We start from the raw sequence: 55741 nt of genomic DNA, 5'->3' as shown, positions 1-55741 counted from the left end.
TGCCCCGCCTCGGCGGCCCTGACTACACGAACGCGGCCTGGCCCGTGATCGCCCGCCCCACGATGAGCGTGTTCACCTCGCGCGTGCCCTCGTACGAGTAGATCGCCTCGGCGTCGGCGAAGAACCGCGCCACACCCTTGTCGAGCACGATGCCGTTGCCGCCCTGCACCTCGCGGCACCACCCGACGGTCTCCCGCATCCGGGCGGTCGCGAACGCCTTCGCCATCGCCGAGTGCTCGTCCGCGCCGATGCCCTCGTCCTGCATCTGGGACGCCCGGGTGCACAGCGCGATCGACGCCGTGATGTTCGCGAGCGACTTCACGAGCAGGTCCTGCACCATCTGGTGCGATGCGATCGGCTTGCCGAACTGCACGCGCTCCCGCGCGTAGGCGAGCGCTGCGTCGTACGCACCGACCGCGATGCCGATCGCCTGCCAGGCGACCTCGGTCCGGGTCAGGCGCAGCACCTCGGCGGTCGCGCGGAAGGAGTTCGCACGCTGCAGCCGGCGCGACTCGGGCACCCGCACGCCCTGCATGACGATGTCGGCGTTCTGCACGCCACGGAGCGCGATCTTGTCCTCGATCTTCGTCGCGGTGAACCCGGGGGTGTCCGTCGTGACGAGGAAGCCCTTCACCTGCTCGTCGGCGACGTCCTTCGCCCAGATGACGACCACGTCCGCGAAGGTCGCGTTGCCGATCCAGCGCTTCTCACCGTCGAGCACCCAGGTGTCGCCCTCGCGTCGGGCCGTCGTCCGGAGGCCCCGGGCGGAGTCGCTGCCGGACAGCGGCTCGGTCAGCCCGAACGCCCCGATGACTTCACCGGTCGCCATCCGCGGCAGCCACTCCCGCTGCTGTTCGTCGCTGCCGCCCACTGCGATCGAGTTCATCGCAAGTCCGGACTGCACGCCGATGAACGTCGCGACGCTCGCGTCCACCCGACCGAGCTCCAGGGCCGCCCACCCGCGGTACACGGCCGAGTTCTCGAACTGCCGCACGAGCGGGATGCTCGGCCCGTACATGCCGAGCTCCGCGAGCGGCGCGATGGTCTGGCGCGGGAACTCCGCCCGGGCCCAGTGGTCGTCGACGATCGGGCGGACCTCGGACTCGAGGTACGCGCGCAACTGCCCGAGCGACTCCCGCTCCCGATCCGTCAGTCCCTCCTGGAACCGGTAGAAGTCGGACTCGAGCAGGGTGGTGGGCACGGACGTCGTTGACATACCCCCGAGCGTGCATCATTCTCGAAAACGTTGCAAGGGAGGACCGTGCCTTCACAGGAACGCACAGCACACGACATGGGGACGCTCGGCGCGGCCCTCGTCCCGTCTGCGCTCACCGCCAGACTGGAGGCACATCCCGAGTCCCGACGCGCGTTCCGTTCCGCGCGGCACAGCTTCATCGCCGGCTCCCGGATCGACATGGGATCCCTGGCGACGTCGCTGGGGGTCGACCGCACCTCCCTGTTCCGCTGGGTCGGGAACCGCGACCAGCTGCTGTCCGAGATCCTCTGGTCGCTGGCCGTCCCGACGCTCGACGCCGCGTCCCGCGCCGCGGCGGACCTGGTCGGCGCCGCACGGATCGTGGCGGTGCTCGACCACTTCACGGCGGACCTCATCGAGGCGCCGTACTTCCGGACCTTCCTGACCCGCGAGCCGGCTCGGGCCCTGCGACTCCTCACGACCACGGACAGTGACGTCCAGCGCCGGTTCGTCGCCGTCGTGACCGCCCTCGTGCAGGAGGAGCACGACCACGGCGCGTTCGACCCCGCGCCGCTCGCCGCCGAGGAACTCGCACGACTGCTCGTCCGCATCTCGGAGTCGTTCACCTACGCCGACCTGATCAGCGGCGACCGCCCGGACCCGGCCCGGGCGCGGACGACGTTCGAGTACGTCCTGCGCCCCTGACCGACCGCCACTGTCCGACCGCTCTGTCCGACCACCCGCTGTCGGACTTCCCCGCCCTACCGAACGGATACCGATGCCCCTCGACGAGTACCCGTACCGCCGCGCGTACCCCACGCGGTGGAACGACAACGACATGTTCGGCCACGTGAACAACACGCTGTACTACAGCGCGATGGACAACGCGGCGACGTACTGGTTCCGCACGGAGGCCGGGCTCGACCCGTTCACCTCGCCGTGGATCGCGGTGCTCGTGTCGTCGAGCTGCCACTTCATCGAGTCTGCGGTGTGGCCCGACGTGATCGAGGTCGGGATGCGGTCGAAGCGCATCGGCACCACGAGCCTGGCCTGGGACTTCGGGCTGTTCCGCCAGTCGGACGGTGCCCTGCTCGCGACCGGCGAGTTCGTGCACGTCGTCATCGACCGCGAGGGTGCCCGTCGGCCGACGCCCGTCCCGGAGGCGCTCCGCGCGCTCGTCACGGAGCGGATGACGGTCCCGGTCGACGCCTGACGGCCGACGGGCTCCGCGTCGGTCTCGGGCCGCTCACTTCTGGGCGGCCAGCTCCAGGTTGATGTCGTCGGGGTCCTGCACCGACAGGATCACCATGCCCGCGTCGCCGAGGTCGGTCACCTCGCCGTGCTCGATGCCCGCGTCGTCGAGGCGCGACGCGGCGGCGCGGAGCTCGTCGACGGAGCCGACCGTGAAGCTGACGTGGTCGAGCCCGACGGTGTCGGGGTCGAACCGCTGGCCGCTCGGCGCCACCGGGCGCAGGCCGAACAGCTGCTCCCCCACGGGGAAGATGCAGCCGCCGTACAGCCGCTCGCGGTCCTCGGCGATGCCGGGCTCGTCGATGTGCTCGCTGAAGTCCATCGCGGGCGCGACGCCGAGCAGCTGCTCGTAGAAGGCCTTGCTGCGGTGGATGTCGGTGACGGTGACCCGCACGTGTGCGAGGCCGAGGGGACGGACGATCTGTTCGCTCATGTCCCTGAGCCAACGCCGGACTCCTGCGCACGACCGTGGCGAGCGCGGCTACCGGCCAGCGAGCTCAGGCGCCGACGGGCCGAGGGGCGGCGAGTTCGAGGTTGATGTCGTCCGGGTCCTGCACCGACAGGATCACGAGTCCGAACGGCTCGAGGTCCGTGACCTCCCCGTGCTCGATGCCCGCGGCGTCGAGCCGCTCCGCGGCGCGGTGGAGGTCCTCGACGCTCCGGACGCGCAGGCTCAGGTGGTCCAGACCGACCCGGTCCGGATCGAAGCGGTCACCCGGATCGGCCACGGGTCGGAGACCGAGCGTCTGCCCGTGGAAGGTGAACGAGCACCCGCCGTACGTTCGCCACGGGTCGTCGCGGACGGTCGGGTCGTCGACCTGGTCGCTGAAGTCGCTGCCGGGTGGCATGCCGAACAGCTGCTCGTAGAAGGCCTTGCTCCGGTGGATGTCCGTCACCGTGAGCCGGACGTGCGCGAAGCCCTGCGCATCGACGATGCCGGTCCGGCCGTCGTTCACCGGAAACCCATACCGTCGAGCATGTGGTTGGGGAAGCCGTGTCCCGTGCACCGGTCACGGCGGCGGGTCCCGCGCAGCACGTCGCGGACGTGGTCGCCGCAGCCGGTCCACGTGGTCTTGCCGCACACCGGGCACTGGACGGACTCGCACATGGGCCCGACGGTACGCACGGGGCCGGTGGACGGTGTCGCGACACCAGTCCACCGTCCGCCATGCGCACACGGGCGGTGCCCGCCGCTGCTAGATGAGCGCGTCGGTCAGGTGGTTCGGCGTGCCGAAGCGGTGCGCCGTGATCGACACCGCCTGCTCGCGGAGGAACGGCAGCAGCTCGACGCGACCAGCCTCGGTGACGGGCTCGCCGTACACCGCGACGTCCGGACGGCCGTCGACCGCCGCGTACAGCGCCGCGACGGCACCGCCGATGAGCCGCACGCGGGTCGAGGGTCCAGCGGCGATACGTCGCGCGAACGCCTGGTCCGACTGGCCCTCGACGACCGAACGCACGACCGGCAGCGCACGGACCGCGGCCGCCACGCTCGACGGCAGCGGCTCGGCGGTCGAGACGTCCACCGTGGTCCCGGCGCGGAGGGCTGCGGCGACGACCCGCACGAGGTCGGCCACCGCATCGTCACCCGAGGTCGCGAGCCGGACGTGGACGCCCGGGTACGGCAGGTACCGGGCGACGTTCCGCTCGGCCGAGAGCGCCGACACGTCCACCGCGGCACCGAACAGCGTCGACCAGACATGCTCGTCCGACGCCACGGACCGGTCGAGCGACGGGGATGCGACCCCGGCCGCCCGGACGAACTCCTGCACCGGGCGCGACGCCGGCACGCCGGTCTGTGCCGGTGCCGTGCTCCATGACCCCAGGCCGAGCAGGTAGTTCAGGCCACCGGCCTTCGTCCCCGCGCCGACGGCCGACTTCTTCCACCCGCCGAACGGCTGCCGGCGCACGATCGCACCGGTGATGCCGCGGTTGACGTAGAGGTTGCCCGCCTGGATCCGGTCGAGCCACGTGCCGATCTCGGCCGGGTCGAGCGAGTGCAGTCCCGAGGTCAGGCCGTAGTCGACCTCGTTGACGATGTCGATCGCCTCGTCCAGGGTCGAGGCGGTCATGATGCCGAGGATCGGACCGAAGTACTCCGTGCGGTGGAAGGCCGAGCCACGACGGACTCCCCCGCGCACGCCCGGGCTCCAGAGTCGACCGGTGTCGTCGAGGCGCTTCGGGGTGACGGCCCACTGCTCGCCGGCGCCGAGCGTGGTGAGGCCCTCGAGGAGCTTGCCCGCCGCGGGCTCGATGACCGGGCCCATCTGCGTGGTGGGGTCGGACGGGTACCCGACCGTGAGCGACGACACGGCGTCGAGCAGCTGCGAGCGGAACCGGCGCGAGCGGGCGACCGACCCGACGAGGACGACGAGCGACGCCGCGGAGCACTTCTGCCCGGCGTGCCCGAACGCCGACGCGACGACGTCCTTGACGGCGAGGTCGAGGTCCGCGGACGGCGTGACGATGATCGCGTTCTTGCCCGAGGTCTCGGCGAGCAGCGGCAGGTCCGGCCGGAACGACCGGAAGAGCTCGGCCGTCTCGTACGCGCCGGTCAGGATGACGCGGTCGACCTGCGGCGCCGTGATGAGCTCCTTGCCGAGCTCGTCCTCGGCGACCTGCACGAACGCGAGCAGGTCGGCGGGCGCGCCGTGCGCGTCGAGGGCGGTCTCGATCACGGACGCGAGCACCGCACCGCACCGTTCGGCCGGCGGCGCGGGCTTGAGCACGACCGCGGAGCCGGCGGCCAGAGCGGCGAGCGTCGAACCGGCGGGGATCGCGACCGGGAAGTTCCACGGCGGCGTGACGAGCGTCAGGGCCGCCGGCGTGTAGGTCGCACCGTCGACCTCGTCGAGCTGCGCGGCGAGTTCGCCGTAGAAGTGCGCGAAGTCGATCGCCTCGGACACCTCGGGGTCGGCCTGGTCGATGGTCTTGCCGGCCTCGGCTGCCATGACCTCGACGAGGGCGGCGCGGTTGGCCTCGAGCGCGTCACCGACGGCGTGCAGCACGGCACCGCGCGCCGCGCCGGACCAGCCCGCCCAGGTCCCGCCGGCGGTGCGGACGCGGTCGAGCACCGTCGTGAGCTGATCGGTCGAGGTGAGTCGCGCCTGCTGCACGCCGCGCTCGCCGAGCGTGGACGATGCGACCCGGGCATGGATGCCGGCACCCCACTCGCGGACGGCGGCCACCGACGGGTCGCTGTCCGGCGTGTTCTCGAAGTGCCCCGGGTGGGGCCGCTCGACCGCGGCGTAGCGGTCGGCCACGCGGTGCGGCGCGGGCGCGTCGAGCCCACCGGGGAGCGACAGCGGCGCGAGCGAGTCGCGGAAGCGCGCCTCCTCGCGGGCGAACAGTGCCGGCGAGGACGCGAGCGAGAACACCGCCGACATGAAGTTGTCCTGCGACGCGCCTTCTTCGAGTCGGCGGATCAGGTAGGCGATCGCGACGTCGAACTCGCCCGGGTGGACGACCGGCGTGTAGAGCAGCAGCGACCCGACGGTGCGCCGCACGGCCTCGGCCTGCCCCTGCGCCATGCCCAGGAGCATCTCGAACTCGATGCCGTCACGGACCCCGCGCTCCCCCGCGAGCAGCCATGCGTGCGCGACGTCGAACAGGTTGTGCCCGGCGACCCCGACGCGCACGTTCTCGATGCGCGACGGGGTGAGCGCCCAGTCGAGGACGCGCTTGTAGTTCGTGTCGGAGTCCTGCTTGGTGTGCCACGTCGCGAGCGGCCACCCGTGCACCGACGCCTCGACCTGCTCCATCGGCAGGTTGGCGCCCTTGACGAGCCGGACCTTGATGTCCGCGCCGCCGCGGGCCCGGCGGGCGGCGGACCACTCCTGCAGCTGCTGCATCGCGGCGAGCGCATCGGGCAGGTACGCCTGCAGCACGATGCCGGCTTCGAGCGCGGTGAACTCCGGCTCGTCGAGGAGCTTCGTGAAGACCGCGATCGTCAGGTCGAGGTCCTTGTACTCCTCCATGTCGAGGTTGATGAACTTCGCCGGGCTCGCCGCGGCCGCACGGCGGAACAGCGGCCGGAGCTTCTCGACGATGTCGTCGACCGCGTGGTCGAACGCCCACGGCGAGTGCGGGTGCACCGTCGACGAGACCTTGATCGAGACGTAGTCGACGTCGTCCCGGGCGAGCAGCCGCTCGGTCCCCTCGAGCCGTCGTGACGCCTCCTTCTCGCCGAGCACCGCTTCGCCGAGCAGGTTCACGTTGAGGCGGACGCCGTCGCGCCTGATCTTCGCGATCGCCGGTCCGAGCTTGGCGTCGGTCGCGTCGACGATCAGGTGGCCGACCATGTCGCGCAGCACCCGTCGCGCGATCGGGACGACGACGTTCGGCAGGACCGGCGCCATCCCGCCGCCGAGCCGGACGAGTCCGCGGAGCGCGGCCGGCAGGAACCCGGGGGCGTCCGGCGCGATCGCCCGGAGCGTGCGCGCCGCGACACCGAGGTCCTCCGGACGCACGACCCCGTCGACGAACCCGACGGCGAACGCCAGGCCCTTCGGGTCCGCGAGCACGCCCGCGAGCTGCTTGGCCGAGCCGTCCACCGGGTACGACTCGGCCTCGGCCAACCACTGCCGGACGAGCGCGACGGCGGCGTCGGCGAGGGCATCGGGAGCAGGCGTGGCGTGCGCGTCGGTGCGCGGCTGGACGTCGGTCATGGCCTCAGTGTGGTGCCGACCAAGCGGTAGCGGAAGCAAATAGTTCTGACGCGTACCGTGAAGAAGAACTACTGTTCGGTCATGCTCGACGTCCGGCGCCTGGTCCTCCTCCGTGAACTCTCGATCCGCGGCACCGTCGCTGCCGTGGCGGAAGCCATGAACCTCACCCCGTCGGCGGTCTCGCAGCAGCTCGGGGTGCTCGAGCGGGAGGCCGGCGTGCAGCTCCTCCGCAAGGCCGGACGTCGGCTGCAGCTCACCCCGCAGGCCGACGTGCTCGTGGGCGCGGCGGGCGACGTGCTCGACGTGCTCGAACGAGCGCAGTCGACCGTCGAGTCGACGCTCACCAGCGTGCAGGGACGGATCCGTGTCGCGGTGTTCCAGTCCGCGGCGCTCGCGCTCATGCCGACCGCACTCCGCACGATGGCGCTCGAGCACCCGGACGTCCGGGTCGAGATGGTGCAGCACGAGCCGGAGACCGCGCTCAACGAGACCTGGGCGCGGGACTTCGACATGGTGATCGCCGAGCAGTACCCGGCGCACGCGGCCCCGCGCTTCCCGGGGCTGGACCAGCGGGACCTGACCACGGACGCGGTGCGACTCGCCCTGCCCCCGGCGGACACGAGTCTCGTGCCCCTGACCGACGACGACCCCGCCGTCGCCCTGGTCGACGCCGCCGAGATGCCGTGGGTGATGGAACCACGAGGGGCGGCGTCCCGGCACTTCGCGGAGCAGACGTGTCGGCGCGCCGGGTTCGAGCCGGACGTCCGCTACGAGACCGCGGACCTGCAGGCGCAGATCCGGCTGATCGAGTCGGGCAACGCCGTCGGGCTCATGCCGGACCTGGTCTGGGCCGGCCGCTCGACCCGGTGTCGGCTGCTCGAGCTGCCCGAACCGGCGCGGCGGACCATCTTCACGGCGCAGCGCCTGTCGAGCGCTGACTCCCCGGTGACGAGTGCCTTCCGCGCCGCCCTCGTCCGGGCCGCCGAGCAGCACTGACGCCCGGCGCGCAACCGTGACCGACCCGTGACCTGATCGACGTCAGACCTCGACGGGACCCGACACCTCTCATGTGAGGGCGCATCGAGACGCCCACCACCACGAGGGGAACCCATGCACCGCCACAGCTGCCGCTCCACACTCCGCCGCACCGCCGCACTCGGCGCCGCCGCCGTCGTCGTCGCCGTCGGCTCGTCCGCGCTCGGCGTCGGTGCCGTCGCGGCCAGCGCCGCCGAGCCCATCGGCCTGGACGAGACCACGACCGCACCGAGCACGACGGTCGCCGGCACGGCGAACTCCGCCCCCGACGCGACCGCGGAGCCGCACGCAGCCGACACGACCCCGGTCGACGCCCCCGACACCGTCGCCCCGACCGCCACAGGACCGACCACGGCCGGGACCCCCGCTCCGGCGACCACCCCCACCCTGACGACCACCGCGGCGCAACCGACGGCCGCCGCCACGCCGGCGGGTTCCGTGACCGTCAGCGGGACCGCGAAACGCCTCGGCACCCTCACCGCGGAGACCGCCGGGTGGCCCGCCGGAACGACCTTCACCTACCAGTGGCTCCACTCCTTCGACGGCGGCCCGCTCGTGCCGCAGTCCGGCGAGACGACCGAGCGCACGTTCGTGATCGGCTCCATGGAGGGATCCCTCGACCGGTACGCAGTCCGGGTGACCGGCACCGCTCCCGGCCTGGAGCCGACGACCGTCGTCAGCGAGACCTCCGCGCCGGTCGACGAGGCGCCCGGGAACCGCTGGGGCTTCCTCGGCGTCCGGAGCCTCGACCTCCGCGTCGGGACGTCCACGAGCACACCGCTCTCCGCCTTCGACGGCGACGGGCTCGTCTACTCCGCGACCGACGCACCGGGCGCAGACGGGAACCCGTTCCCGCTGCCGGACGGCCTGCGCCTCGACCCCGACGGGACCTTGTCCGGGACCCCGAGCCGTGCCCAGGTCGTCGAGTTCTGGCTGCACACCTCCTCCAGCATCCGGCCGGACGGGGGTGAGGTCTCCCGGGTCGAACTCGTGATCGCTCCGGGCGACACCACCTCGCTCAACGCGGTCGTGCGCGGCTCCGGCATGTGGCTGGTCCGGTCGGACGGATCGACGGAGTACAGCCGCAGCTCAGAGGTGCAGGACGGTGACCCGGCCACTCCCCTGCGTGTGCGCGACGGAGAGACGGTCGAGGTCGACCTCCTCACCCTCGACCGGAACGGTGACCTGAACAGTGACCCGCGGCAGCCGACGTGGTCGTCGTCCGTCGACGCTGACGTCCTCGAGCCGAGGAGCACCGGCGGCACACCGGTCATCGATGCTCGCCTGGTCGGCGCTGGGGATCACCGGATCACCGCTCGGCTCGGCAACCTCACCCGGACCTTCACGGTGCAGGTGGGCGACGCTCGGACGACGGTCGCTACGGCCTCGACCACCCTCACCCAGCACCCCACCACAGGCTCGCTCGCCTACACCGGCGTCGAGACCGGTGCGCCGATGGGCTGGGCGCTCGGCCTCCTGGCCGCCGGTGGCGGCCTGCTCCTCCACCGCGCGCGTCGACGCGCCTGAGCGCGCTCCCGTTCAGCACGGCGGGACGTGACCGACCCGGACGGTCGCGACCCGTCGCGCAGTGGGTGACGACAGGACGGACAGGAGGCACGGTGCCGGCCCGCACCGTGCCTCCTGTCCGTCCTCCTGGTTGCGTGATCACGCAACCCGACGGGCGGTTCCGGCACCCGACCCCCAACCCAGGTCACAATTCGGGAACTCGGCCCGAATGCCCGTTCCTGTACCAGTACGATCCGATCACGCCGAGATTCTCGGCGGATTCTTACGATCCGGCACCCGACCGGACCTGACCCCTGGGGGGACCCGTGCACCGCAGCACCTCCTCGACCCGTCGCGCCTGCGCGCTCGGGACGACCGTCGCACTCATCGGCCTGACGACCGGACTCGGCGTCTTCACCTCGACGGCGGCCTTCGCCGTCGACGAGCCGACCTCGGCCGTCGCACCGGCCGACACCTCGTCGACCGGCACCACCGGCACCAGCACGGCCGGCACCGACACGACCGCGACGGGCACCACCGGCTCGGCCGCGACGCCGACGGACGCCACGACGGCACCGACCACCACCGGCACGTCGACGGACACCGCACCGGCACCGAGCACGGGCGACACCACCACGCCCGACACCGCCGCCCCCGCCCCGGCGACCACCTCCCCCGCGCCGAGCACGACGACAACGGCCGCCGCCGCGCCGACCGCGACCTCCTCGGCCACGATCGTCGGTGCCCCGAAGGTCGGCGTGACGCTCTTCTACAAGACCACCGGCATCGACGACCCGCGGGCAGTCTGGACCGTCGAGGGCGGCACGCCCGTCACGGCGTCCTCGTTCGACGTCACCGCCGACATGGTCGGCAAGACGATCACGCTGACCGTCACGGGATCGGCGCCCGGGCAGACCGCGACGGAGACCACAGCGGCCGTCAGCGAGGACGTCGCGTTCGCGGCCGAGACCTCGTACGAGTCCCCGCGCACGATCGAGGTCACCGCCGGCGACACCCTCGACGAGGTCTTCCGCGTGGCCAAGGGCAGCGGCACGGTCGAGTACTCGATCGGCTACGCCGACCCGGACAGCGTCGACCCCGAGACGGACACCCCCGAGGCCTACCTGCCGTTCGACACCACCTTCGATGCCGCGACCGCGACACTCTCCGGTCGGGTGACCTACGCCTCGGTCTTCGACTTCACCGTCGTCGCGACGAACGGCACCTCGACCGCGACCGAGTACGTCGAGGTCGTCGTCGACCCGGCGAAGGCCGTCGGCGTCATGGCCCAGACGACGAACACCTCGCCCATCGACCTGTTCGACGGCGAGCACCCCTTCACCGGCTGGCTCATCGAGCCGGACGGGCACATCACCACGTTCGCGTTCTCGGGCGACCCCGACCAGGAGCCGACCGTCACCGACGGCGGGCAGCCGACGGTCACGCAGGGCCAGTCGCTCTGGATCAACGGTTCGCCGGTCGACGAGTTCGGGAACGACACGACCCAGTACGACGACGAGGGCAACGCGGACCAGGTCACCGTGACGAGCGACCACGCGACCGACCAGATCGCGCTCGACGAGGACACGTTCTCGACGAAGGTCACCTTCCCGCACGCATCGACCCACGTGCTCACGGTCGCCGCGCAGTCCGTCTCGGTCTCCTTCCCGGTGACGGTCGTCCCGACCGCGGCGCCCGCCGGCACCGTCGGATCGGTCACGCCCGCCGTCGCCACCGCCCCGAAGGGCCAGCTCGCCTTCACCGGCACCGACGCCACGAGCGCCCTCCCCTGGGCCCTCGGCTTCGTCGCCGCGGGCGCCGGGCTCCTCGGTGCCGGCGTCCTGCGCCGCCGCCGCGCGCAGCGCTGACCCCGCCGCCTCCGGTCCGTCGCGCGCCGGCGTGACGGACGGGAGGCACGCCACGGCCCCGTCGCACCCCTCACGGTGCGACGGGGCCGTCCGCGTTCCCCGCCGGTGCGGCCCGGCGTGGGTAGCGTGGGCCCATGCCCTCCCTGCTGCACATCGACTCGTCGGCCGACCTCGCGCACTCCCGCTCCCGCGACCTCACCGCGGCCTTCGCCGACGCCTGGCGCGCGCGGGGGCCGGAGTACACGGTCGTCCGCCGGGACCTGCACACCGTCCCGCTCCCGCACCTCGAGACGTCGGCGCTGCACTGGGCCGCCGCGGACCGTCGGGCGGACGAGACCGTCGCGCCCGAGGCCGAGCAGCTCCGTCAGGAGGTCATCGACGAGCTCCTCGCCGCGGACGTCGTGCTGATCGGTGCGCCGCTGTACAACTACACGGTGCCCTCCACCCTGAAGGCCTGGATCGACCGCGTGCACGTGCCCGGGGTCCTCGCCGGTGACGTGCAGCCCCTTGCGGGACGTCCGGTCGTCACGGTGGTGAGCCGCGGCGCGACCTACGACGCCGGGACCCCGACGGAGACCTGGGACCACGGCTCCCCCGTGCTCCACCTGATCCTCGGCACGGCGCTCGGCATGAAGCTCTACCCGGTCACGGTCAGCGCGACCCTGGCCGACCGCATCCCCGACCTCGCACCGCTCGCGGAGCACGCCGCTGCCGAGGTCGCCGACGCCCGCACGACCCTGGAGCGCCTCGCCGCCACCCTCGCCTGACGCCGGCCAGCGGCACTGCGCGGCTGCCCGACGGCCGGCGGTCGCCCGTCAGGCGGGGCGGACCTCGTCGGCGCGGCCGAGCAGGTCCGCGTGGAACGCCGTCTGCGTCAGCGCGCTCGCGAGCAGGAAGCCCGTCATCGACTCGATGCCGCCGGAGAACGGCACGCGGGCCGCGACCTCGAACAGCGTCGGGCGGTCGAGCGCGTCGAGGGCCTCGGCGACGTGTCGGCTCCGCTCCTCCCGGTGCAGCGCGAGCGTGCGGGCCCGCCGGACGACGTCGGCGAAGCGGTACTCGTGCCCGGGGCAGACCTCGAGGTGCGCGTACGGCTCGAGCCGCGCGAGGGACCCCAGGTAATCGGCGAGCGGGTTCGTGGCGGTCCGGCCGCCGAGTCCGATGCCCGGGTTGATCCGCGGCAGCACGTGGTCGCCGGTGAACAGCAGCCCGTCTGGCTCGTCCACGAAGCACAGGTGGCCGGCGGTGTGCCCGGGTGTCCCCAGCGCGGTGAGCGTCCGACCGGGCACGGGCAGCACGTCCCCGTCCTCGAGCAGCAGGTCGGCGTACGGCGGTTCCCCGGCCCCGCGGCCGATCCGACGGCCGGTCCCCCACGCCGCGACGACCCCGGCCCGCAGCTCGTCGGGCAGGCCCCACGTCGCGATGTCCGCGTCGTTCGCCGCCGCGTCCGCCCGCTCGTCCTGCAGGGCCCGCACCTCCGCGCCGTGCATCGCGACCGGGGCGCCGGAGACCGCGCGGACCGCCGCGGCGGCGCCGAGGTGGTCGGCGTGCAGGTGCGTGACCGCGACGAGCGCCACGTCCTCGAGCGAGCGGCCGATCGTCCGGAGGCCGGCCCGGAGCTCCGTCAGCGACCCGTCGCCGCTCCACCCCGGGTCGATCACGGTGAGGTCGCCGGCCGAGTCCTCGACCACGTACGCGAGCGTCGCCGCCGGGACCCCGCCGTGGAACGGGACCGCGAGCGTCCACACCCCCGGCCGGACCTCCTCGACGGGCGGGAGCGCACCGGCGCGGAGCGCGGCGGCCTGGACGGGACTGGTCGGTTCCGGTGCCGGCGCTGCCGACGGGGCCTCGGTCGTCACGCGACCACCCTAGTGAGGGGACGGACGCGCCCTGGCGAGCCGCGCCTCCAGGCCGACCGTCGCGACCGCTCACCGCGACCCGGCCGCCCGAGCCAGCCACCCGCCTCGCGCGTCCGCCAGCGCCCGCCGAGTAGACAGGCCGCATGGACACCGCACCCATGCTCGCCAAGGCGGTCGCCGCCGTGCCCGACCCGGACAGCGTGCGGGGCGGCCTGCGGTACGAACCGAAGTGGGACGGCTTCCGCGGGATCGTGACGGTCGACGGCGACGACGTGACGATCGGCAGCCGCGGGGCGAAGCCGCTGACCCGCTACTTCCCCGAGCTCGTCGAGGCGTTCCGGGCGCAGCTCGGCGGGCGGGACCACCCGGTGGTCCTGGACGGCGAGGTCGTCCTGCGCAGCGGGGAACCCGGCGCCGAGCACCTCGACTGGGAGGCGCTCTCGCAGCGCATCCACCCCGCCGAGTCGCGGATCCGGAAGCTCAGCGTGGAGACGCCCGCGCAGTTCGTCGCCTTCGACCTGCTCGCCTGGGACGGCGAGGAGCTGCTCGACCGGCCGTTCGACGAGCGCCGTGAGCGGCTCGAGACCCTGGCCGCGGACCTCACCGACCCGCTGTTCGTGACCCGCACGACGCTCGACGTCGACCTCGCCCGCGAGTGGCTCACGACGTTCGAGGGAGCAGGCCTCGACGGTGTCGTCGCGAAGCCCCGAGCGAAACCGTACGAGCCGAACAAGCGCACCATGCTCAAGGTGAAGCACCACCGCACCGCCGACGTCGTCGCGATCGGCTACCGCGTGCACAAGAGCGGCTCCGGTGTCGGCTCGCTGCTCGTCGGGCTGTACGACGACGACGGGGAGCTCCGGCAGGTCGGCGGCGTGTCCGCCTTCACCGACCGCCGTCGCCAGGAGTTGGTCGAGGAACTCGCGCCCGTCGTCGTCCGGGCCACGGACGGGAGGCCCGTCACCGGTGACGGGGAACGGTCGCGGTTCTCGTCCGGTCGCGACACGTCGTTCGTCCGGCTGGCGCCGGAGCGGGTGCTCGAGGTCCGGTACGACCAGATGGAGGGCGACCGGTTCCGGCACACGGTGCAGTTCGCACGCTGGCGTCCCGATCGCGAGGCTGGATCGTGCCGGTTCGACCAGCTCGAGGTCCCCTCGGCGTACGACCTGCGAGACGTCCTCACCTGAGGCTTGCGCTGTCCGGTCCACGCTCTTATGCTCGCAGTAGTTAGCCTAACTAGTAACTTGAGTGCGGCAGGGACGCCCACGGCAGACGGGAGCGGGACATGATCATCGACGGCATCAGCGACGTCCACCGCGGCACCTGGTCCCGCCTGACCAGGCTGCACACCGCCAGCGTCACGCTCCCGATGCAGACCACGCGCGTGGCCGAGCCGGAGCACCGCGCCGAGGACGTCGCCGCCGCCTAGCCGCCCGGTTCAGCCCTTCTTCGCGCGGGAGGGCTGCACGCGCGGGGGCTCCCCCGGCATCTTCGGGAAGTCCGGCGGGAACGGCAGCTCGCCCAGGCCGTCCGCCACGTCGCGGTCCCACCACGCCAGGAGCGGCGCGAGGTCGCCCGGCTCCTCGTGCAGCTCCGCCCACGGATCCCCGGTCGACCGGAGCCGCTCGGGGACCGACCGGACCGTGAAGGTCGTCGGGTCAGCGCCGTCGAGCTCGTCCCACGTGATCGGGGTCGAGACGCTCGCGTGCGGGAGCGCCCGCGGGCTGTACGCCCCGGCCATCGTCCGGTCGCGGTTCGCCTGGTTGAAGTCCACGAAGACCCGCCGTCCCCGCTCCTCCTTCCACCACGCCGTCGTCACCCGGTCGGGCATCCGCCGTTCGAGCTCCCGCGCGGCGGCGATCACCGCGTGCCGGACGTCGAGGAACTCGTGCTCGGGACGGATCGGGGCGAACACGTGCAGCCCGCGGTTGCCGCTCGTCTTGATCCACGCCGTCAGTCCGACCTCGTCGAGGACCCGGCGCAGCTCGTGGGCGACCGGGACGGTGTCCCGGAAGTCGGTGCCGGGCTGCGGGTCCAGGTCGATGCGGAGCTCGTCCGGGTGGTCGCTGTCCTCGGCGCGGGACGCCCACGGGTGGAACACGACGGTGTTCATCTGCGCCGCCCACACCGCCACGGCCGGCTCGTCCACCACGAGCTGCGGGTGCGACCGGCCGCTCGGGTAGTTCACCGTCACGTCCCGGACGTACTCGGGCGCACCCTTCGGCGGGTTCTTCGAGAAGAACGAGTCGCCGTCGATGCCCGCGCCGTACCGCTGCAGGGAGATCGGGCGGTCGCCGTTCGCCCGGACGAAGGCATCCCCGACGGCGACCAGGTACTCCGCCAGTTCGAGCTTCGTGATCCCGGGCTCCGGGAAGAGCACGCGCGAGGGGCTGCTGATCCGGACCTCGCGGTCGCCGTGCGGCCCGGGGACCGTCAGCGTCGTCGCCTCGCTCGCCATGCAGCGGAAGGTACACGGACCGCCCCGGGACGGGTCACATCGTGTTCCAGTGCAGGTCGCCGTTCTTGTCCGGACCGTGGCCGCCGCAACGGTACGACTTCCCAGTCGCTGCCTGTGCCACCGCCCCCGCCTGTGCCGGCGAGCAGTACGCGCCTGGCCGGATCACCTCCTGCGCGGGAGCCTGCTGCACAGGAGCCGGCGCGGCGGGTGCCTGCTGCGCGGGTGCGGCGGGTGCGGCGGGAGCTGCGGGGGCTGGGGCCGGCGCGACGTACGAGCCGATCGCGGTCACCTCGGCGACGGGGGCCTTCGTCACCTCCTTGCCGACCTCGACGCGGTCGGTCTCGACGCCGTCGGTCGTGGTCACGCGCCAGGTGGTCGTCTCGACGCCGTCGACGCCGGCGGTCGTGACCTTCGTCTGCCCCTTCGGCAGGGACGGGTCGTCGACGGTCGTCCGGTCGAACGGCACCGGGGCGTCGGACGTGACCTCGGTCACCTCGACGACCGGGGTCGGGGTCGGCGTCGGGGTCGGCGTCCGAGTGGCCTTCGGCGCGGTGGTCGGGTCCACGGCGGCCACGACCGCGGCCGGCCGGGTCTCCCCGGCGCTCGCGGCGACCGACCCGACGAGTGCGCCGGCCGAGCCGACACCCCCGAGCCACACCGCTGCGGCCACGGCGACCACGACCGTCGCCTTCGTCTTCGTCGTCAGTGCTGCCCACCGCATGTCGTCCGCCCCTTCCGGCTGTCCGACGACGAGCATGACGACTGCTCAAGGACGAGGGCGACCCCCACAACGGGGCGCCGCGTTGCCCGGACACGACGTGCTCGGGCGCGCCGCCCTCGCGTCCGGCCGCTCTCCCCTCCTCGTTTCCCCTCGTCGTTCCCCTCCTTCGTTCCCCCTCTTTCGTTCCCCTCCTAAATGGAGCAGAAGACGTCGGGTCCGCCGGACAACACCGACGTCGTCTGCTCCACCGAACAGGGGCGGGGCGGGGCACGCCGGGGACGGAGGTCCGGCACGGTGCACGATGGGTGGGTGACGGCGTACCTCGGGGTGGACCTGGCGTGGGGGCTCGGTTCGGCGCGGAAGCCCGCGAACGAGACCGGGCTCGTGGCGACCGCGGCGGACGGGACGATCACCGACGCCGGATGGGCCCGCGGCGTCGACGCCGTGACCGACTGGATCGTGCAGCACCTCGGGCCGCGCACACTCATCGCCGTGGACGCGTCGCTCGTCGTGACGAACCCGACCGGCATCCGCGAGGCCGAGCGGCAGGTCGGGCAGCGCTACGGCCGGTGGAAGGTCGCGGCGAACCCGACGAACCAGGCCTCGGCGGCGAGCGCCGGCACCGCCCTACTCGAGCGGCTCACCGCCCTCGGGGTCGGGTACGTGTCGGACACCGCGTCGATGCGGGAGCGGACCGGCCCGGTGGCGTTCGAGTGCTACCCGTACACGACCTTGGTCGGGGTGGAGGAACTCGGCTACGACGTCGAGCGGCCCCGGTACAAGCGCCTCGACCTCGCACTGCCGGCGCCCGTCGCCCGACAGCGCCGCGCAGTGGCCTTCGACGACCTGGTGCACCGGCTCCGGACGACACCGCTCGACCCGCCGCTGCACCTCGACTCGCACCCGCTGACGGCCGGGCTCGCCGAGCCCTCGGTGCTGCACGGCCCGACGCACAAGCACCGGGAGGACCTGCTCGACGGTGCCCTGTGCGCCTGGACGGCCGCGTTCTGGGACCGGCACGGCGACGGACGGGTGCAGGTGCTGGGAGGTGATCCGTGCCTCCCGTCCGACCCGCTGGACGAGGCGGGCCGCAGCCCGGCGATCATCGCTCCCGCGCGCCCGTCCCAGCGGCGACCCGCTGGGTAGGCTGACGACGTGAGCACCACCACCGAACCCCTGCGCATCGGGCTGGTGTCGCTGCACACCTCCCCCGGCGACGAGCCCGGCTCCGGCGAGGTCGGCGGCATGAACGTCGTCGTCCGGCACCAGGCCGAGGCCCTGGCGGACCGCGGCCACCAGGTGGACGTGATCACGCGGCGGTCGTCGCCGACCCAGCCGGACTCCGTGTCGCTGCTGCCGGGCGTCTGCCTGCGCTTCCTGTCCGCCGGGCCCGCCGAGCCCGTGCCGAAGGGTGAGCACGACGCGTTCATCGCGCCGTTCCGGGCGGAGCTCGAGCACCTCGGCCCGTACGACGTGCTGCACTCGCACCACTGGTTCTCCGGCGCGGCCGCGCTGCCGGTCGCGCGCGAGCGGGGCATCCCGCACGTGCAGTCATTCCACTCCATCGCCGCCGCCTCGGACACCCCGCTGTCCGAGGGTGAACGCCCCGAATCGGCCGGTCGCGAGGCCGGGGAACGTCTGCTCGCCCGCGAGTCGGACGCGGTCGTCGTCGTCTCCGGGGCCGAGGCCGACACGGTCCGGACGCGCCTGGGCGGCGACCCGACGCGCGTGTGGATCGTGCCGCCGGGCGTCGACGGCTCCGTCTTCCGTCCCGCGGGTGCGGCTGCGCGCCGCGCGGACGTCCCGTACGTGGTCGCCGCCGCGCGCGTCCAGCCGTTGAAGGGACTGGACCTGGCGATCGAGGCGATCGCGGGCATCGGCCAGGAGGCACGCCCCACCCTCGTCATCGCGGGCGACGCCTCGAGCGAGGCGGGCGACCACGTGTCCGAACTGCGTCGGCTCGCCGCCGCGCTCGGCGTGGCCGACCGGGTCACCTTCATCGGACCGCAGTCGCGGGCCGACCTGGCGTTCCTGTTCCGCGGCGCGGCAGCCGTGCTCGTGCCGTCGCACTCCGAGACGTACGGCCTGGTCGCGCTCGAGGGCTCGGCGTCCGGGGTGCCCGTCGTGGCCGCCGCTGCCGGGGGTCTGCGCGAAGCCGTGGTCGACGGTGAGACGGGGATCCTGCTCGAGTCCCGCGACCCGGCCGTGTGGGCCGCCGAGATCGAGCACATCCTGACCGACCCGGTGTACGCGGCATCGCTCGCGGCGGCCGGGCGGGAGCACGCCGAGCGGCTGAGCTGGGAGCGGTCGGCCGGCGGGCTCGAGGACGTGTACCGCCGGGTGCTCGGGCGGGACTGATGGACTCGGGCGTCGGTGCTCGTCCGGACCTGGGGCTGGGTCTGGATCAGGGGCGGTCGTGGACCGGGTTCTGGGCGGCGCTCGACGCGGTGCCCGTGGCCGACGACGCCGAGGCGCTGTACGACCCGTCGACCCCGGCGGGCCGGCTCCGCCGCGAGAACCTGTCCCGGTACCTGGACCACGTGGGCACCGGCGCGGACACCCTGCTCGTCGCCGAGGCCCCGGGCTGGCGCGGGATGACGAACACGGGCATCCCGTTCACGAGCATGCGCGAGCTCGGGTCGCTCGGCTTCGACGCCCTGGAGCCGCCGGAGCCGACGGCACCGTGGGAGGCGTCGTCCCGTGTGGTGCACGCAGCGCTGCAGGACTGGTCGGGGCCGCTGCCGGTGGCGTGGGCGATCTTCCCGCACCACCCGTTCGTGGCGCCGGACCGGTCGACGAACCGGACCCCGCGGCCGGCGGAGGTGCGCGCGGGGGCGCCCGTCGCGCTCGCGCTGCTCGAGGCGTTGCGGCGGTCCGGGTCCGCGGGTGGCGGCTCGGCCGGACGGGACGGCGCCGCCGGGCGGCCGGTGCGGGTCGTGGCCGTCGGGCGGAAGGCGCAGGGGGCGCTCGCGCTCGCGGGCATCGACGCCGTCGCGGTGCGCCACCCGGCGCAGGGCGGCGCGGCACAGTTCACGGAGCAGGTCCGGGCGCTGCAGCGCGGGTAGGGCGCGACGCCGCCCGCTCGCTCCCCCGGCCGCCGCGAGTTCACGCGCTGAGCGACACTTCACGGCCGCGCGAGCTCGTGAGGTGTCGCTGAGCGCGTGAGGTCGACGCGCGCGCACTAGCTGTACTAGGCCGTTAGGTTGGTGACACTCGGGCTGCAGGTGTGAGTCCGTGGCTTGAGTGGGTCCGGCCAGTGTTGTAGTGCTCGATCCAGGGCGCAAGCGCGTCGGCGCGTGCTTGGTTGCTGGTGAAAGGTTGCCGGTAGGCCCACTCGGTCGCGAGGGTCCGGTTGAATCGTTCGACCTTGCCGTTTTGCCATGGGCAGTGGGGTTTGATGAACTTCTGCTTCGCCCCGAGCGCGGCGACGGCGTCCTTGAACGCGGCCGAGTGCCGGTAGGCGAACGCGTTGTCCGAGATCACGCGCTCGATCGTTGCGATGCCGTGCTCAGCGAAGTAGGCCGCCGCGCGTGTCAGGAACGCTGCTGCGGTCGCGCCTTTCTCATCTGGGTGGATCTCCGCGTAGGCGAGTCGAGTGTGATCATCGACGGCCGCGTGGACATAGTCGAACCCGATGCCGCGCCCCCGGAACTCCTCGCGGCGGCCGTGGACCCGCCAGCCTCCGCCGTTCGGGATCCGGCCGAGCTTCTTCACGTCCACGTGGATCAGGTCGCCGGGATGCTCGTGTTCGTACCGGTTCTGTGTTGCCTTCGTCGCGCGGATCAGCGTCCCGGTGACCGGGTCCAGCCAGGCCAGCGGCGGCACACGGTGGCGGGTAAGGATGCGGGAGATCGTCCGCGCGGGAACACCGGTCGCAGCGGCGAGCCTGGCGGGGCCGAACCGGAGCTCGGCCCGCGCGGTCAGGACCGCTGCCTCACGCTCCGGGCTCGTTCTCGTCGGTGTCCGCAGCGGGCGGCTTGACCGGTCCAGTAATCCGATGGCGCCGTCAGCCCGAAACCGACGAACCCACCGGTGCGCGCACTGACGCGAGATGCCGAGCTCCTTGGCAACGTGCGCGACGGGACGACGGTCATCAATGACGCGAGTAATGAGCAGCCGCCGGCCGTGCAGGGTCAGACGGGCATTAGCGTGGGACACAGAGGCCTCCTGGCGATGGCAGAACTAGACAGCTCCATCAAGCCAGGAGGCCTCGCTGAGTCACAAGCCCCGCAGTGTCACCAACGTCACGGCCGGGTACAACTAGCGCGTCGCCGACGCCGGCCGGGTCAGGCGGAGCGGACCTCGACGCCCTTGGCGGCCAGGCGCTCGGAGACGTGGGCGGGCAGCGGTGCGGCGGCGTACACGACGGACAGCGACGGCAGGTCGAGCACGTCGTCCCAGTTCTGCGGGTCGTAGCGGTCGTCCGAGCCGTCCCAGCCGGGGTGCACGTCCTGCAGGACCTCGAGGTCGGCGTCGACGGTCAGCTCGGTCACCAGGTCGAGGTGTGACGGCAGCAGGTCGAGGTCGTCGTAGTACTCGCGGGCGCGGTCGTCCTGCCCCTCGACGTCGAGGTCCTCCTCGCTCTCGTCGTCCGCGTCCCCGTCGTAGGGCTCGAGCACGTCGAGGTCGTAGCAGAGGACGTCGAGCACGAGCAGCTTCGCGTTGAAGTCGGCGAACTCGACGGGTTCTTCGGTGGTGTTCGACTCGTCGTCCATGGCTCCGCAGCGTAGCGACGGACATCGGGGAGTGCCCGCAGACCGCAGCCGCCGGGGTCGTGACAGGCAGGACACGGGCGTGTTGCGATCACCGGGGAGCTTGCTGTGAAAGCGGACAGCATCGTGTCCCCCGGAAGAGGCTGACGCATGGCCACCACGAACACGGACCGCCCAGCGCAGGAGCAGACCGAGCTCCGTCGGGTCATCGGTCCCAAGCTGCTGCTGCTCTTCATCGTCGGCGACATCTTGGGGACGGGTGTCTACGCGCTCACGGGTCAGGTCGCGGCAGAGGTCGGTGGAGCAGCGTGGCTCCTCTTCCTCATCGCCTTCGCCGTCGCCCTGTTGACCGCGTTCTCGTACCTCGAGCTCGTCACGAAGTACCCCCAGACGGCCGGCGCCGCGCTCTACGTGCACAAGGCGTTCGGCATCCACTTCGTCACCTTCATCGTGACGTTCATCGTGATGTGCTCCGGCATCACCTCGGCGTCCACCGCGTCCCGGGCATTCGCCGCGAACCTCGGCGCAGGCTTCGGGCTGGAGCTGCCGAACGCGGCCGTGATGCTCATCGCGATGGGCTTCATGCTCGCCGTGATGGCGATCAACTTCCGCGGCGTCAGCGAGAGCGTCAAGGCGAACGTCGTCCTGACGCTCGTCGAGCTGTCCGGCCTGGTGATGGTCATCCTCATCGGCTTCTGGGCGATCGCTGGGGGCAACGCCGACTTCTCCCGCGTCGTGATGTTCGAGACCCCGGAGGACAAGACGCTGCTGCTCTCCGTGTCGACCGCGACGTCGCTGGCGTTCTTCGCGATGGTCGGGTTCGAGGACTCGGTGAACATGGCCGAGGAGACCAAGGACCCGTCGCGGATCTTCCCGAAGGTGATGCTCACGGGCCTCGGCATCACTGCCGTGATCTACGTGCTCGTGTCCATCTGCGCCGTCGCGGTCGTCCCGATCGGCGAGCTCGCCGGCAACGAGACGCCGCTGGTCACCGTCGTGCAGACCGCCGCGCCGGACTTCCCGATCGCGGACCTGCTGCCCTTCATCTCGATGTTCGCCGTCGCCAACACCGCGCTCATCAACATGATGATGGCGTCCCGGCTGCTGTACGGCATGAGCAAGCAGGGCGTCCTGCCCGGCTTCCTGTCGCGCGTCTCGCCGGCCCGTCGCACCCCGTCGACCTCGATCGTCTTCACCACACTGATCTCCCTGGCGCTGATCGGCTGGGTGTCGCTCGACCCCGACTCCCCCATCGTCGTGGTGCTCGGCGGGACGACGTCGCTCCTGCTGCTGTCGGTGTTCGCGGTCGTCAACGTCACCGTGCTCGTGCTGCGCCGCGACCGCGTGGACCACGAGCACTTCCGAGCCGGCGTCGTCGTCCCGGTGATCGGCGTCATCACGTGTCTGTGGCTCGTGCTCCCGTTCTCGTCCGGCCGTGACCCGCAGCAGTACCAGATCGCGGGTGCCCTGCTCGGGCTCGGGATCCTGCTCTGGGTCGTCACGTGGTTCACGCACGGGCGGAAGCAGCCGGAGAAGGCGCCGACCGGACTCGTCACCGAGCCGACCGTGGTCGTCCACCCGAACCGCCCGGACCACAACGAGGATCGTTGATGGACGCCACGGACCTGATCTTCGCCGTCTCGATCGGGATGATCGTGGTCATCGCCCTCTCGGCGACGGGCCTGTTCGACCGCCGGAGACGCTGAACCGGGGCGCGCCCGGCGCGGGCGCTGGCGCGCTCCCAGGCAGCACCAATACCCTCACCGTGCCCACCGCACGAGAGGACCCGCCATGCGCCGCGCCGGCATCACGATCGCGTCCGTCTTCGGCGCGGGCGTCGTCGCGGCCGTCATCGGGGTCGTGGTGGTCGTCGTGATCGCGGTGCACTCCCTGACCGGCGCCGCGAAGTCCGTCACCGCGGCACCCGCCTGCCCCGAGGTCGCCACACAGAGCATCGGCGGCATCGTCGTCCCCGCCGGACCGGTCGCCGGGTTCTGCCAGGACCGGCTCGTGAACGCCGCGTACGTCATCGAGGCCGCCCAGGCCCTGGGCATCGGGCCGCACACCCAGGCCGTCGGGGTGATGACGGCGATCGGCGAGTCCAGCCTGGTGAACCTCGACCACGGCGACGCCGCCGGCCCGGACAGCCGCGGGCTGTTCCAGCAGCGGGACAACGGCGCGTGGGGCACGTACGAGCAGCGGATGGACCCGTACACCGCGGCGACGATGTTCTACACGAAGCTCGTGAAGACCCCGGGCTGGAAGACGATGACCCCGACGCAGATGGCGCACGCGGTGCAGATCAACTCGGACCCGGACCACTACGCCAAGTTCTGGCCCGAGGCGAAGGCCGTCGTCGAGGGCCTGACCGGTCAGACCGTCCCGGACGCAGCACCGCAGAGCTGACCCCGAGCCTCGATCAGCGAGCTCACGCGGGCTCCGGCAGTTCGTGCTCCTCGAGCTCGATCATCGCGACCCCCGCCGTGTGGACGACGACCTGACCACGCAACCGGATCCCGCGCTCGCGGAACGCACACGCGCACGCGTCCACCCACTCCCAGTCGACCGGGAACAGCCGCGAGTCGCCCGGCCGCTCCCACACGAGCACGACCTCGGCCGCCGAGGCGTCGTCGCGCACGTCGGCGACGAGCGCCGCGAAGTCCTCGACGTGCTCGTCCGGCTGCCACGGCAGGTCCGACACGGGCAGCAGGAACGGCACCGGCCGCGCCCGGTCGTCGAGGAACACCACCCAGCACTGCCGTCGGACGGGCCGACCGACGATGCCGGTGACGAGCGCGACGACGTCGTCATCGGTCCGCGCCGGGGTGGAGAAGAGCTGTTCGAGTGCTTCGGTGTCTGCCATGCACGGCAGCGTTGCGGATCCGGTGGCCCTGCCGAGCCCGGATGACCCGCCCTGTGGACGACACCGCCGGACACCCCGCCTGTGGAGGAGCCAGCTCCGCCCGCAGATCCCGCGCGTGACCGCGCTCATGTCGAGCGCATGACCACGCTCAGATCCCGCGCGTGACCGCCACGTCGGCCAGTGCCCTGGCCACGAAGAACACCACGACCACGAGCCCGGCCCCGAGCAGGGGCACCGGCCAGGTCAACCGGCGCTTCACGAGCCGGACGATGCTCACCACGAGGGCCGCCACGAACACGAGGGCGACGAGGACCGGGCCGACGTACACCACCGCTCCGCCGAGGCCCTGGTCGCAGGTGTTCCCGGGCGCCGCGCACGAGCTGAACCCGAGCGACAGGAGCAGGATGCCCATCGCGGCGACCACGGTCTCGACGGCGAGCAGGACGAGCAGCACGACCGAGACGACCACGTCCGCGACGCGACGGGGTCCCGACGACGGGGGCCGTGCCTCCAGGCCGACGCCATCCGGAGGCGCACCGCGCGCGCCGGAACCTGCCACACCGTCACCCGGCCCGCCGGACCCTGCCGGCGCGACCATCAGCGCGCCCGCGAACCCGGGCCGCGCGTCGACCAGAGTGCCCACGCGATGAGCAGCGGCTGCCCGAACAGGCGCGCGAACCGCTTCTCGTCGGTGTCGAGCCCGAACGCGTCGCGCTGGTTCACCCACTGCGCGAGGTTCCCCGGGAAGATCGCCGTGAAGAACAGCGCCGCGACGTTCCCGACGGTGCGGCGACGGCCCCGAGGCGCGAGCAGCAGCGCGCTGCCGAGACCGATCTCCGCGACGCCGGACGCCAGCACGGTCGTGTCCGTGTCGAGCGGCACGAAGTCGGGCACCTGGGCGCGGAAGTCCCGGCGGGCGAACGTGAGGTGGCTCGTGCCCGCGAACACGAGCGCCAGACCGAGCAGGACACGGAAGAAGGAACGCATGCCTCCATCGTGCTCGGAACTCGGCGGCCCCGCCCGCGTGCCGCCGACGGACAGGGTCGTTCCGCGTCGGTAGGTTCAGGGCATGGGAGGAGCCCGACGGGACACCGAACCGCCCGCCGTGCCCGCGACCGTCGCCGTGCTGCTCGGCCCCGTCGCGGTGTGGATGGGGATCATCGTGCCCGCCGCCGGTCGAGGCCAGCACGTGTTCCTCGCTGCGGCGTTCGGGATCGTCTGCGTCCTCAGCGGCGTGCGTGCGCTCCGCATCGCCGGTCGTCGACGTGCCGTCCGGGTCTGGTCGTGGGTCGGCCTGGTGCTCGGGACGGCCGGCCTGGTGATGCTGGTCTGGCAGGTCCTGTCGTTCGCCACGGGCGGCGCGTTCCCACCGCCGTTCTGGTCGCCCTACGCGCGCGGCTGACGGTCCGCGGGACCGCGGACGGGCGGGAGGATCGGGGCAGCGTCCGCCCCGCCGCGCACGTCGGTCGTGCGGTCACCAGCCGAGGGTGCCCGGGCCGCCCTTGAACGGTCCCACGATCTTCGAGGTGATCCACCCGCCGTAGAAGTCGCCCTCCTGCGCCTGCACCACCTCGCCGCCGACCTCGCACGAGTCCATCGCCGACGGGTACAGCGCGACGCGGTCCCGGAGCGACTCGTACCCGGGCTCCGGCGTCGGGTAGTTCCACGCGGCCCGAGGAGCGACGACCCCGTCCCCACCGACCACGTCGAAGTAGCGCGCGCGGCCCTTGAACTCGCACATGCTCGCGCCGGGGGCCGGCCGCAGCTCGAGGTCCGCCATCGGCACGTAGTACACCGGCGGGTGCGACGTCTCGAGCACCCGCACCGCGTCCGTCGTGTCGACCACGACCGTGCCGCCGAGCCGGACGACCACGCGCTCGGGCACGGGTTCGACGGCGGGCGGTCGGGGGTAGTCCCAGACGGACTCCTGGCCGGGTCCGGGTTCGGTCCTCGCGGGGTGGCGCATGCGTCCGGTGTACACCGCGCGGCTGCCGGCGTCTGCGCGGACGACTCCACGCGTGCCGATCCGCCGCCCGCCTGACACGGAGCCCGCCGCAGGAGCAGAATGGGCGCGTGACGACGACGACACAGGGCATCTTCCGACGGAAGCCGATCGACGCGATCGACGACGAGACCGGCGAGGGCAGCGGCGGCCTGAAACGGCACCTCGGCCTCTGGCAGCTCACCGCGATCGGCGTCGGCGGGATCATCGGCGCGGGCATCTTCACCCTCGCCGGCACGGTCGCGAACGGCGTCGCCGGGCCCGCCGTCCTCATCAGCTTCCTCGTCGCCGGGATCGCGAGCGCCGCCGCCGCCCTGTCGTACGCCGAGTTCGCCGGGCTCATCCCGAAGGCGGGCAGCGCCTACACGTACGGGTACGCCGTGCTCGGCGAGGTGGTCGGGTGGTTCATCGGCTGGGACCTGCTGCTCGAGTACACCGCGATCGTCGCCGTCGTGGCGATCGGCATCTCCGGGTACGTCGGGTTCCTGGTCGGCCAGTTCGGCATCGACCTGCCCGCCTGGATGCTCGGCGCGCCCGGCACCGGCGACGGCCACGTGGTCGACGTCTTCGCGATCGTCCTCTGCCTGCTCACCGCGTTCGTCCTGACCCGCGGCATCCGCAGCGCCGCACGCTTCGAGTTCGTCGCCGTCGGCATCAAGGTCGCGCTGGTGGTGCTCATCATCGTGCTCGGGGTGTTCCACATCAACAGCGCCAACTACGACCCGTACTTCCCGTTCGGGTTCGGCGGCGTGATGACCGGCGCCGCGACGGTGTTCTTCGCCGTGTTCGGCTACGACGCGATGTCGACCGCCGCCGAGGAGTCCACCGACGCCCGCAAGCACATGCCGAAGGCGATCCTGCTGTCCCTCGGCATCGCGATGGTCCTGTACGTGCTGGCCACCCTGGTGCTCACCGGCATGCAGAAGTACACCGACATCGACCCGGCTTCCGGGTTCTCGTCCGCGTTCGCCTCGGTCGGGCTCGGCGGCGTCGCGAACGTCATCGCGATCGGCGCCATCGTCGGCATCGTGACCGTCCTGATCACGTTCATGCTCGGGGCCTCGCGCGTCTGGTTCTCGATGAGCCGCGACGGCCTCATGCCGAAGTGGTTCGCGAAGACCGACCCGAAGCGCCACGTCCCGACCCGGGTCACGTGGATCCTCGGTGTGGCGTCGGCGGTGCTCGCCGGTGTCCTGCCGATCGGGATCGTCGCCGAGCTGACGAACATCGGCATCCTGCTCGCGTTCGTGGTCGTCTGCTCCGCCGTGATCGTGCTGCGCTACCGGCAGCCCGACCTCGACCGCCAGTTCCGGCTGCCCCTCATGCCGGTCGTGCCGATCATCGGCATCATCGCGTCGCTGTGGCTCGTGACGTTCCTGCAGTGGGAGACCTGGGTGCGCTTCGCGATCTGGTTCGCGATCGGCCTCGGCGTGTACTTCGGGTACTCGCGGAAGCACAGCAAGCTCGCGCAGCCCAGCCGCGAGCGCTGAGCCCTGCGCGGTACGGCGGCGGCGCGACCGTGTCGGGACTACTCCTCGACGACCCAGACGTGCTGGACCTGCCACCCCTCGGGGACGGACTCGCGGTAGGCCCGGAGTGCCGCGTCGTAGTCCGGCCCGGACGCCTCGTGCGGCTTCGTCGCCGTGGAACGGGCCGTCGCGCGGATGGTCGTCTCGCCCGTGGCCTTGCTCTCGACCGCGTTCGTCTGCTGCAGCGCGAAGCCGTCCAGGTCGAGGTTCGCGATCGCGACCTCCTTGGCCGTGACCACGGAGTCGGCGAATCCGTCGGCCTCGCGGGTCTCGGTGGAGCGGATCGTGCCTCGCAGTGTCGTCACCCGACCAGTATGGACCGGAGGACGAACACGACGGACCGGACGACGGACGGTGCCGTGCGCCTCACATCTCGCGGCGGTGCTTGCCCTTCGCCGCGGTCGGATCGGCCATCGGGTGGTTCCGGAACCAGCGCAGGAGCTCCCGCGGCCGGCTCTGGTCGGCGCTGCGGTCCCCCTCGTCGAGGAACGTGCTGAAGCCCTCGGGCACCGGCACGCCGTCGGACTCCCGGTCGTACGCCATCGACCAGTCCGGGAACCGTCGGGTGTGGACGCTCTCCTCGACGAGCAGGCGGACCTCGTCGTGCCGACCGTCGGCGACGATCCGGGCGTAGGTGGCGAGCACGGCGTCGTAGGGCCCCTCGAGGAGCTGCATGAAGCGCCCCCCGCGGTGCACGAGCATCCCCGTCAGTCCGTCCTCGGTGTTGCGTCGGCGGGCGTGCTCGAGGACCTCGGCGAGCGCGTCCTCGTCGAACGGCTCGGTCGCCGAGCTCATGTACACCAGGGAATGCATCACGCCTCGATCCTGCACCCGACACCCGTCGTCCGTCTCCCCCAGAACGGGACAGCAGGATCCCAGACCCCTCAGTGTCCGAGCGCCAGCTGCACGACCCGGACGACCACGAGCACCACCGCGACCACCAGGTACACCCGCAGCGCGGTCAGCCCGAGCCGACGACCCGGCGACAGCTGGGGCGCCGGCAGCTGCTCGACCGGCGGCATGCGCCACGACGCGCGGTCCGTGGCGGAGGTGACCCGTGCCTCCAGGCCGGCGACCGCACCACCCACCGGACCGCCACCGGTGCGCGTCCCCGAGACCGCACCCGAGCGACCCCGCTGCGTCCGCACCGTGAAGACCACCCCGACGGCCACCGACAGTGCCGCTCCCCCGAGCAGCACGTCGGTCACCTGCCGGCTCGTGATCGCGGGGAACACGACGCTCACCGTCAGCACGAGCGAGAGCACCACGAGCACCGCCACCACCGCGGCGGTGAAGCGCGTCAGCCACCGTCCGTTCACCCACGGCCCGAGCACCGCCCGGTCCGTGCACAGGAGCAGCAGGAACACCGTCGCCGACGGCAGCAGCACCCCGGCGAGCACCTGCACCCCGACGGTGATCAGGCCGAGCGGGCTCCCGGGTACCAGCACCACCGCGGCGGCGAGCGCGAGCACCCCGGCGAACACGGCGTAGAAGCCCTTCGCGTCCCGGACCGAGCGGTGCAGCGAGTGCCGCATGCCGAGCACGTCCCCGAGGGCGTACGACGTCGACAGCCCCACGGCCGCGGCGCCGATGACGGACGCGTCGATGAGCGCGATCGCGAACAGCACCCCGGCGAGGTGCCCGACCGCGTGCCCGATCCCGACGGCGACCCCACCGGCGTCCGTGAAGTGCCCGGCGCCGGCGTGCCCGCCGAACACCGCGGCGGGCACGGTCATCAGGATCGCGCCGCCGAGCACGACGATCACGATGCCGATCACCAGGTCGACCTTCTCGTAGCCCATGAAGCGCGGCGTGATCCGCTTGTCGATGACGTACGACTGCTGGAAGAACAGCTGCCACGGCGCCACGGTGGTGCCGACGATGCCGATCACCAGGAGCATCACGGTGGACAGGTCGGCACCACGCGGGAAGCCCGGGACGAGGAACCCGTGCACGACCGCCCCCGCTGCGGGGTGGGCGAGGAACGACAGCGGCACGAGCACGAGCGAGCCGGCGATGAGCACCATGCAGAGCCGCTCGAACCGGCGGAAGGACCCGGTGCTCACCGCGGCGATGACGAGCACGGCCGCGGCGACCACGCCGGGGACCTCGGGCAACCCGAGGTACCGGAGCCCGAGGCTGATGCCGATGAACTCGGTGACGATCGTCATCGCGTTGAGGACGAACAGGTCGACCACGCTGAAGGCTCCCCAGAAGCGTCCGAACCGCGCGGTGATGAGCTTCGCGTGCCCCACGCCGGTGACCGCCCCGAGCCGGAGCACCATCTCCTGGTTGACGTACAGGACGGGGACGAGCAGCAGCAGGGTCCAGAGCAGCGAGGTCCCGTCGTCCTGGCCGGCCTGCGTGTAGGTGCCGAACGCGCCGGCGTCGTTGTCGCCGACCATCACGATGAGGCCGGGGCCGACGATCGCGACGAGCGTGCGGAGCTTTCGGCGGAGGCCGGTGCGACGGGCGGTGTCGTCGACGCGGATCGTGCCGAAGGCGCCCTGGATGTCGCCGAGGTGGGCGCTGTCGAGGACGGCGGTGGGACGGGTGTCGGGTGCGGTGGTCATGGCGGGTTCCGTTCCGGGAGGAGATGGGCGCGGCGACGGGGCGCGGCGCAGGGGGCGCCGTCGGTTGCGGCGCGCAGGGCTGCCGTCGGTCGCGGCGCGCAGGGCGGCCGTCGGTCGCGGCGCACGGGAGGCGCGGCCGTCCGTCCGGCGGGTTGGGCGGGCCGGACGGGAGGCGCGGGGCACGTCCGCCACGCTTCGTGCGGGCGGACGGCGGTCACCGGCGCACGCGACGGCCCCTCCGGCCCGGGGGTGGGGACGGACGGGTCACACGGCGACGGTCGACGTCAGGATCGTGAGGGAGGCGCGTCGGAGGACGACCTGTGATGGTCACTGCTCATGGCACACCTCCCGTTCCGTCGGTCGCGCGCAGCGCCCGGCGGACCGGGGACCCGGTCACGCCACTCCCACGTCAGACCTTCAGCACTCCGTGACGTCGACCCGCCGTGTGCGGGAGCCAGTCGGGGCAACCCCTTGCGCCGGGGAGGCCTGTCCTGACCCGTGGCGTCTCTCGACGTTCGGGGTCGCTGGCATGTATCCACGAAGGAGCCTCAGCGAACGGAGGGCGCCTTGCAGGGACGACTGTAGACCCGGCGCACGGGTCGGCACGACCCCGCGGGCCGTTCCTGATCGGACCATCAGCGGACGCCTCAGTTCACGCAGGGGATGCCGCCGGACGCCAGCGGCTGCGCGGCGCTCGTGGTCGTCGTCGAGGGGACCCCTGACGTGGTCGGCGCGCCCTGGGCCGCCCCGGCGCCCTGCCCGGCGGCGCCCCCCGTGCCGGCGGTGCCCTGTGCAGCTCCGGTGCTCGGTGTGGTCGCGGTGCTCGGCGTGGTCGACTGCGTCGCCGCCGGGTGGTCGGACGCCGCGATGAGCGCCGCCGTCGTGGACCGGACCTGCGCGAGGTCGACGATGTTCACGTCCTGCCCGTCCTCGACCCCGTACCGGACGATCGGCAGCGTCTGGAACGTGATCCCGCCTCCGGCGAAGCGCTGCGCGTCCCCCGCGAACGACAGCAGGTCGAACCCGGAGTCGAGGGCGATGTCCTGCTTCGCGGTGTCGATCAGGTGCTGCACGAGCGGGAAGTTCGTCAGCACGTCCTCGTGACGGAGCTTGTAGGCAAGGGCGACGATGAACGCCTGCTCGCGGCGCTCCCGGTCCAGGTCGGTCAGCTCGACGCCCGACCCGCTCGTGTCCCGCCGCTGCCGCACGAACGACAGCGCCTGCGCGGCGTCGAGCGACTGCAGCCCCTTGTGGAAGTCCGCCCCGGAGTACGTGTCGGACGTCGTCTCGTTCAGGCAGACCTGGATCGGCTGCACGGCCTGGGCGATGTCGTAGAACGCCGCCATCGTGACCTCGATGAAGTGGTTGATCGGCACGCCGCCCAGGAACTGCGACACCGTCGTGATCTCCTCCTGCCGCGCGGCCGACCGGGCCTGCTGGTACGCGTCGTCGTGCGACACCCCGGGCTCGGTGTTCACGATGTGCCGCAGTGTCTGGTCGAGCTCGTACCCGTACGCCTGCTTGATCTTCCCCTCGGCGTTCCCGTCCGGCGCCCCGGGGAGCGTCGTCCAGTCGTCACGCGGGATCGAGATGCCGACCGCAGGACCCCCGCCCGCGGGGATGTGGATGAGCATGAGGACGTTCGTGTTGTACCCGCCGTCCGAGCCGTCCCCGGCGTGCAGCGCCTGGTAGGTCGCAGCGGGCAGCACGTTCCCGTCCTCGTCCCGACGGCTGTCGAGCCCCATCACCAGGATGTTCGACTCCCCCTCGGCCTGCGGCACCGCACTGCTGCTCGCGGACGCCCCGGCGACCGGCAGGTGGATGTCCGAGCGGTGGATGCCGGTGTCCAGGTCGACGACCGTCCGCGCGACGGCGACCCCACCGCCGACCAACGCCAGGGCGGCCACGGCCGAGACCCCGAGCAGCACCCGACGTCGGAGTCGGCGTCCCGGACTCGGGGCACGGCGGTGTGCGGCGGGTCGCGGTGCGTGCTGCTGGTCCATCGGGTTCCTCCGGCTCGGTGGGTGCCCGCACTGTACGGTCGCGCCCGACAGGGAGCCGGGGACCTGCCTCGGACCGGGCCTGCGCTCCTCCACAGCCTCGGCTGTGGCCCGCGGAACCGCGCGGTTCCGCCGCACCGGATCGGCCTGCGGGGATTCGCAGTCGGTGGCGGCTGGCACGATGGTCCCGTGCCAGCCGTCCCGATGATCGACGCCGTCGACGTCATCCGCTTCGTCGGTCCGCAGACCTTCGGGCGCGGGCGGGACGTCGTGCGGGCGGGACTGGTCGAGGACGCCGCCTGGCGCGAGGACGACGGCACCGTCACCGCGACCGTCACCGGGTCCGCCGACGACCCGTACGAGCTCCGCGTCGAGACGACGCTCGCCCGCGGGGACTTCGTCCGCCCGGTCCGCAGCACCTGCACCTGCCCCCTCGGCGGCGACTGCAAGCACGTCGCGGCCGCGCTCCTCACCGTCAACGCGCGCGCGTTGGCAGCCGCCTCGGGTCCGCGACGCGTCGCACCGGTCGAGACCCCACCGGAGCCGGACTGGAGGCACGACCTCGCCCGCCTCGCCGGCGACGACCCGCAGGTGGCCGGCCCGCAGGGCACCCCGATGGGGCTGCAGTTCGAGCTGCGGGACGCGGTGCCGTCGAAGCTCGCCGCCCGGGCTCGCGCCGTCGGTCGAGCGCTGCCGTCCCGGGCCCGCAGCGTCCGGCTCGGTGTCCGGCCCGTCACGCGGAGCGACGCCGGCAACTGGGTGCGCGGGCAGCTCACCTGGGGCACGCTCCCCTACTCGGTCAACCGGCTCGGGCTCGCGCCGGAGCAGCACGCGTGGTTCCTGCAGTTCGCGGCGCTCCACCGCGCCGGGCAGCTCGCCGGGCTGCCGGGCGAGAGCGACTGGGTGCACCTCGACGACTTCCAGAGCCCGCTCCTGTGGCCGCTGCTCCGCCAGGCGCCGGCGCTCGGGATCGCGTTCGTGACCGGGAAGCGCGAGGGCGGCGCGGTCCTCGGCGAGCAGGCACAGGTGCTCCTCGACGCCGTCCGGTCCGAGGACGGCCTGGTGCTCGGCGCGAGCGCGGTGCTCGACGGCCGACCGGCGCCCGACGGCGCAGCCCGCACGATCGGCGACCACGGTGTGTACGTCTTCCGCGAGAGCCCGGAGTTCCACGTCGCGCTCGCCCCGACGCCGGCCCCGGTGCCCGAGGACCAGCGGCGCATGCTCGTCGACGACGTCCGCATCACCGTCCCCCGGGCCGAGGTCGACGAGTTCCTGGCCGACTGGTCCCCCCGGCTCCGCGGCGCGCTCGGGCTCGTCAGCTCCGACGGCTCGGTCGAGCTCCCCGAACGTCGGGCGCCCGAGCTCGTGCTCACCGCGACCTTCGAGCCCGCCCGCGCGCCGCGCACCGACGACCGCGTGCACCTGCAGTGGCGCTGGCAGGTCGACGGGCGGAAGGACCCGGTCGCGCTGCACGGCCCGCTCCCCGACCTGACCGGCGTCCGGGCGGCCGACGACCCCGCGGTCGAGGCAGGCTCCGATCCCGTGACCACCGCCGCCGGTCCGGGCGGCGGCCTCGCCTGGTTCGAGGACGGCACGATCGACGGTGCCGACGTCGCGGTCTTCGCGAACGAACTGCTCCCGGCGCTGCCCGGCCACGGCGTCCGCACGGTCGTCCAGGGCGAACGGCAGGACTACGAGCGCCTGACCGGACGGCCGCACATCAAGGTCACGACCATGCCGTCGGACAAGCACGACTGGTTCGACCTCGGCATCTTCGTCACCGTGAACGGCAAGCAGGTGCCATTCACGCCGCTCCTCCGCGCCCTCGCGAACCGGGACCGGCGGATGAAGCTCATCGACAGCTCGTACCTGTCGTTGTCCGACCCGGCGTTCGACCGGCTCAAGGAGCTCATCGAGGAAGCCCGCGACCTCGAGGAGTGGGAGCCCGACGCTCCCCTGACGGTGACGCCGCTACAGGCCGGACTCTGGTCGGAGTTCGACCAGCTCGCCGACGAGACCGAGCACGACGAGCGCTGGCAGCGCATCGCCGCGGGGCTCCTCGACGCCACACCGCCCGGGGACGTCCCCGTGCCGGACACCGTGCACGCCGAGCTCCGGCCCTACCAGCACGCCGGGTACGCGTGGCTGCGCTTCCTGCGGGAGCACGGCATCGGCGGGGTGCTCGCCGACGACATGGGCCTCGGCAAGACCCTGCAGGTGCTCGCGATGATCGCCGCCGCCCGCCGGGACGAGCCGGACGCGCCGCCGTTCCTCGTCGTCGCCCCGACCTCCGTCGTCGGCAACTGGGCGGACGAGGCCGCACGGTTCGTGCCGTCCCTCACGGTGACCACCGTCACGGCGACCTCGCTCAAGGACCCGGCGCGCGTGGTCAAGGCGGCCGCGGGGTCCGACGTGGTCGTGACGTCGTACGCCCTGCTCCGGCTCGACGCGGCCGAGTACCGCGAGACGCGCTGGTCGGCGCTCGTGCTCGACGAGGCGCAGTTCGTGAAGAACCCGCAGTCGCAGACCCACCGGGCGGCGGCGGAGCTCGGCGCCCCCGTGACGTTCGCGATCACCGGCACCCCGCTCGAGAACGGGCTCACCGACCTCTGGGCGCTGTTCCACGTCGCCGCTCCCGGCCTGCTGTCGTCCTGGTCGCGGTTCGGCGACGACTACGTGAAGCCCCTCGGGTCGCCGGACCTCCGCGGCGAGGCCCGCGCCGAGCTCACCGCGCGGCTCCGGCGGCGGATCCGGCCGCTCATGCTGCGCCGGACGAAGGAGAGCGTCGCCGCCGACCTGCCGCCGAAGCAGGAGCAGGTCGTCCGGGTCACCCTCGACCCCGCGCACCGCGCGCTGTACGAGACGACGCTCAACCGGGAGCGGCTGAAGGTGCTCGACCTGATCGACGACCTGGCCCGCAACCGGATGATCGTCTTCCGGTCCCTCACCCTGCTCCGGATGCTCGCCCTCTCCCCCGCCCTCGTGCAGGAGACCGAGGAGCCCGTGCCCTCCGCGAAGCTCGAGCTGCTGCTCGACGAGCTCGAACAGCTCGCCGCCGAGGGCCGCCGGGCGCTGGTGTTCAGTCAGTTCACGACCTTCCTGCGGATGGTCGCCGAGGCCTTGGACGCGCGGGGCGTCGGCTATGAGTACCTCGACGGGTCCACCCGGAAGCGCCCGCAGGTCATCGAGCGCTTCCGCTCCGGCACCGCGCCGGCGTTCCTCATCTCACTGAAGGCCGGCGGCTTCGGGCTGACCCTGACCGAGGCGGACACCGTGTTCGTGCTCGACCCGTGGTGGAACCCTGCTGCCGAGTCCCAGGCGGTCGACCGGACGCACCGCATCGGGCAGACCCGGTCCGTGAACGTGCAGCGGTTCATCGCCGAGGACACCATCGAGGAGAAGGTCCTCGCGCTCGCGGCGAAGAAGGCCGAGCTGTTCGCCACGATGATCGACGACGACGCCCTGTTCGCCGACGACCTGACCGCCGACGACATCCGCTCTCTCCTCACCTGAAGCACGTTCCTGCGTCGGCCGCCGGCGCGGCGTGCTCCCGCACAACCGGAAGCACGCTGCACCACCGCGATCGGCGGCACGGCGTGCTTCCCGTTGTGCGACGTTCCCGGCGGGCCGTCAGCCGCGCACGGGCGCGAGGTCAGCGCGCGAGTGCGTCGATCCGAGCGACCTCGTCGGCGGAGAGCTCCAGGTGCACACCCTCGGCGTTCGAGCGGATGCGGTCCGGGTTCGACGACTTCGGGATGACGACGAACCCGTGCGCGACGTGCCACGCGACGATCACCTGCGCACTGTCGACGTCGTGCGCGCCGGCGATCTCGACCAGGGTCGGGTCCTGCAGGTTGCTCGCCTTGAAGGGGCTGTAGCCCTCGAGCACGACGCCGCGCTCCCGTAGCCCGTCGGCGATCGCGCGGTCGAACTCGACCGGGCTCCACCGGATCTGGTTGACGGCCGGGGCGGTGCCGGTGGCAGAGACGAGCTCGTCGATCTGCGCGAGCGAGTAGTTGCTCACGCCGACCGCCCGGGTCAGCCCGTCGGCCTGCGCCTGGACGACCTGCTCCCAGACGTCCGGTCGGGCCTCGCCGTTCGGCGGCCAGTGCACGAGCCACAGGTCCAGGTGGTCGAGGCCGAGCTGCTCGAGGCTCTCCTCGATCGTCTGGCGCACACGGTCGGCGTTGTCCGGCGGCAGCTTCGTGGTGACGAACACGTCGTCCCGGGCGAGCCCGGACGCGGCGAGGGCCTTGCCGACGCCGCGCTGGTTCGAGTAGCCCGTCGCGGTGTCGACGTGGCGGTACCCGGCCTCGAGCGCAGCGCCCACGGCGGCGGGTGCGTCGGCGTCCGGGATCTGCCAGGTGCCGAAGCCGAGGAGCGGCATCGACCCACCGGTGACGGGCACGGAAGGAGTGGCGTGATCGGTCATGCACCCGTGTCTACGCCGCCGTTCGTCGGTGCCGTACGGGAAGGTGGACGACGGCCCGCCCGGGCCCGCACCACCGCACCACCCGGAGTCCTCCATGCCGTCGAACCGACGCCGCACCCCCGTCACCCTCACGTCCCTCGTCGTCGTCCTCGTCCTGGCGGCCGGCGGCTACCTCGTGCACCGGACCGGTGACGCGGCGCCGACCCCAGGCGCGATCGCAGCCGACGGGACGGGCGCGAGCCGCGCCTCCAGTCCGACGACCGTCTCGACCACCCCCACCACCGCCACCGTTCCCGTCCCCAGCAGCGCGCCGGACCCCACCGGCACCGTGGACGCGGCGACCGCCCGCCAGCAACTCGCCGCGCTCCCCGTCAAGGGCAAGGCCCCGGCGACGGGCTACGACCGCGTCGGGGACTTCGGCACCGCCTGGCTCGACGTCGACCACAACGGCTGCGACACCCGGAACGACGTGCTCGCCCGGGACCTGACCGACCTGCAGCGCGAGGGGCCGTGCAAGGTCCTCCGCGGCGCCCTGACCTCCCCCTACACCGGGGAGCACGTCGACTTCGTGCGGGGGAACACCACGTCGACCCTCGTGCAGATCGACCACGTCGTCGCGCTCGAGAACGCCTGGCGCACCGGTGCCCAGCAGCTCAGCCAGCGGGAGCGCGAGGCCCTGGCGAACGACCCGGAGAACCTGTTCGCGGTCGACGGGCACTCGAACGCGCAGAAGCGGTCGGGCGACGCGGCGACCTGGCTGCCCGCGGCGACGGGCTTCCGCTGCACCTACGTCGCGCACCAGGTCGCGGTGAAGACGAAGTACCACCTGTGGGTCGCCCCTGCCGAACACGATGCGATCGCGCGCATCCTCGACCACTGCTGACGAACGCGCTGGACAACAGGTGTAGCCTAACTGGCGAGCTGATGCAGACGCATCGACCCTTCATCGTCGAAGACCGCAGGAGGCCTCCAGCATGACCAGCACCACCACCCGCTTCACCGACCGCGTCGTCCTCATCACCGGCGGCGGCTCCGGCCTCGGCCGCGCGACCGCCGTCCGCCTGGCGACCGAGGGCGCCGCGCTGTCCCTCGTCGACGTCTCCGCCGAGGGCCTCGAGGCGACCAAGACCGCCGTCCTCGACGCCGCCCCCGAGGCCCAGGTCGTCACCACCGTCGCCGACGTCTCCGACGAGGCGCAGGTCGAGGCCTACGTCGCCGCGACCACCGAGCGCTTCGGCCGCATCGACGGCTTCTTCAACAACGCCGGCATCGAGGGCAAGCAGAACCCCACCGAGTCCTTCACCGCCGCCGAGTTCGACAAGGTCGTCTCGATCAACCTCCGCGGGGTGTTCCTCGGCCTCGAGAAGGTCCTGGGGGTCATGCGCGAGCAGGGCTCCGGCATGGTCGTGAACACCGCGAGCGTCGGCGGCATCCGCGGCATCGGCAACCAGTCCGGGTACGCCGCCGCGAAGCACGGCGTCGTCGGCCTGACCCGCAACTCCGCCGTCGAGTACGGCCAGTACGGCATCCGCATCAACGCGATCGCCCCCGGCGCCGTCTGGACGCCGATGGTCGAGAACTCGATGAAGCAGATCGACGCCGAGAACCCCCGCAAGGCCGCCGAGGAGTTCATCCAGGTCAACCCGACCAAGCGCTACGGCGAGGCCCCCGAGATCGCCTCGGTCGTCGCCTTCCTGCTCTCCGACGACGCGAGCTACGTCAACGCGACGGTCGTCCCGATCGACGGCGGGCAGTCGGCCAAGTACTGAAGCTGCCCCTCCGGCAGCCGGCGCGCGCCCGTCTGCGCCGACTGCCGGCCGGGAGGCACGACACACCCCCGTCCCGTGTGGCACGCTGCCAGCATGGCCGAGTTGCTGACGATCCCCCAGGTGTTCGCGCTGCTGCAGCTCGCGCCGGACGGTCGGGCCCGCGCGACCGTGACGCGCACGCAGCTCGGGACCGCCGGGGGCGTCCTCGCCGACCTCGCCCTGCGCGGCGCGATCACCCTGTCGAAGGACCGGGTCGTCATCGCGTCCGGCACACCGACGGGCGACCAGGTCCTCGACACCGCGCTCGCGTGGATCGCGTCCGATCCGCCGAGGTCCGCGAAGTGGTGGGTCCGCCAGCTCGGCAAGCGGACCCTGCACGACGGGGTGGTCGCCCAGCTGGTGCAGCGGGGCGTGCTCACCGCGGAGCAGCACCGCACCCTGCTGGTCTTCACCACGACCCGGCATCCCGAGCGCGACGGCCTGCCGAGGGCCCAGGCGCGTCAGGCGGTCGACGAGGTCCTGGCCGGTCGAGCAGCCCCGTCCTCCTACGTCGCGGCGGTCATCGGCCTGCTCGACGCCACGGACACGCTCCGCTCGGAGTTCGGTCGGGTCGACAAGCGCTTCCTCCGCTCGGTCGTGCAAGGCGACTGGGTCGCACCCGCGGTCCGTCAGGTGCTCGCCGACATCAACGCGTCGGCAGCCATGACGGCTGGGGTCCTCGCTTCGAGCACCGCGGCGACGACAGCGGGGAGCAACTGAGCTCGCGCCGTTCCCCGGTCCGCTGGCCGGGTTGGTCACCGCGGCGTGACAGCATGGCCGGATGAGCACGAACGAGACGGACGGGTCGGCCTTCGGTCGGGGCGTCGACAAGACCCCGCCCACCGCAGCCGCCGAGCTCCGCCGTCGGATGGCGACATCGCCCGCGGGGTTCCTGCGCAGCGCGGCCTGGGTGCCGTGGAAGCCCGAGGGCGCCCCGGAGGGCGGCAGCATCGCGCACGTGATCATCCGGGACCTGCCGTTCGTGCCGGTGTTCACCGACCCCGAGGAACTCGCCGCCGGGCTGCCCGGCACCGAGGGTCGGCCGGTCCCGATGTCCGAGCTCGTGACCGCGCTCCCCGAGGAGTTCGGCATCGTGGTCGACCCGACGAGCGCCGAGGCCGCGAACTTCCTGCACGCCGACGTCCTGGCGAACATGCGCGAGCAGATGCACGGGGGCGTGCCGACCGAGGACGGAGCCGGCACCGACGAGGCCTGACCCGCCCGCGGCTCGGGAGCAACGCGCCCCGGGTCCGCGGACCAGGTCGGTCAGGTGTGGGCCGGAACCGGGTCCTCCTGCCGAGACCGGGGCTCGACGAGCTCGATGAACCGGGAGAGCAGGGACAGCCCGGCGATCGACGGCGGCAGCCCGGTCGTCAGCGCGGGTGAGTGCACGAGGTACGCCGCCCACTTCGCCCGGGACAGCGCCACGTTCAGCCGGTTCGGCATGAGCAGGAAGTCGAGCCCCCGTGGGATGTCCGCCGCGCTCGAGGCTGCGAGCGATGTGATCGACACCACGGCTTCGCGCCCCTGGAACATGTCCACGGTGCCGACCTGCGTCGCGCGGAGCCCGGCGTCGTCGAGTGCCTCGCGGATCATGGCACCCTGCGCGTTGTAGGGCGCGACGACGATGACGTCCTCGTCGGTGAGCACGCGCGTGGTGTCCCCGTCGGTCCACGTTCGACCGACGACGTCCCGGGCGAGGGCCACGACCCGCTCGGCTTCCTCGACCGAGGACGTCGTGTTCCCGGCGTGCACGACCGGCACGGGGTGGACACCAGGGTCGATGCCCTCGAGGTGCCGGCCGGACACCATCGACGCCAGCTGCCCGTCGTACGACAGACCGGACACCGCTGCGGTCAGCGCGGGCTCCATCCGGCGAGTGCGGGCGAGGAAGTAGCCGAACTCCGCGGGCAGCACGTGCTCCCCGTCGGCGAGCCAGCCGAGCGCCGACTGGTCGACCGGCTCCGGGTGCGACCCCTGGGAGACCTGCGGCAGCTGCTGCGGGTCGCCGAGCAGGAGCAGGCGGGTCGCGGCGATCGAGGACGCGATGGTCGGGGCGAGCGAGAACTGCCCGGCCTCGTCGACGACGAGCAGGTCGAGGGAGCGCCGCGGGATCGTGCCCTCGTTCGCGAACGTCCACGCGGTCCCACCGACGACGCCGCCGGTGCCGGTCTCGGCGCACGAGGACAGGAACGCGGCGACGGCGGCGTTGTTCTTCACGGGCGTCCACGCGGCGGCCTCGAGCTCGTCCTCGGTCGCGCCGGACTTCGGCACCTTCACGACCCGGTCGGCGGGCACACCGGCACCCACGACGGACGCGAGGAAGTTCTCCGACGTCGCGTGCGACTGCCCGACGACCCCGACGCGCCATCCGTGCTCGCGGACGAGTCGGGCGACGACGTTCGACCCGACGTAGGTCTTGCCGGTGCCCGGAGGGCCCTGGATCGCGAGGTACGACCGGTCGAGGCCGAGCAGCGTCGCGACCACGGCGGACACCGTGTCGTCACCCTGCACGGCGGCGAGCGCTCCCCGCGGCGGGACCCGGCGGAGCAGGTCGAGCGCGGGGTCGGGCAGCATCGCCGGCAGCGCGTCGAGCACCTCCTGCCCCCACTCGGCGATCGCCTCGGGCTGGGGCTTCGCGCGCGGCGGGGCCGCCGGGGCGAGCGCGACCGGGAACTCGGCCTGCGGCTCCCCGCCACCGACCGGCAGGCTCTCCTTGACCAGCACCTCGAACGCCTCGCCGTTCTCGCCCGCGTCGAGCACGACCGCGCGAGCCGACGCACCCTTCGACCCGGGGGCCGGAGCGGTGACCGACGGCGGGAGCGGGTCGTCGTAGACGAGGTGGGGCGTGCCTCCAGGCCGGATCCGCGAGCCGGGCGCGAGCGTCCCCGACAACCGGATCTCCCTCGACTGCGAGCGGGCACGCGGCAGCGTGCCCCAGTCGCGCTCGACCGACGCGCGCTCGACCACCAGGACGTCCCGCGTGTCCGCCCAGTCGTCGACGGGGTTCCGGAGGCGGTCGAAGTGGTCCTGCCAGAAGGTCTTCGCCTCGCGGCGGTGGTAGTCGATCGCGGCGGCGGCGAGCGCCAGCGCGGTCTGGTCGGCGTCGCGGTCGAGGGGGTCGACGTCCGCGAGCTCGGCGGTGAGCGCCGTGTAGACGGGGTTCGGTTCGCGCTCGACCGGGATCGGCGGCAGGAGTTCCTCGGGCTGAACCGGCGCAGCGGGCGCTGCCTGCCGCAGGGACAGGAGCCAGTCCCGCAGCCGCAGCGTCGAGCGGCAGTCGTAGGCGTTGTAGTCGGCGACCTCGTCGAGCATGTGCTGCCCCGCGGCCGGGTCGCCGTTCCGGAGCTCCTCGATCGCGTCGACGTAGGCGGTGATGCTGTCCGCGGCGTTCGTGACGTCGCTCAGCCGCAGGTCGTCGCCCATGTAGAGCGGCTCGAGCTTCTTGATCGAGTAGCTGTGGCTCCCGACCACCAGAGCCTTGCGGACGATCGGGTACAGGTCGACGAGGACCCCCGCGCGGAGCAGGTCGTCGACGACGTCCTCGCCGACGCCGTGCCGGGCGGCGAGGGAGAGCAGGTGCGTCCGCTCGTACGCGGCGTAGTGGTAGACGTGCATGCCCGGGTGCTGCTCGCGGCGCTCCTGCACGAACGCGAGGAAGTCGACCAACGCCTGCCGCTCGTCGCGGATCGTGTGCGCCCAGAACGCCGTGAACGCGGCACGGTCGTCGACCAGGCCGAACAGGTAGTCGAGTCCCCAGTGCAGGCCGTCCTCGGTGTGCAGGGGGTCACCCTCGAAGTCGAAGAACACGTCGCCCGGGTCGGGTGCAGGGATCGCGTCGAGCGCGCGCGGGTCGAGGACCTCGAAGCGCGGCTTGGTCGCGTGGCCGGTTTCGCGGTGCGCGTGCTGTTCGGCTTCGCTCTCGGTCTGGAGGCGCGCCTGACGAACCAGTCTGTCTTGCGTGGATCGCGGCATGCCTGGTACGGCCGCGGTGCGGTCCGCCAGGTCGTCGATCGTCCGCACCCCCTGCCGGATCAGCTTCGTGCGCTGGTCGAGGCGCATCCCGGCGACGAGGACCAGGTCACGGTGCTGCTGCACCTGGGTCTGGCAGATCGCGCAGCGGCCGCAGCTGGAGTACCGCGGGTCGCCCCAGCGGAGCTCGTCGTCTTCTGCGATCCGCTCGGCGATGACCCGCTCGAGCTCGGCGCGCTGCGTCCGGTAGACCGGGGCGATGTCGCCGAGGTCGTGCGTGGTCGTCGTCCGGTCGCCAAGGACGAGGTGCACCTGGCGGCCCGTCGGGATGCCGTGCGCCTGCATCCGCTCGGCGTAGGCCGCGAGCTGGAGCAGGGCGCTGATCTTCGCGTGCCGGGCGAGCTTGGTGTCGTAGACCTCGTACTCCCCCGCCTCGTTCCGGACGATGAAGTCCGCGAAGCCGATGAAGCCCGGACGGTCGACGGTCGGCGGCTCGTGGAAGGTCGGCTGGTACAGGACGTCCGCACCTTCGGCGAAGGCGTGTCTCGCTCTGGCGGCAGCGGTCGCGTAGTCCGGCGGGGCCGGGCGCTCGAACTCCACCACGTCCCGGGTCCGCTTCAGGACCTCCAGGTAGTCCAGCTCGTGCTGGTCCCCCAGGCGGGCGGTGCGCTCGAGCATGTCGTCGTGCTGGTCGGGTAGGGGTCCACCGCGACCGAGCTTGGCGTCGAGGCGGCGGAGGAACGCCCACTCGCAGGACGCCCACGTGCTGAGGTCGCTCGGGCTGAGCAGGACCTGCTCGTCGACGCCGATCTGCATGCGCTCCCCCGTCTCGTCTGGTGCGCTGACGAGCCTAGGGGCGGCCGCCGACAGGCTCGATCCGCACGAACCGCGGTCCCTCGTAACCGTCGCGGGACACGTGCGCGGTGAAGTCGGCGAGGGACCGGACCCAGTGCCCGCGGTCGCCGTAGAGCGCCTGGTAGACGACCACCGGCTCCTCGGTCTCGACGTCCCGCGCGACGAGGACCACCTCGTACTCGCCGCCCTTGAAGTGGCGGTACCGGCCAGGGGTCACGTCGCTGCTCATCGGGCTGATGCTAGTCGGGCGCTCTCAGGCCCATCGACGTCAGCGGGACCCCGACCGTCCCACGCTGATCAGTGCGACCACGCCGCCGGCGGCTGTGACGAGCGTGGCGACGCGCCCGGTAGCCGTGTCCCAGCCCGACCACAGCGACTGCAGATCGACTGGGTGGTCTGCGAGCAGCAGCAGCGTCATCCCCAAGACCCCGAGCCCGAGGACCGACCAGTTGGCGATCCTGAGACCGATCTGCTCGGTCGTGCGATGGTCCGGTACCAACAACGTGTCCGAGTCGGGCGGCATCCGGCCGTGCGTGGCGGTCGTGAAGGCCGACGCCACGAGATCCAGCCACCGCGTCGACCAGACGTGCCAATCGAAGCTCAACCCGTGATCCTGCACGACCATCGCTGCTCGGTCGTTGATCGCCGGTTGCAGTCGGACCAACCAGACACGGTGCTCGGCAACCGGCTGACGGGCCAACTTGCTCGAACGGAACCGCCGGACGAGCACCGATTCGACGTCTGCGCTCCGCTGCGCCGCGATGCTCTGCTGGTTCGACGCCTTCGTGTCCCGCATCAACCGCTCTCCCAACAACGCGATCTGCCACTCCAGGCTCGCCCGACCGCGCCAGAGCCAGCGAGCGAGCCGCAGCGTCGCGAGCAAGGGCAGACAGGCGGCGAGGAGGAGCGAGAACATCGCGAACGGAACGGCGCCGATGTTCCTGGTCAACGAGAAGAGTGAGACGGCGAGGAAGACGTCGCCGGCAGTAGCGAGGGCTGCACACACCCAGACCACGGCGAGCATGCGACGCTGCAGGGCCGCTGCCGCCCGCGCGGCCACGAGGTGACGCGATACGAAGATCGGCCATGGGCGCGAGCTCGCCCGAGAGGTTTCCGGCACCTCCGAGAGGAACCGCCGCTCCAGGCGGCCCAGCACGCGGCCCGCGGAACCCGCGAAGGTGATCATGACCACGGCGTAGACGGTCAGCGCCCACAGCGAGAGAAGGATCATCGAGACGTTGATTGCGTTGGAGGGGTCTCGGAAGAAGGACAACGCGGGACCCACGGCGACAGGAGACATACGAGTGATCGTTGCGAACGCCGCCGACACCGGCCCTGACCGCCGGCGACCAAGGAGAGAGCCGACCGGGCGATCAACGGCGTGACGCACCCGTACTGTGGCGCACGTGGCCGATGAACCGCACGAGACCGTCCGACGAGCCGTTCGGCGCACGACGTGGATCACCGTGCTCGGCGCGGTGGTGGGCGTCGGCGTCGGGCTGTGGCTGTCCGCCGGTGAGGACCCGCTCGAGCGAGCGCTCGTGGTCGTAGGCGGGCTCATGGCGATCGGCGGGTTCGCCGGCACGGCGACGGCGCTCATCGCACAGCGACGCATGTCGTCGGTCACGAGCGCTCCCACGACCGGCCTGGACGCGGCGGGCAAGCGTGCGGTGCAGAAGGCGGTGTTCGCCGGAGTGCCCGTCGAACAGCGAGAGTCACCGCTCGCCCTGCGCGCCGCTGACCTCGCTGAGGTGCTCTCGCTGACCCTCCCCTTGGCGACCGCGCAGTTCGTCCTCCTCTACGGCGGCATCATCGGCTCGCAGGTGATCGGTCTCTCATGTCGTCGAACGGGTGGGGCGCTACGTTCCGCATCGTCCTCATCGTGGTGATGGTGATCGCAGGGGTCGTGGTGATCGTCCTGATGCGTCGGAGCACCCTCCAGGTCGACCGGTACCGCCGAGCACTCAACGCCGACGGCCCCGCTCACGCCGTTTGACGCCATGTCCACAGATCACCGATGATCCGTCGGTCCGTCAGGTCCCGGATGGAACGCTGAGGCGATGGACCGCTGGGAGGCCGACGACGCCCGCCGCCGCCACATGGCCCGGTTCGGGCGGCGGGACACCGCGCCCGAGCTCGCCGTCCGTCGTGAGCTCCACCGCCGCGGGCGCCGGTTCTTCGTCGACCGCCCGGTGAGCATCCGCTGCCGGGTCCGCCCCGACCTCGTCTTCCCGCGCGCCCGCGTCGCCGTGTTCGTCGACGGCTGCTTCTGGCACTTCTGCCCGGACCACACCCACCTGCCGAAGGCCAACGCCGAGCTGTGGCACCGCAAGCTCCTGGCGAACCGGCAGCGTGACGCCCGCAACGAGGCGATCCTGGTGCGCGAGGGCTGGCGGGTCGTCCGCGCGTGGGAGCACGACGACCCGGCCGAGACCGCGGATCGCGTCGAGCGGGTCCTCGACCAGTGGGAGGCCGTCGTGGGCCCGAGCACGCCGACCCGCGGCCCGGTACGGTGTCCGACGGAGGGGGAACGATGAGCGAGATCAACACCTGGGGTGGAACCGTCACGAAGGGCGCTGCGAAGCCGCTGTTCATCGTGCGACGGTCATGGGCAGGCTCCACGCTGATCCTCTGGCTCGGCCTCGGAGCGTTCGTGCTCGGCGCGCTCGGAGCCGTCGTGCAGTCGAGCGTCTCGTCCGACCTCGGCGGCCCGATCCCCGGGATGCTCATCGGCGCCGGCATCGTCGGTCTGCCCATCGGGGCGATCCTCTGCGGCAGCCGCATCACGGTCTACGACGAGCTGTACGACGTCCGCCGAGGCTGGGGCCGGAAGCGCCGGCGTGACGTCACCGCCCTGGAGACGCTGCGCTTCGAGAAGCAGCGGAGCGGCAACGGCATCGCGTTCATCAGCGTCGTGGGCTGGGACGCGAACCGGAAGCAGCAGTTCCGCGTGTACACGACCAACCGCGGCTTCGACGAGTTCACCGCGTGGCTCGCGCAGCACCGTCCCGAGCAGTGGGCGAAGTGCGAAGCCCTCGGCATCCCGGACTGATTCCCGCCGGTGTCACGGAGCGACACGTTCCCTCGAGCGTCACCGGTCGGGCGTAGCGTCGCCGCATGACCGTCGGAACCGCGATCGCCGTGCTCGTCGGCGTCCTCGCCCTCGCGACCGTGATCGGCCTCGTGCTGCGCCAGCGCACCGGCCGTGCCCGCACCGCCGCGACCACGATCGACGCCCCGCGCACCGACGACCTCGCCGCCGCGACCGACTACGGCCCCGCGGCGACTCTCGTCCAGTTCTCCACGCCGACCTGCGTCCGCTGCCCGGCCACCCGCCGCCAGCTCGACGCCGTCGCCGACCGCCACGAGGGCGTTCGCCGCATCGAGGTCGACCTCGCCGAACGTCCCGAACTCGCGCGCCGCTTCGACGTGATGCAGACCCCGACGGTCCTGCTCCTGGACGCCAACCGCACCGTCCGCACCCGCTTCGGCGGCCCGCCCCGCCCCGCGGAGCTCGCCGCCGCACTCGACACCGTCCTGACCGCCGGATCCCGGGAGTCCCGATGACCACCACGAACGACACCGCCCGCGGGATCGACCCGCGCTCGCCCCGCTTCGGCGCCGCGATCACGACCGTGCTCCTCGCGGCGACGATCATCCTGACCCTCGTGCCCGCCACGTGGGTCGCCGGCATCGTGCTCCTGGCCGTCATCGTCGTGTTCTTCGCGATCGGCGGCATCGCGGGCATCCGCCGCCACCCGTACGGTGCGCTGTTCCGCCGCTTCATCCGGCCGAGGCTCGCACCGCCCACCGAACTCGAGGCCCCCGAGCCCCCGACCTTCGCCCAGCAGGTCGGCCTGGTCATCACGGCCCTCGCCCTCGTGCTCGCCCTGGTCGGGGTCCCCTACGCCGCACCCGTCGGCGCTGCGATCGCGCTGGTCGCCGCGTTCCTCAACGCCGTCTTCGACGTCTGCATCGGCTGCCTGCTCTACGTGTGGCTGGTCCGGGCGGGCGTGTTCCGCCCGCGACGCAGCGCCGCCTGACGGCCGCCGGTCCTCAGGACCACCGGCAACCAGCCGGGAGGATCGCACCACCTGCACGACGCTCGTCGCGCTGGCAGGGTGATCTGTGCCTCCAGTCCGCATCGAGTCTGCTCTGCGGTGCCAGGGCGGGGGCGGAGGATCCCCCCACAGCATCCTCCGACCCCGGGCCCTGCCCTCGCTACCGCGCGGCGAGGGCCTGCTCGCTGAGGGCGACGAGGTCGTCCGCCCGCAGCGCCGGCCATCCGTGGAGCAGTTCGCGCCACTCGGCCGGGAGCGCGGACGCGCCGTACAGCGCTCCCGCCAGGCCTCCGGCGATCGCGGCCACCGTGTCGGTGTCGTTGCCGGTGCGGACCGCACGGACGAGGGCGTCCTCGAGGGTGGAGCTCTTGAGGACCGCGGCGTACGCAGCCTGGAGGGCGGACACGACCCAGCCGTTCGAGTCGGTGAAGTCGACCGGTGCGGCGTGCTCGGCGCGGACGAGTCGCTCCGCCCAGAGCTGGCGGCGGTCGAGGTCGAGCAGCTCGAGCCCGCGGAGGACGTCGAGCTCGCCGGTCAGCACCGCGTGCCGGATCGCGACGCACCAGAGGACGCACCCGTCGCCGGCGTCCGCCTCGAAGTGGGTCAGGTCGCTGATCGCACGTGCTGCCGCTGCGAGCCTCGCCTCTTCACCGTCCTCGTCGCGAAGGTAGCCGAGCACCAGCGGAGCCGTGCGCATGAGCGAGCCGTTGCCCGCGGACCGGCCCTTGAAGTCGTGTTCCTGGCGGGCCGCAGCGCGACTGTGGGCGGCGGTGCATGCCTCCAGGCCGGTGAGCACGTTGCGTGTCTGGATGCCGACGTCGGGGGCGGTCTGTGCCCACCCTGCCCAGGCGGCGACGAGGCCGTCGAGCGAGGACTCGTCGGCGGGGTCGCCGCCGCGGGCGAGGGTGCGGAGGATCGGGACGGCCATGCTGGTGTCGTCGGTCCACTCCCCCGGCGCCCAGCAGAAGGAGCCGCCGCCCGCCATGCGGATGGGTGTGGGTTCCGGCACCGCCGGCTTGAACTCGTAGCCGGCGCCGAGGGCGTCGCCCGCGGCGGAGCCGAGCACGGCACCGATCGCGCGTTCGTGTGTGGTGGTGTTCATGAGCGCCTCCCCTGGTTTGCGCGATTCTGCGCAAAGACGATCGTGGCATGCGGTCATGGTTTGCGCAAGTGTGCGTAAACTCGTCGTCGTGAGTGAGTACCGCGATGCTGCCGGAAAGCGCCTGGTCGACTACCCGCGACCCTCGGTGGCTGTGGACACCGCCGTGCTGACGGTGCCTGTGGAGGACGAGCTGTCGGTGCTGCAGGTGCGGGACGCGGTCGACGGGGACTGGCGGCTGCCGGGGACGTTCGTGCACGAGGGCGAGCGATTGGCCGATGCTGTGCTGCGGTCGCTGCAGGCGAAGGCCGGCGTCACGGGGTTGGCGCCGCAGCAGTTGCAGGTGTTCGACGACCCGGCGCGGGACAGTCGGGGGTGGGTGATGTCCGTCGGGCACCTCGACGTGGTGCCGTTCTCGTCGCTGTCCCGTGGGTTGGATGAGTCGCAGGTGCGTCTCATGCCGGTCGCCGCGGCGACGGGGATGGTGCACGGGCACGACGACATCGTGGCCGTGGCTGCGGCGCGGTTGCGGGCCGCGTACGAGGTGGCTCCGGATCCGTGGGGGCTCGTGGCGGAGCCGTTCACGATGACGGAGTTGCGGCGGGTGCACGAGGCGGTGGCGGGGCGGGCGTTGTTGCCGGACTCGTTCCGGCGGGCGATGATGCCGATGCTTTTGGCTGCGGAGGGGAAGCGGGCGGAGGGGCCGGGGAAGCCGGCGGGGGTGTGGCGGCGGCTTACTGAGACACACCCCCGCTGACTTTCTCCTCGGACGGCCCTAGGGCTCATCCAGGCCGGGCGACCGATAACAGTCTCTTATGTTAGCGCCACCGAGCTATATGTCAGCGAGGCTGCAACCGACTTTTCAGCCGAGAGCGCAACGGATCTGGCGCATCCCGCTACCATTCATTTGGAGAGTTGGCACGTCTCTACGCTCGTCGAGACGCCAAACTTCTTGCGGACGCTGATGTCCACACTTGGCGGCCGATCGGTGGCGACCAATCGGCCAGGCCCGCGACTCATGCACGACGTCCCTATCCCCTTCATGCACACAGCCACAGGCCTCCCTAAGCGATCAGCGCTGGCGCTGGACTCGGAGCCTATATAGATTCGCAGGGTGGGTGTGATCAGCGAAGATGCCGAGCTGGCCGATTCCGGGGGCAGGATGAGCACGACAACGTCCGTTGACCAGATGTTGGATGAGGTACAACCTCCCACCCCGACGGTCCGTGACTATCAGGCGTTCTGGACCACCCACGCCCGAGCCGGTTGGACCGACGCCGTTCTCGGGGAGGTGCGCTCCTGGGCGCTTCGTCGGTTGGGCCTCGACGTCAACGTCGCCGCTGACGGTGAGGCAATCTCGGCAGGCGGGGACAGACGCGCCGAGGTGATGCACCGTCAGGCGGGGAAGGAATCGGGCGTCCGGGTCAGGGTGTGGAACACGAACGGGTCTGGCACGTTCATCGTGACGATCCTCGCTGTTGAGGACCCCACAGGCGGTTGGATCCTGCTACAGACCGAATCGTCGGACCGCGCACAACGCGCGGCCAAACCAGCGGTCGCCGACGCGATTCTCGGTGTGGTGGAGTTCGAGGACATCGTCCCATTGCGGGCCACCGCTCAGCACGTCCCCCGCGCCGCACTTGAGAACCTGGAGGCGTTGCTGGGCAATCCCTCCCGGCGGCTGCCCGTCCTGGTCGCCGCCCCCATCGATGGGGTGGACTTCGACCGGTGGATCCGCGCCGTGGATAAGTGGACCCGGCACTGCGCCGGCATTGCCCACGTCTTCTCGCTCGACCCGCGCTCAGCCGAGCTGTACCGGCAGCGACACGGACGCCGGGCCGTCGCGGCAGGGACAGTGCGCACCTATCCAGCCCGGACGGACCTCGACGACCCAGCCACTGACACAGCCGCCCGATGGATCAGCGCGGAGACCCTCGCAGGCTCCGATTCCGCGGTCGCCCGAATCGTCGAGCGGTTCGTCCGGCAGCACCAGCAGACGCATCCCGTGCTCCTACCGCCGGGCGTGCGCAGCTGGTCCCGCGCCTTTGACCGGTTCGCAGCCCAGCGGCTCAGGTCCGCCGTGACGCCGACGACGTCGCCCCTCGAAGACCGCGTTGCAGCGCGACAGGCCACCCAAACGGCTCTTCGCCCGGCGCATCCCTCCCCGGTCGTCACGCCGGCGAAGAAGACCGACAAAGCGGACCTAGATACCGGTGAACTCCTCGCAACCGCGGAACGCGCGCTGGATCGACTCCGCGCACAGCTAGAGGTCAGCGAGCGTCTTCGGGAGCAGCACATGACCGAGCTCCGCCACGTCCAGGAGTTCCTGGCTCTACCCAACCTGCAGGACGACGCCCTGCTCGAGTTGCTAGACGCCGCAACCCGTGTCCAACCCGACAGCGATGCGATCACCAGGCTCCTCGCCGACAACGACTCCCTGAGAGGCCGCGTCGAAACCCTGGAGGACCTGCTCGTCGAGGAGCAGATCGATGCCGCAGACATCCTGCTGGAACGGGACCGCCTCGACACGCTGTTCGCCGCCAAGACCCGCGAGGCAGCGTTCCTCCGAGGCAAGGTGGCCGAATACGACCCCGCATCTGCATACAGCTGGGTCGACGACGAGACACCGTCGAACCCGCTCGGTGCACCACCCGGCGGATGGGAAGGGTTCCTCACGGACAGCCGCCTCGCCGAGCACGGCCTGGTCTTCACCGGTAACCCGCGCACCGTGAAGGACATTAAGTCTCTCGACTTGGACCTTGGCGGCCTCCCGTCCGCATGGGATGCACTCGGGACGCTGGCCGCCTACCGCCAGGCCCGGCTGCATGGGCTCTGGGAGGGAGGGGTCCACGCCTTCTGCGAGTCCGGGCCGGCGGACTCGTTCCACGTACCGCCCAACAAGCACGCCCGAGACGAATCCAGCGCAACCAGGAAAGACTCCAGGCTCGCCGGATATCGTCTACTACCGGTACCGAAAACCGTTGACCCAACGGGCCACGTGCACATGTGGTCGCACTTCAAGCCCTATAGTTGGTCGGCTCACCAGAAGCTGCGGATCCACTACCACGACCAAGTCACCGTAGACGAGAAGATCTACATCGGGCACGTCGGACAGCATCTACCCTCCGGCTCTACCGACAAAGTGCGCCGCTGACCCAACATCCTCGCCTATCACCTTCCCAAGGAAGGTACGCAGCGCGATCACGTCCATGCCCGGACCTGGGCCCAGACGGCGAAGGACAGGCCGACGGTCTGCTCGTTAATCTCGGAGTGGAGCAATGGGAAGATTCCTACATCTCGGCAGGAGCGGGGTGAGCGGAGAACCCGTCGCCGCTCACTGACGCGCGGAGGGTCAGCAGCCGCGCTGGCCGGACCAACGTCGGCAGCGAATCAAAACGCGGCTACTCGAAAGAGTCGCAAAAAAATTCGCGAGGGATCGCCTCAAACGGCCACGAAGGATCCTTACCAGTCGTATTAGCCGCGCCGTCCCTGAGGCGTACGACGCAGCACAGTGAAGCCACTCACCTAGAAGAAACAGCCGGCCACCCCAGGGATGGCCGGCTGTTGTCGTGATCGCCGAGCGCCGCTCGTGTGTCCGCTAATGTTAACTGGGGTTGTGTACTACGGGCTTGTAGAAATCACGTGCCGGGTCGAACCGCTTCACAATCCAAGCACCCACCACTTCCGCAGTCGAGGCCCACTCGAGAGCGCGCTTGGATGTAACACTATCGCCGTCGCCGTGCGCAATTTTCTTTCGCGACGCAACGAGAGCCCCGAGCCGGTTACCTAGAAGACCATCGTCTTCATTGAGCAAATTCGAAAGCTCCACACCCCAGGGAGTGTGGAATGACGCGACAAAGTCGACGAGCTGCTTCGGAGTAACCCCTTGACCTGAGCCCAAGCCAGATCGTATACGCTTAGTGACAAGATCAACCGAAATGCGCTCGACAAAGAAACCAGCCACGTCGTCTCGCACCGCCTCGAGATAACCCGCAGATCGCACTGTTAGGTATCGGGCGAGCGCTGTCTGCCTGTTTCCCGGGGAATCCTTCGGGAGAGTCTGCAAGGATTCAACAGCTTCGTGAAGGTCCACCAATCGCGAGCGCACGGTAGCCGGCGGCCACGCGCTCATCGGCGAACCAGCCTCCGTCGAGCAAGATCAAGCCGCGCAGTAACCGCGTCTTTATCCGCTGTAGCCCGAGTAGTGGCACTCGTGAAACCGTCGTCGGCAACGAGTTGATCTATTGCTGCACCAAGGTCAGAAGCGAGGGCTCCTTGCTGTAGACCTTCCATAACCGCAACAAATACCGCCTCTGCCTGTGCCATATTCACCTGCCCGCCTCCCGGCCGACGCATGACTCGAGGGCCGATTTCCGCGAGGCGCTCAGCTGCCCGTTCAAAGAGGGCGCCAGCCTGATCGACCACCCCGTCTTGCATCCGGTGCGCAGCAACGAAACGGTTGAGGAAGGCCTTGAGTGGACGGGCGTAACTAGCGGACTCTGCGAACAATGCAAGAATTCTTAAAACGAGCTCCTGGTCACGAATTCGGGCAGATTTCTTTCCATACAGTACTCGCCAAGAGCTCAGGGTATTGAGCCGCTCCAGAAGGTCGATAAAAGGGCCCGCATAGAGCGCCACTCGGATCTCGTGAGGGGTGAGTTGCGTCCCTCCTGCGTTGAGGCGTTCGAAGATCTGATAAACTGCATCATTCACTTCATCAGAACCATCGGCGTGCACTATTGTCGCTTGGAGGTATGAGTCATCCAACTTGAAGCGCAAGGCATCGTCAAGGCTTTCATAGGTAAGCCCTCTGAATTCCACACCGACGTTCTCGAGCTTGAACTCGCGACCCTGATGCATACCCTCATAGAATCGCCGGAGAGTCACAAGGCGCTGTTGCCCATCAAGGACTAGTAGACGGTTATCGGTAGATTGCCTGACGAGAAAAATACCGGGGATTGGGTACCCGAGGAGCAGGGATTCAACGAATCGATCCATCTGCGCCTTACTCCAGACGAATCCGCGCTGGAAGCCGGCAGATGTTATGCGTTCATCCTCATGCCCGAAGCTCGGCACAAGCATCGAACCCCGCTTCAGTCGCGTGACCAAACCTGCGACATCGAAGTCCTGGGTCGAGAATGTAACCGACGTGGCAGTTGCCTCGGGTGCAACCAGATCATCAAGCTCTTCATTGGTGAGCGTCCGCTCGAGAACCGTGGAATCAATGTCATCGTCTGCCTCAGCCATGCCGTCAACATACCGCAAACCTGAGACCGCCTCTCTATCGAGTCGTGGAGTCCGCGGCTGCTGGCCCTTCGCGTTGAGGTATGCCCCATCGCCACGCCTCGTAGGGCATGGCGTTCCCTGATCTGAAGCGCAGGAACCGGTCTCAGCAACAGATGTGCGCGACGCCCTAGAGTTGATGCACCAGGGCGCCGGCCACCCTCAAGCTGTGGGCGCGCAGATCCCCCGGCAGCGAGCTAGTCGTTGTTTTCTGGTGCTGGCCTCTACTTGGACGCGCTAGCTGCGTGCTCGAGGTCTGTGCCAAGCGCCCGGGCATCACCACAAACGGCCGCGAGTCGAACAAGGGCTGCGTCGATCGCCGCATACGTAGCGCCGAGCTCGGCGTGCGTCTCGTGCAACAACAGCGCGTCGAACCGCGACGGCTGCCGCCCGACCGCACCGAGGACCTCCTGCGGGGTCGGACCATTCGCTTCTGCTGCACGTCGACTCGTGGTGATGCTCGTCATGGACCGTCCCGACAGGCTTACCCCGGTACGCGACCAGCCGTGAATGTCTAACGGCAACAGGAGCTGCTCCGCCCGGCGCCACTCCCCCGGAACCGGCTGCTCGCAGTCGTGCCGATCGACGTCCCCCTTCGTCGGGTCAAGTAGGCGGATGACGTCGCCGCGAAACCCAGTCCAGACCGGTCCGACGATGCGCAGCCACCGAATCACCGCGCAGGCAGCACAGGACACCGGGTCATCAGATGAGGGAACGACGTGGCCTCGGATCCGGATGATGCTCGTCACCGCGACGTCGTCCGGCGTGATAGCGCGGGCCTGCTCACGGGTCAGGTGGAGGACCCCGAGGAGGACGATGAGGAACGCGTCGCGACGGCCGCGGAGCCCAATCGGGTACCGGTACTTCGGGATCGCCGCCAGCACCTCGCCAACAGCCGACTGGTCGGAGGCTTCCGAGCGCGGCCACACCCGCGCCTCCACCGTGGGTAGCGGGTCCAGGAGGCCAGCTGCAAGGTGGTGGGCGCGGATCGCGCGCCGGCGGAGCCGCTCTGTCGACGTGCTACCGGGGAACAGCGTCAGGAACTGCTCGATCGTTGCTGCCGTCGCCGGGAGCGACGCGTGACCTGCCGCCTCACACCAGGCGACGAACCGACCCCAGTGCGCCTCGAGCAGAGCCTCGCTGTCGGACCCGAGTTTGGGGCCGAGTTTGGGGGAAGTTTGGGGGGGGGTCACAAGCGCATCCGGGTGACGGCGTTGCGGACCAGGGGTGCGTATTCGCGGTCGTAGATCTGCAGGGTGGCGGCGTTGGTGTGGTGGGTCTGGTTCATGATCTCCACGTCCGTGGCGCCAGCATTGCGGGCTTCGGTGACGAACCCGGCGCGGAGAGAGTGCCCGGACCAGCCATCCTCCCCGAGCCCGGCCGCGTGCGCGCGGCGGGCGACGGCCTTCCCGACCGTGGTCGGGCTGATGCCGGTGGTGCGGAACAGGCCTCACTTCGACACGGCGCGGAAGAACGGCATCGACGGCGGTAACCGGTCGGCGCCGAGCCCGTCAGTGCAGACGTGCACGGCGAGACTCGCACCAGTAAGCGTGGCGAAGAGGCCCGCTTCCCCGCGCGCGTCCTGCGCAGCCATCAGCCGGGAGAGTCGGACATAGGCGCAGGGGGCGCAGGTGACCGGGTTTGCGCCCTGCTGCAGCACCTTGATCCGGCCGGCGCCGTCCTGGTCGGTCTTGGACTTCCGCACTCGGGCGTAGACGCCTTCGCCGTCGACGAGACGGAGATCAGCAACGGTGAGGGCGGTGAGTTCGGACTCGCGGAACGCGCCGACGAACCCGAACAGCAGCAACGCCTGATCGCGTGTTCCGAGCGCTCCGGTCTGCAGATCGGCGACGTCGATCTTCAGCAGCGTCCTCTGCAGCGCCTTCAACGTCATCGGCTTCGCCCGCCGCACCGGCACGGACCGGGTGCGACGGATCCCCTTCAGGACGTCGCGGACAACGGGTGTGGAGCCGGGTGGGGTGTGGCCGCGGC

General features: G+C 71.4%; 52 protein-coding genes and 1 riboswitch (1 of these 53 running past the window's edge). Of the genes, 27 read left to right on the top strand and 25 right to left on the bottom strand.

The window, feature by feature from the left end; translation table 11 throughout:
* Nucleotides 1-22: 22 nt before the first annotated feature.
* Entirely contained in the window at nucleotides 23-1216 is a 1194-nt protein-coding gene (locus tag FB462_RS07335) for an acyl-CoA dehydrogenase family protein (RefSeq protein WP_141861073.1), read from the bottom strand.
* A 45-nt stretch (nucleotides 1217-1261) separates the two neighbouring features.
* Here FB462_RS07335 and FB462_RS07330 point away from each other — a divergent pair, with 45 nt between their 5' ends.
* Together FB462_RS07330 and FB462_RS07325 are read left to right on the top strand one after the other, a co-directional pair.
* Nucleotides 1262-1900, top strand: coding sequence for a QsdR family transcriptional regulator (locus FB462_RS07330; RefSeq protein ID WP_229666900.1), 639 nt, complete (start codon nucleotides 1262-1264; stop codon nucleotides 1898-1900).
* Nucleotides 1901-1973: 73 nt separating this feature from the next.
* A complete protein-coding gene (locus FB462_RS07325; RefSeq protein ID WP_141861071.1) occupies nucleotides 1974-2408 on the top strand; it encodes an acyl-CoA thioesterase in 435 nt (144 codons plus the stop codon).
* Nucleotides 2409-2441: 33 nt separating this feature from the next.
* Here the strand turns inward: FB462_RS07325 and FB462_RS07320 are convergent, their stop codons facing one another.
* The 3 genes from FB462_RS07320 to FB462_RS07310 form a co-directional block, all read right to left on the bottom strand.
* Nucleotides 2442-2879 (bottom strand): VOC family protein, encoded by a 438-nt coding sequence (locus tag FB462_RS07320; protein ID WP_141861069.1) that lies wholly within the window; start codon nucleotides 2877-2879, stop codon nucleotides 2442-2444.
* A 64-nt stretch (nucleotides 2880-2943) separates the two neighbouring features.
* Nucleotides 2944-3402, bottom strand: a complete 459-nt coding sequence (locus FB462_RS07315; protein WP_229666901.1) for a VOC family protein — start codon at nucleotides 3400-3402, stop codon at nucleotides 2944-2946.
* A 240-nt stretch (nucleotides 3403-3642) separates the two neighbouring features.
* On the bottom strand, nucleotides 3643-7113 hold the full coding sequence (locus FB462_RS07310) for a proline dehydrogenase family protein (RefSeq protein WP_141861067.1): 3471 nt from the start codon (nucleotides 7111-7113) through the stop codon (nucleotides 3643-3645).
* A gap of 81 nt (nucleotides 7114-7194) precedes the next feature.
* Between FB462_RS07310 and FB462_RS07305 the strand changes: the two genes are divergently transcribed.
* The 4 genes from FB462_RS07305 (at nucleotide 7195) to FB462_RS07290 (ending at nucleotide 12289) form a co-directional block, all read left to right on the top strand.
* Complete coding sequence (locus tag FB462_RS07305; RefSeq protein ID WP_141861065.1) at nucleotides 7195-8109, top strand: LysR family transcriptional regulator; 915 nt, start codon at nucleotides 7195-7197, stop codon at nucleotides 8107-8109.
* Nucleotides 8110-8223: 114 nt separating this feature from the next.
* Nucleotides 8224-9675, top strand: coding sequence for a hypothetical protein (locus FB462_RS07300; protein WP_141861062.1), 1452 nt, complete (start codon nucleotides 8224-8226; stop codon nucleotides 9673-9675).
* A 305-nt stretch (nucleotides 9676-9980) separates the two neighbouring features.
* Nucleotides 9981-11522 (top strand): hypothetical protein, encoded by a 1542-nt coding sequence (locus tag FB462_RS07295; RefSeq protein WP_141861060.1) that lies wholly within the window; start codon nucleotides 9981-9983, stop codon nucleotides 11520-11522.
* A gap of 134 nt (nucleotides 11523-11656) precedes the next feature.
* Nucleotides 11657-12289 (top strand): FMN-dependent NADH-azoreductase, encoded by a 633-nt coding sequence (locus FB462_RS07290; RefSeq protein ID WP_141861058.1) that lies wholly within the window; start codon nucleotides 11657-11659, stop codon nucleotides 12287-12289.
* 48 nt (nucleotides 12290-12337) lie between these two features.
* Here FB462_RS07290 and FB462_RS07285 read toward each other — a convergent pair whose 3' ends face one another.
* Entirely contained in the window at nucleotides 12338-13381 is a 1044-nt protein-coding gene (locus tag FB462_RS07285; RefSeq protein WP_141861056.1) for an MBL fold metallo-hydrolase, read from the bottom strand.
* A gap of 143 nt (nucleotides 13382-13524) precedes the next feature.
* Between FB462_RS07285 and FB462_RS07280 the strand changes: the two genes are divergently transcribed.
* Together FB462_RS07280 and FB462_RS17275 are read left to right on the top strand one after the other, a co-directional pair.
* Nucleotides 13525-14568, top strand: a complete 1044-nt coding sequence (locus tag FB462_RS07280) for an ATP-dependent DNA ligase (protein WP_141861054.1) — start codon at nucleotides 13525-13527, stop codon at nucleotides 14566-14568.
* Nucleotides 14569-14666: 98 nt separating this feature from the next.
* Nucleotides 14667-14810: a hypothetical protein gene (locus tag FB462_RS17275; RefSeq protein WP_167510041.1), complete on the top strand. Its 144-nt coding sequence runs from the start codon at nucleotides 14667-14669 to the stop codon at nucleotides 14808-14810.
* A gap of 9 nt (nucleotides 14811-14819) precedes the next feature.
* On the opposite strand, the gene ligD is transcribed toward FB462_RS17275, so the two are convergent.
* Nucleotides 14820-15839, bottom strand: coding sequence for a non-homologous end-joining DNA ligase (ligD, locus tag FB462_RS07275; RefSeq protein ID WP_141861052.1), 1020 nt, complete (start codon nucleotides 15837-15839; stop codon nucleotides 14820-14822).
* Nucleotides 15840-15873: 34 nt separating this feature from the next.
* A complete protein-coding gene (locus FB462_RS07270; protein WP_188868873.1) occupies nucleotides 15874-16596 on the bottom strand; it encodes a G5 domain-containing protein in 723 nt (240 codons plus the stop codon).
* Nucleotides 16597-16869: 273 nt separating this feature from the next.
* On the opposite strand from FB462_RS07270, the gene FB462_RS07265 reads away from it, so the two are divergent.
* The 3 genes from FB462_RS07265 to FB462_RS07255 are packed head-to-tail and all read left to right on the top strand — an operon-like array spanning nucleotide 16870 to nucleotide 19625.
* Nucleotides 16870-17706: a DUF429 domain-containing protein gene (locus tag FB462_RS07265; protein ID WP_208738899.1), complete on the top strand. Its 837-nt coding sequence runs from the start codon at nucleotides 16870-16872 to the stop codon at nucleotides 17704-17706.
* Between the two features lie 9 nt (nucleotides 17707-17715).
* Nucleotides 17716-18918 (top strand): glycosyltransferase, encoded by a 1203-nt coding sequence (locus FB462_RS07260; RefSeq protein ID WP_058741828.1) that lies wholly within the window; start codon nucleotides 17716-17718, stop codon nucleotides 18916-18918.
* Nucleotides 18918-19625, top strand: a complete 708-nt coding sequence (locus FB462_RS07255) for a uracil-DNA glycosylase (RefSeq protein WP_229666902.1) — start codon at nucleotides 18918-18920, stop codon at nucleotides 19623-19625. The genes FB462_RS07260 and FB462_RS07255 overlap by 1 nt, the downstream gene beginning before the upstream one ends.
* A 133-nt stretch (nucleotides 19626-19758) precedes the next feature.
* Here the strand turns inward: FB462_RS07255 and FB462_RS07250 are convergent, their stop codons facing one another.
* Complete coding sequence (locus FB462_RS07250; RefSeq protein WP_141861048.1) at nucleotides 19759-20718, bottom strand: IS481 family transposase; 960 nt, start codon at nucleotides 20716-20718, stop codon at nucleotides 19759-19761.
* 128 nt (nucleotides 20719-20846) lie between these two features.
* Complete coding sequence (locus tag FB462_RS07245) at nucleotides 20847-21275, bottom strand: DUF6892 domain-containing protein (RefSeq protein ID WP_058741826.1); 429 nt, start codon at nucleotides 21273-21275, stop codon at nucleotides 20847-20849.
* 147 nt (nucleotides 21276-21422) lie between these two features.
* Here FB462_RS07245 and FB462_RS07240 point away from each other — a divergent pair, with 147 nt between their 5' ends.
* Nucleotides 21423-22883, top strand: a complete 1461-nt coding sequence (locus tag FB462_RS07240) for an APC family permease (RefSeq protein ID WP_141861045.1) — start codon at nucleotides 21423-21425, stop codon at nucleotides 22881-22883.
* Nucleotides 22884-23063: 180 nt separating this feature from the next.
* On the top strand, nucleotides 23064-23678 hold the full coding sequence (locus tag FB462_RS07235) for a hypothetical protein (protein ID WP_141861043.1): 615 nt from the start codon (nucleotides 23064-23066) through the stop codon (nucleotides 23676-23678).
* A 22-nt stretch (nucleotides 23679-23700) separates the two neighbouring features.
* Here the strand turns inward: FB462_RS07235 and FB462_RS07230 are convergent, their stop codons facing one another.
* The 3 genes from FB462_RS07230 to FB462_RS07220 form a co-directional block, all read right to left on the bottom strand.
* On the bottom strand, nucleotides 23701-24135 hold the full coding sequence (locus FB462_RS07230; protein WP_141861040.1) for a hypothetical protein: 435 nt from the start codon (nucleotides 24133-24135) through the stop codon (nucleotides 23701-23703).
* Nucleotides 24136-24283: 148 nt separating this feature from the next.
* A complete protein-coding gene (locus FB462_RS17670; protein WP_341872459.1) occupies nucleotides 24284-24778 on the bottom strand; it encodes a DUF6264 family protein in 495 nt (164 codons plus the stop codon).
* A complete protein-coding gene (locus tag FB462_RS07220; protein ID WP_141861036.1) occupies nucleotides 24733-25122 on the bottom strand; it encodes a DoxX family protein in 390 nt (129 codons plus the stop codon). The genes FB462_RS17670 and FB462_RS07220 overlap by 46 nt, the downstream gene beginning before the upstream one ends.
* 82 nt (nucleotides 25123-25204) lie before the next feature.
* Here FB462_RS07220 and FB462_RS07215 point away from each other — a divergent pair, with 82 nt between their 5' ends.
* Nucleotides 25205-25537 carry a hypothetical protein gene (locus FB462_RS07215; protein WP_141861034.1) on the top strand — a complete coding sequence of 111 codons (333 nt, stop codon included), beginning with the start codon at nucleotides 25205-25207 and terminating at the stop codon, nucleotides 25535-25537.
* A gap of 72 nt (nucleotides 25538-25609) precedes the next feature.
* On the opposite strand, the gene FB462_RS07210 is transcribed toward FB462_RS07215, so the two are convergent.
* Nucleotides 25610-26101 (bottom strand): DUF427 domain-containing protein, encoded by a 492-nt coding sequence (locus FB462_RS07210; RefSeq protein WP_141861032.1) that lies wholly within the window; start codon nucleotides 26099-26101, stop codon nucleotides 25610-25612.
* Nucleotides 26102-26208: 107 nt separating this feature from the next.
* Between FB462_RS07210 and FB462_RS07205 the strand changes: the two genes are divergently transcribed.
* Nucleotides 26209-27627 carry an amino acid permease gene (locus FB462_RS07205; protein WP_114850813.1) on the top strand — a complete coding sequence of 473 codons (1419 nt, stop codon included), beginning with the start codon at nucleotides 26209-26211 and terminating at the stop codon, nucleotides 27625-27627.
* A gap of 38 nt (nucleotides 27628-27665) precedes the next feature.
* On the opposite strand, the gene FB462_RS07200 is transcribed toward FB462_RS07205, so the two are convergent.
* The 4 genes from FB462_RS07200 to FB462_RS07185 all read right to left on the bottom strand — a co-directional run bounded on the left by FB462_RS07200 (nucleotide 27666) and on the right by FB462_RS07185 (nucleotide 32242).
* Nucleotides 27666-27971 (bottom strand): hypothetical protein, encoded by a 306-nt coding sequence (locus FB462_RS07200; protein ID WP_114850812.1) that lies wholly within the window; start codon nucleotides 27969-27971, stop codon nucleotides 27666-27668.
* Between the two features lie 61 nt (nucleotides 27972-28032).
* Nucleotides 28033-28479, bottom strand: a complete 447-nt coding sequence (locus tag FB462_RS07195) for a BLUF domain-containing protein (protein ID WP_229666984.1) — start codon at nucleotides 28477-28479, stop codon at nucleotides 28033-28035.
* A gap of 71 nt (nucleotides 28480-28550) precedes the next feature.
* Nucleotides 28551-30239: an NRAMP family divalent metal transporter gene (locus tag FB462_RS07190; protein ID WP_141861029.1), complete on the bottom strand. Its 1689-nt coding sequence runs from the start codon at nucleotides 30237-30239 to the stop codon at nucleotides 28551-28553.
* Between the two features lie 395 nt (nucleotides 30240-30634).
* Nucleotides 30635-30806: riboswitch (M-box (ykoK) riboswitch) on the bottom strand.
* 80 nt (nucleotides 30807-30886) lie between these two features.
* Nucleotides 30887-32242, bottom strand: coding sequence for an LCP family protein (locus FB462_RS07185; protein ID WP_141861027.1), 1356 nt, complete (start codon nucleotides 32240-32242; stop codon nucleotides 30887-30889).
* Nucleotides 32243-32428: 186 nt separating this feature from the next.
* Between FB462_RS07185 and FB462_RS07180 the strand changes: the two genes are divergently transcribed.
* Nucleotides 32429-35752, top strand: a complete 3324-nt coding sequence (locus FB462_RS07180) for a DEAD/DEAH box helicase (protein WP_141861025.1) — start codon at nucleotides 32429-32431, stop codon at nucleotides 35750-35752.
* Nucleotides 35753-35891: 139 nt separating this feature from the next.
* Here FB462_RS07180 and FB462_RS07175 read toward each other — a convergent pair whose 3' ends face one another.
* Complete coding sequence (locus tag FB462_RS07175; RefSeq protein ID WP_141861023.1) at nucleotides 35892-36671, bottom strand: aldo/keto reductase; 780 nt, start codon at nucleotides 36669-36671, stop codon at nucleotides 35892-35894.
* A 94-nt stretch (nucleotides 36672-36765) separates the two neighbouring features.
* On the opposite strand from FB462_RS07175, the gene FB462_RS07170 reads away from it, so the two are divergent.
* The 4 genes from FB462_RS07170 to FB462_RS07155 all read left to right on the top strand — a co-directional run bounded on the left by FB462_RS07170 (nucleotide 36766) and on the right by FB462_RS07155 (nucleotide 39695).
* Nucleotides 36766-37554, top strand: coding sequence for an HNH endonuclease family protein (locus FB462_RS07170; RefSeq protein WP_141861021.1), 789 nt, complete (start codon nucleotides 36766-36768; stop codon nucleotides 37552-37554).
* 91 nt (nucleotides 37555-37645) lie between these two features.
* The gene (locus FB462_RS07165; RefSeq protein WP_141861019.1) at nucleotides 37646-38440 is read left to right on the top strand and encodes a glucose 1-dehydrogenase; all 795 of its coding nucleotides are present in this window, start codon (nucleotides 37646-37648) and stop codon (nucleotides 38438-38440) included.
* A 93-nt stretch (nucleotides 38441-38533) separates the two neighbouring features.
* Nucleotides 38534-39199, top strand: a complete 666-nt coding sequence (locus tag FB462_RS07160) for a GOLPH3/VPS74 family protein (protein WP_141861017.1) — start codon at nucleotides 38534-38536, stop codon at nucleotides 39197-39199.
* Nucleotides 39200-39260: 61 nt separating this feature from the next.
* The gene (locus tag FB462_RS07155; protein ID WP_141861015.1) at nucleotides 39261-39695 is read left to right on the top strand and encodes an SseB family protein; all 435 of its coding nucleotides are present in this window, start codon (nucleotides 39261-39263) and stop codon (nucleotides 39693-39695) included.
* 50 nt (nucleotides 39696-39745) lie between these two features.
* Here the strand turns inward: FB462_RS07155 and FB462_RS07150 are convergent, their stop codons facing one another.
* From FB462_RS07150 to FB462_RS07140, 3 genes are read right to left on the bottom strand one after another with little or no spacing between them, the layout of a single operon-like run.
* Nucleotides 39746-43267, bottom strand: a complete 3522-nt coding sequence (locus FB462_RS07150) for a TM0106 family RecB-like putative nuclease (RefSeq protein ID WP_141861013.1) — start codon at nucleotides 43265-43267, stop codon at nucleotides 39746-39748.
* A gap of 34 nt (nucleotides 43268-43301) precedes the next feature.
* Nucleotides 43302-43535, bottom strand: a complete 234-nt coding sequence (locus FB462_RS07145; protein ID WP_141861010.1) for a DUF1653 domain-containing protein — start codon at nucleotides 43533-43535, stop codon at nucleotides 43302-43304.
* Nucleotides 43536-43574: 39 nt separating this feature from the next.
* Nucleotides 43575-44606 (bottom strand): hypothetical protein, encoded by a 1032-nt coding sequence (locus tag FB462_RS07140; RefSeq protein WP_141861008.1) that lies wholly within the window; start codon nucleotides 44604-44606, stop codon nucleotides 43575-43577.
* 106 nt (nucleotides 44607-44712) lie between these two features.
* Between FB462_RS07140 and FB462_RS07135 the strand changes: the two genes are divergently transcribed.
* The 5 genes from FB462_RS07135 (at nucleotide 44713) to FB462_RS07115 (ending at nucleotide 47349) form a co-directional block, all read left to right on the top strand.
* Nucleotides 44713-45195, top strand: a complete 483-nt coding sequence (locus FB462_RS07135) for a hypothetical protein (RefSeq protein WP_141861006.1) — start codon at nucleotides 44713-44715, stop codon at nucleotides 45193-45195.
* Between the two features lie 171 nt (nucleotides 45196-45366).
* Nucleotides 45367-45843 carry a DNA mismatch endonuclease Vsr gene (gene vsr / locus FB462_RS07130; protein ID WP_141861004.1) on the top strand — a complete coding sequence of 159 codons (477 nt, stop codon included), beginning with the start codon at nucleotides 45367-45369 and terminating at the stop codon, nucleotides 45841-45843.
* Nucleotides 45840-46358, top strand: a complete 519-nt coding sequence (locus tag FB462_RS07125; protein WP_141861002.1) for a hypothetical protein — start codon at nucleotides 45840-45842, stop codon at nucleotides 46356-46358. Before vsr ends, FB462_RS07125 begins: the two co-directional genes overlap by 4 nt.
* 65 nt (nucleotides 46359-46423) lie before the next feature.
* The gene (locus FB462_RS07120; RefSeq protein ID WP_141861000.1) at nucleotides 46424-46873 is read left to right on the top strand and encodes a TlpA family protein disulfide reductase; all 450 of its coding nucleotides are present in this window, start codon (nucleotides 46424-46426) and stop codon (nucleotides 46871-46873) included.
* Nucleotides 46870-47349: a DUF4395 domain-containing protein gene (locus tag FB462_RS07115; RefSeq protein WP_141860998.1), complete on the top strand. Its 480-nt coding sequence runs from the start codon at nucleotides 46870-46872 to the stop codon at nucleotides 47347-47349. Before FB462_RS07120 ends, FB462_RS07115 begins: the two co-directional genes overlap by 4 nt.
* A gap of 178 nt (nucleotides 47350-47527) precedes the next feature.
* On the opposite strand, the gene FB462_RS07110 is transcribed toward FB462_RS07115, so the two are convergent.
* Nucleotides 47528-48469 (bottom strand): ADP-ribosylglycohydrolase family protein, encoded by a 942-nt coding sequence (locus FB462_RS07110; RefSeq protein ID WP_141860996.1) that lies wholly within the window; start codon nucleotides 48467-48469, stop codon nucleotides 47528-47530.
* Between FB462_RS07110 and FB462_RS07105 the strand changes: the two genes are divergently transcribed.
* Nucleotides 48468-49223, top strand: a complete 756-nt coding sequence (locus FB462_RS07105; protein WP_244289143.1) for an NrtR DNA-binding winged helix domain-containing protein — start codon at nucleotides 48468-48470, stop codon at nucleotides 49221-49223. The two genes, FB462_RS07110 and FB462_RS07105, sit on opposite strands and share 2 nt — an antisense overlap.
* Nucleotides 49224-49580: 357 nt before the next feature.
* Nucleotides 49581-51620: a hypothetical protein gene (locus FB462_RS07100; protein ID WP_167510040.1), complete on the top strand. Its 2040-nt coding sequence runs from the start codon at nucleotides 49581-49583 to the stop codon at nucleotides 51618-51620.
* 974 nt (nucleotides 51621-52594) lie between these two features.
* Here FB462_RS07100 and FB462_RS07095 read toward each other — a convergent pair.
* From FB462_RS07095 to FB462_RS07080, 3 genes are all read right to left on the bottom strand, one after another.
* A complete protein-coding gene (locus FB462_RS07095) occupies nucleotides 52595-53713 on the bottom strand; it encodes a DUF262 domain-containing protein (protein ID WP_141860992.1) in 1119 nt (372 codons plus the stop codon).
* A 260-nt stretch (nucleotides 53714-53973) separates the two neighbouring features.
* Nucleotides 53974-54942, bottom strand: a complete 969-nt coding sequence (locus tag FB462_RS07090; RefSeq protein WP_141860991.1) for a hypothetical protein — start codon at nucleotides 54940-54942, stop codon at nucleotides 53974-53976.
* Nucleotides 54943-55199: 257 nt separating this feature from the next.
* Nucleotides 55200-55741: the 3' portion of a tyrosine-type recombinase/integrase gene (locus FB462_RS07080; protein WP_141860987.1), read on the bottom strand. The gene runs 448 nt beyond the window's last position; only the last 542 of its 990 coding nucleotides appear in the window; the start codon falls outside the window, past its right edge — the gene reads right to left on this strand; it ends in the stop codon at nucleotides 55200-55202.

The sequence above is a fragment of the Curtobacterium citreum genome, assembly GCF_006715175.1.
In the GTDB taxonomy this organism is placed as follows: Bacteria; Actinomycetota; Actinomycetes; order Actinomycetales; family Microbacteriaceae; genus Curtobacterium; species Curtobacterium citreum.
Note: the sequence above shows the minus strand (reverse complement) of the source record. Positions and strands in the feature narration are given on the sequence as shown.

What these genes read in the sequence shown, in the direction of transcription:
- ligD (WP_141861052.1), bottom strand. Translation starts at nt 15,839, where the DNA reads ATGGCGAGCGAGGCGACGACGCTGACGGTCCCCGGGCCGCACGGCGAC.
- FB462_RS07240 (WP_141861045.1), top strand. Translation starts at nt 21,423, where the DNA reads ATGGCCACCACGAACACGGACCGCCCAGCGCAGGAGCAGACCGAGCTC.
- FB462_RS07185 (WP_141861027.1), bottom strand. Translation starts at nt 32,242, where the DNA reads ATGGACCAGCAGCACGCACCGCGACCCGCCGCACACCGCCGTGCCCCG.
- FB462_RS07105 (WP_244289143.1), top strand. Translation starts at nt 48,468, where the DNA reads ATGAGCGCCTCCCCTGGTTTGCGCGATTCTGCGCAAAGACGATCGTGG.
- FB462_RS07255 (WP_229666902.1), top strand. Translation starts at nt 18,918, where the DNA reads ATGGACTCGGGCGTCGGTGCTCGTCCGGACCTGGGGCTGGGTCTGGAT.
- FB462_RS07165 (WP_141861019.1), top strand. Translation starts at nt 37,646, where the DNA reads ATGACCAGCACCACCACCCGCTTCACCGACCGCGTCGTCCTCATCACC.
- FB462_RS07160 (WP_141861017.1), top strand. Translation starts at nt 38,534, where the DNA reads ATGGCCGAGTTGCTGACGATCCCCCAGGTGTTCGCGCTGCTGCAGCTC.
- FB462_RS07110 (WP_141860996.1), bottom strand. Translation starts at nt 48,469, where the DNA reads ATGAACACCACCACACACGAACGCGCGATCGGTGCCGTGCTCGGCTCC.
- FB462_RS07120 (WP_141861000.1), top strand. Translation starts at nt 46,424, where the DNA reads ATGACCGTCGGAACCGCGATCGCCGTGCTCGTCGGCGTCCTCGCCCTC.
- FB462_RS07210 (WP_141861032.1), bottom strand. Translation starts at nt 26,101, where the DNA reads ATGCGCCACCCCGCGAGGACCGAACCCGGACCCGGCCAGGAGTCCGTC.
- FB462_RS07195 (WP_229666984.1), bottom strand. Translation starts at nt 28,479, where the DNA reads ATGCATTCCCTGGTGTACATGAGCTCGGCGACCGAGCCGTTCGACGAG.
- FB462_RS07325 (WP_141861071.1), top strand. Translation starts at nt 1,974, where the DNA reads ATGCCCCTCGACGAGTACCCGTACCGCCGCGCGTACCCCACGCGGTGG.
- FB462_RS17275 (WP_167510041.1), top strand. Translation starts at nt 14,667, where the DNA reads ATGATCATCGACGGCATCAGCGACGTCCACCGCGGCACCTGGTCCCGC.
- FB462_RS07280 (WP_141861054.1), top strand. Translation starts at nt 13,525, where the DNA reads ATGGACACCGCACCCATGCTCGCCAAGGCGGTCGCCGCCGTGCCCGAC.
- FB462_RS07300 (WP_141861062.1), top strand. Translation starts at nt 8,224, where the DNA reads ATGCACCGCCACAGCTGCCGCTCCACACTCCGCCGCACCGCCGCACTC.
- FB462_RS07310 (WP_141861067.1), bottom strand. Translation starts at nt 7,113, where the DNA reads ATGACCGACGTCCAGCCGCGCACCGACGCGCACGCCACGCCTGCTCCC.
- FB462_RS07115 (WP_141860998.1), top strand. Translation starts at nt 46,870, where the DNA reads ATGACCACCACGAACGACACCGCCCGCGGGATCGACCCGCGCTCGCCC.
- FB462_RS07245 (WP_058741826.1), bottom strand. Translation starts at nt 21,275, where the DNA reads ATGGACGACGAGTCGAACACCACCGAAGAACCCGTCGAGTTCGCCGAC.
- FB462_RS07175 (WP_141861023.1), bottom strand. Translation starts at nt 36,671, where the DNA reads ATGACCGATCACGCCACTCCTTCCGTGCCCGTCACCGGTGGGTCGATG.
- FB462_RS07095 (WP_141860992.1), bottom strand. Translation starts at nt 53,713, where the DNA reads ATGGCTGAGGCAGACGATGACATTGATTCCACGGTTCTCGAGCGGACG.
- FB462_RS07235 (WP_141861043.1), top strand. Translation starts at nt 23,064, where the DNA reads ATGCGCCGCGCCGGCATCACGATCGCGTCCGTCTTCGGCGCGGGCGTC.
- FB462_RS07125 (WP_141861002.1), top strand. Translation starts at nt 45,840, where the DNA reads ATGAGCGAGATCAACACCTGGGGTGGAACCGTCACGAAGGGCGCTGCG.
- FB462_RS07320 (WP_141861069.1), bottom strand. Translation starts at nt 2,879, where the DNA reads ATGAGCGAACAGATCGTCCGTCCCCTCGGCCTCGCACACGTGCGGGTC.
- FB462_RS07150 (WP_141861013.1), bottom strand. Translation starts at nt 43,267, where the DNA reads ATGCAGATCGGCGTCGACGAGCAGGTCCTGCTCAGCCCGAGCGACCTC.
- FB462_RS07145 (WP_141861010.1), bottom strand. Translation starts at nt 43,535, where the DNA reads ATGAGCAGCGACGTGACCCCTGGCCGGTACCGCCACTTCAAGGGCGGC.
- FB462_RS07170 (WP_141861021.1), top strand. Translation starts at nt 36,766, where the DNA reads ATGCCGTCGAACCGACGCCGCACCCCCGTCACCCTCACGTCCCTCGTC.
- vsr (WP_141861004.1), top strand. Translation starts at nt 45,367, where the DNA reads ATGGACCGCTGGGAGGCCGACGACGCCCGCCGCCGCCACATGGCCCGG.
- FB462_RS07305 (WP_141861065.1), top strand. Translation starts at nt 7,195, where the DNA reads ATGCTCGACGTCCGGCGCCTGGTCCTCCTCCGTGAACTCTCGATCCGC.
- FB462_RS07230 (WP_141861040.1), bottom strand. Translation starts at nt 24,135, where the DNA reads ATGGCAGACACCGAAGCACTCGAACAGCTCTTCTCCACCCCGGCGCGG.
- FB462_RS07270 (WP_188868873.1), bottom strand. Translation starts at nt 16,596, where the DNA reads ATGCTCGTCGTCGGACAGCCGGAAGGGGCGGACGACATGCGGTGGGCA.
- FB462_RS07335 (WP_141861073.1), bottom strand. Translation starts at nt 1,216, where the DNA reads ATGTCAACGACGTCCGTGCCCACCACCCTGCTCGAGTCCGACTTCTAC.
- FB462_RS07220 (WP_141861036.1), bottom strand. Translation starts at nt 25,122, where the DNA reads ATGCGTTCCTTCTTCCGTGTCCTGCTCGGTCTGGCGCTCGTGTTCGCG.
- FB462_RS07140 (WP_141861008.1), bottom strand. Translation starts at nt 44,606, where the DNA reads ATGTCTCCTGTCGCCGTGGGTCCCGCGTTGTCCTTCTTCCGAGACCCC.
- FB462_RS07155 (WP_141861015.1), top strand. Translation starts at nt 39,261, where the DNA reads ATGAGCACGAACGAGACGGACGGGTCGGCCTTCGGTCGGGGCGTCGAC.
- FB462_RS07290 (WP_141861058.1), top strand. Translation starts at nt 11,657, where the DNA reads ATGCCCTCCCTGCTGCACATCGACTCGTCGGCCGACCTCGCGCACTCC.
- FB462_RS07215 (WP_141861034.1), top strand. Translation starts at nt 25,205, where the DNA reads ATGGGAGGAGCCCGACGGGACACCGAACCGCCCGCCGTGCCCGCGACC.
- FB462_RS07190 (WP_141861029.1), bottom strand. Translation starts at nt 30,239, where the DNA reads ATGACCACCGCACCCGACACCCGTCCCACCGCCGTCCTCGACAGCGCC.